Source organism: Pseudomonas laurentiana, assembly GCF_014648275.1.
In the GTDB taxonomy this organism is placed as follows: Bacteria; Pseudomonadota; Gammaproteobacteria; order Pseudomonadales; family Pseudomonadaceae; genus Aquipseudomonas; species Aquipseudomonas laurentiana.
Window position 1 is genome coordinate 1 of record NZ_BMQU01000027.1, and the last position, 43,589, is coordinate 43,589.

A 43,589-nucleotide genomic window follows, 5' to 3' on the forward strand; every position below is an offset into this window, starting at 1 on the left:
GGGACTCGAACCCCTGTTACCGCCGTGAAAGGGCGGTGTCCTAGGCCACTAGACGAAGGGGACGCAACCCTTCTACCAATCGATCAGACTTCATCCTGATCGTATCCGCAGTTAAACAAAAACTACGAACCTGGAAATTGGTGGAGCTAAGCGGGATCGAACCGCTGACCTCCTGCATGCCATGCAGGCGCTCTCCCAGCTGAGCTATAGCCCCACAAGTCGCTTTGAACTGAATCGCTTGGCTAGGTGCTTCGCGCTTCGTTTCGTTCATCGCTGTGGACGGGGCGCATATTAAGATCGGATCACAGACCTGTCAAATAAATTTTTAACAAAATCCAAAGTTTTTTTCCGAGATAACAAACACTTACCGCCCTCAGCGAGAAAACACCCGGTAATTCAGGGGTGTACGCCCCCATGAGGCCGAAGTTGCCGGCGCCACAGGGGCGTTGTGCAAGGCAGCACGCTTACGCGATGGACGCGAACAGCTTCTCCCACTCCTTGTTCTCTTTCTTCGACACACCACCCAGCAGGTCCAGCGCCTGACGCAGGCGGTAGCGGGTCAGGTCCGGGCCAAGGATTTCCATGGCGTCGAGCACTGAGACCGAACTGGCCTGGCCGGTAATCGCGGCGAACATCAGCGGCATGGCATCGCGCAGTTTAAGCGCCAATGCCTCGACCACAGACTGAATGCAGCCAGTGATGCGATCCTTTTCCCACTGACGCAGGCTTTCCAGCTTCCACAGGATCAACTGCATCAGTTGACGGACCTGATCAGCGGACAATTTCTTGTGCTCGAACAGCGTCGCATCGAGCTTCAGGCCACCTTCAAAGAAGAACCCGCCCAGTGGCGCGATCTGGCTGAAGGTTTCCACCCTGCCCTGCACGTGCGGTGCGATCTTCATCATGTAGTCGCTGTTGAACGCCCACTGCTGAACACGCGCGGCAAATTCCTCGACCGGCAGATCGCGCAACCACTGGCCATTGAGCCAGGACAGCTTCTCGATATCGAAGATCGGCCCGCCCAGGGAAACCCGCGACAGATCGAAATGCTCGACCATCTCGGCCAGGGAGAACTTCTCACGCTCATCCGGCATCGACCAGCCCATGCGCCCCAGGTAGTTGAGCATGGCCTCGGGCATGAAGCCCATACGCTCGTAGAAGGTCACCGAGGTCGGGTTCTTGCGCTTGGACAGCTTGCTCTTGTCCGGGTTACGCAGCAGCGGCATGTAGCACAGGACCGGCTGTTCCCAACCGAAGTACTCGTAGAGCTTGATCAGCTTCGGTGCCGATGGCAGCCATTCTTCACCGCGCAACACATGGGTGATGCCCATCAGGTGGTCATCGACGACGTTGGCCAGGAAGTAGGTCGGCAGGCCATCGGTCTTCATCAAGACCTGCATGTCCATGCGATCCCACGGGATTTCGACGTCGCCACGGAGCATGTCCGGCACCACACAGACACCTTCGGTCGGTACCTTCATGCGGATAACGTGAGGCTCGCCCGCAGCCAGGCGACGCTGAACTTCCTCAGGCGAGAGCAGCAAGGCACGACCGTCATAACGCGGCGTCTCGCCACGTGCGATCTGCTCGGCACGCATCTGGTCCAGTTCTTCGGCGGTGCAGAAGCACGGGAAGGCGTGCCCCATGTCGACCAGTTGTTGAGCATACTGCTTGTAGATGTCACCACGCTCGCTCTGCCGGTACGGGCCGTGCGGGCCACCGACGTCCGGCCCTTCGCTCCACTCGATACCGAGCCAGCGCAGGGCGTCGAAGATCTGCTGCTCGGACTCACGGGTCGATCGCAGTTGGTCGGTATCTTCGATACGCAGGATGAACTCACCGCCATGCTGCTTGGCAAAGCAGTAGTTGAACAGGGCGATGTAAGCGGTGCCGACATGGGGATCGCCAGTCGGCGATGGCGCGATTCGCGTGCGAACGGTGGTCATTGAGAGTCTCGAACAAGAGATGAAACAAAGGCTGGATGTTAACAGGGAGCGGGCACTCGGCTCCAGCAATGGGCGCGATCGTCACTTGTGCCAGCGGATCCAAACGCTGTTAAATCTGCTTACATTTTTAGAACGATCGTACTCATGCCTGCCCAACTCAAACGTCGCCTGCTGATTTTCTTCACGCTGGCCCTGCTTGTCGCACTCGCCTTCCTGGCGCACTGGTACTTCAAGGGACGCTTCTACGAAACCACCGACAACGCCTATGTTCAAGGTGAAATCACGCGCATTTCCAGCCAACTTGGTGCACGTATCGATGCCGTACTGGTCGAGGACAACCAGCGCGTGGAGAAAGGCCAGGTACTGGTTCGCCTGGAGCAGGACGACTTCAACCTGGCGGTGGAACACGCACGAGCCAACCTCGCGACCCGAGAGGCCGAGCGCTTGCAAGCCGAAAGCCGCCTGACCCAACAAGCGAGCCTGATTGCCGCAGGACAAGCACAAGTGGCTGCCAGTGAAGCCACACTCGGGCGCACGCAGTTGGACCTCAATCGAGCACAGACACTGCGTAAACCCGGTTTTGTTTCAGAAGAGCGCGTGACCACCCTGTCAGCGGAAAGCCACGTCGCACGCTCCCAGGTGAGCAAGGCCCAGGCCGACCTGCAGGGACAGCGCCAACAGGTCAACGCCCTCAGCGCCGAGATCAAACGCCTCGACGCACAGATCGCCAGCGCTCGCGCCGAGCTGGCCCAGGCCGAACTGAACCTGACCCGCAGCGAAATCCATGCACCGATCAGCGGCTTTATCGGGCAACGTGCCGCACGCAATGGCCAGTATGTGCAGGCCGGTGCCTACCTGTTGTCGATCGTTCCAGACCAGGACATCTGGGTTCAGGCGAACTTCAAGGAAACCCAGATCGGCAAGATGCAGCCCGGCCAGCGCGCCGAGCTGACCTTCGACAGCTACCCGGACACGCCGATTGAGGCCCGGGTCGACAGCCTGTTCGCAGCGTCTGGCGCCCAGTTCAGCCTGCTGCCACCGGACAATGCCACCGGCAACTTCACCAAAGTGGTTCAGCGTATTCCGGTAAAACTGACCTTTGCCCCGAACAATGCGCTACAAGGCAGGATTCGTCCGGGCATGTCCGTCACTGCCACGGTAGACCTGCGCACCGCTGGCAGCCCTGACAATGGCCGGTGATGCCTTGATCCGTCCCATCGGCGAACCAAGCCGACGGGACTGGATTGCTGTGATGAGCGCGATGCTCGGTGCATTCATGGCCGTGCTGGATATCCAGATCACCAACGCTTCGCTCAAGGATATCCAGGGTGCGCTGTCTGCAACCCTGGAAGAAGGCTCCTGGATTTCCACTTCATACCTGGTCGCGGAAATCATCATGATTCCGCTCACCGCGTGGCTGGTGCAGCTGCTTTCGGCTCGGCGCTTGGCGACATGGGTATCGCTGGGCTTTCTGGGGTCATCCTTGCTGTGTTCAATGGCCTGGAACCTGGAAAGCATGATCATCTTTCGTGCGATGCAAGGCTTCACCGGCGGCGCCCTTATTCCGCTGGCCTTCAGCCTCACCCTGATCAAGCTACCGGAACACCACCGCGCCAAGGGCATGGCCATGTTTGCCATGACCGCCACCTTCGCGCCATCCATCGGCCCGACGCTGGGCGGCTGGCTGACCGAAAACTGGGGCTGGGAGTACATCTTCTATATCAATATCCCGCCCGGGCTGCTGATGATCGCGGGCATGCTCTATGGCCTGGAGAAAAAGGCATCGCACTGGGAGCTACTGAAGAGCACCGACTACGCGGGCATCGTCAGCCTGGGTATCGGCCTGGGCTGCCTGCAAGTGTTCCTTGAGGAAGGTCACCGCAAAGACTGGCTTGAATCGAGCCTGATTGTCGGCCTGTTCAGCATTGCCCTGTTCAGCCTGATCACCTTTGTCATCCTGCAACTTTCCAAACCCAACCCACTGATCAATCTGCGCATCCTCGGCAACCGCAATTTCGGCCTGTGCAGTATTTCCAGCCTCGGCATGGGTTTTGGTCTGTACGGCTCGGTCTACCTGCTCCCCCTGTACCTGGCGCAGATTCAGAACTACAACGCCCTGCAGATCGGTGAAGTGATCATGTGGATGGGCATACCCCAGTTGTTCTTGATCCCGCTGGTTCCGCAATTGATGAAAGTGATTTCGCCCAAGATCCTCTGCACCCTGGGCTTTGCCCTGTTCGGCATCGCCAGTTTCGGCTCCGGTGCACTAAACCCAGACTTTGCCGGCAGCCAGTTCAACCAGATCCAGATCATCCGCGCCCTCGGCCAACCGATGATCATGGTGACCATTTCGCTGATTGCCACCGCTTACATCCAGCCCCAGGATGCCGGCTCGGCGTCGAGCCTGTTCAACATCCTGCGCAACCTGGGTGGTGCCATCGGCATTGCCCTGCTGGCAACGCTGCTGGATGCGCGCACCAAGGTCTACTTCGACTATTTGCGTGAGTCACTGGTGCCTAGTAATCCGCAGGTCGCCGAACGCCTGGCATTACTCACGGAGAAGCTTGGCAGTGAAACCGCAGCACTGGGCAAGCTCAGCGAGATCACCCACCAGCAGGCGCAGATCATGGCCTACAACGATGCGTTCCACTGGGTCGGGCTTGGGCTGGCCATCAGCATGCTGGCGGTCCTGCTGACCCGTCAATTGCCAGCAGGGCTCAAAGCCGGGGAAGCACACTGACACACGCCATCAGGCCGTCAACAAGCGCTCACGCAAGGCCGCGATCTCGTCACGCAACTGTGCCGCGGCCTCGAACTCCAGGTCTCGGGCCAACTGGTACATTTTCTCTTCAAGCTGCTTGATGCGCTTGCTGATCTCGGCCGGTGAACGCAGTTCGGCTTCGTAACGCGCGCTCTCCTCTGCCGCCTTGGCCATGCCTTTGCGCTTCTTGCTGCGCGAACCCGGAACAGTGGCCCCTTCCATGATGTCGGTGATGTCCTTGACCACCCCCTTGGGCACGATGCCATTGGCCTCGTTGAAAGCGACCTGCTTTTCCCGACGGCGCTCGGTTTCATCAATGGCGCGCTGCATCGAGCCGGTCATCCGGTCGGCGTAGAGAATCGCCCGGCCATTGAGGTTCCGCGCGGCTCGGCCAATGGTCTGGATCAGCGAGCGCTCCGAACGCAGGAAGCCCTCCTTGTCGGCATCGAGAATGGCCACCAGCGACACTTCCGGCATGTCCAGGCCTTCCCGCAACAAGTTGATGCCGACCAGCACGTCGAAGGTTCCCAACCGCAGGTCGCGGATAATCTCGACCCGCTCCACCGTGTCGATATCAGAATGCAGGTAACGCACCCGGACATCATGATCGGCAAGGTAATCGGTCAGGTCCTCTGCCATGCGCTTGGTCAGTGTGGTCACCAGCACACGTTCTTCGACGGCGACACGCTTGCGGATTTCCGAAAGCAGATCGTCCACCTGCGTGGTTGCCGGGCGTATCTCGACCTGTGGATCAACCAGCCCTGTCGGCCGCACCACTTGCTCGACCACCCGTCCCGCATGCTCGGCCTCGTAAGGCCCCGGGGTTGCCGAAACAAAAATGGTCTGGGGGCTGACGCTTTCCCATTCATCAAAACGCATTGGCCGGTTATCCAGTGCCGACGGCAGACGAAAACCGTACTCGACCAGGGTTTCCTTACGCGAGCGGTCGCCTTTGTACATGGCGCCGACCTGAGGAACACTGACATGGGACTCGTCGATGACCAGCAGGGCGTCATCGGGCAGGTAGTCGTACAACGTCGGCGGCGGCGCACCGGCAGGACGCCCCGAGAGGTAGCGCGAGTAGTTTTCGATGCCGTTGCAGTAGCCCAGCTCGAGGATCATCTCCAGGTCGAAACGGGTGCGCTGCTCAAGACGCTGCGCCTCGACCAGCTTGTTCGCCTTGTGCAGGTACTCCAGGCGCTCCTTGAGCTCTTCCTTGATGCCCTCCACCGCCTCCAGCAAGGTTTCACGCGGAGTGACGTAGTGGCTCTTCGGGTAAAAGGTGAAGCGCGGCAGCTTGCGAATCACCTCGCCAGTCAGGGGATCGAAAGCGGCGATGTTCTCCACTTCGTCATCGAACAGCTCGATGCGGATGGCCTCCAGGTCCGATTCGGCCGGAAACACATCGATCACATCGCCCCGCACGCGAAAGGTGGCACGGGCAAAATCCATTTCATTGCGGGTGTACTGCAGGTCGGCCAGACGACGCAGCAAGGCACGCTGGTCGAGTTTGTCGCCACGGTCCACGTGCAGCACCATTTTCAGGTAGGTTTCCGGGCTACCCAAGCCATAGATACAGGACACGGTAGTCACGATGATCGCGTCGCGTCGCTCCAGCAACGCCTTGGTCGCCGAGAGCCGCATCTGCTCGATATGGTCGTTGATCGACGCATCTTTCTCAATGAAGGTGTCAGACGACGGTACATAGGCCTCAGGCTGGTAGTAGTCGTAGTACGAAACGAAGTACTCCACTGCGTTGTTCGGGAAAAACGCCTTGAATTCGCCGTACAACTGCGCCGCAAGGGTCTTGTTCGGCGCCAGCACCAACGTTGGCCGCTGAACCTGAGCGATGACATTGGCAATGCTGAACGTCTTGCCAGAGCCGGTCACGCCAAGCAGGGTCTGATGTGCAAGCCCGGCCTCAATGCCTTCGACCATCAGGCGGATGGCTTCAGGCTGATCACCAGCCGGCTGGAAACGGGTGACGAGTTGAAACTCGGACATGACAAACCCCTGAGATGTACGGATACAGGCAACTGTATTTATAGACAGTATTTATACCGAATGAAGGGCACCTAACGCCAGTTTCAACCTGACATGGGGCGTATTTCCTGCTTTCAACCCGGTAAATCGACTAACGGTAAAAAAATAATCGGTCAAACTGCAGGAAAAGCTGCGTCGGACTGTCGCCGTGACCGATGGGTATCACTATACTGACTCCCCGTTTATGCACCGCTCTAGTGCATCCGACTGGAGCGTGCGACCTCTTTCACCCTCCATTCAGAGCCAAGGTAATAATGAGCCTGTTTTCCGCTGTCGAGCTGGCACCACGCGATCCCATTCTGGGCCTCAACGAAGCATTCAACGCCGATACCCGCACCAACAAGGTCAACTTGGGTGTAGGGGTCTACTGCAACGAAGAGGGGCGCATCCCACTGCTGCGCGCGGTCATCGAAGCCGAAACCCAACGCGCCGCCCTGCACGCCTCCCGCGGCTACCTGCCAATCGATGGCATTGTTGCCTACGATCAGGCCGTCCAGAAGCTGCTGTTCGGTGCCGAGTCGCCACTGCTGGCCGCTGGCCGCGTGATCACCACCCAGGCCGTCGGTGGTACCGGCGCACTGAAGATCGGTGCCGACTTCCTCAAGCAACTGTCGCCAAACGCTGTCGTCGCCATCAGTGACCCAAGCTGGGAAAACCACCGCGCGCTGTTTGAAGCCGCTGGCTTCCCGGTACAGAACTACCGTTACTACGACGCCGCCAGCAACGACGTGAACCGCGTCGGCATGCTTGAAGACCTGAACGCCCTGCCGTCGGGCTCCATCATCGTCCTGCACGCCTGCTGCCACAACCCGACTGGCGTCGACCTGAGCCCAGAGGACTGGAAAAACGTCCTGGACGTCATCAAGGCCAAGGGTCACGTGCCATTCCTCGACATGGCCTACCAGGGCTTTGGCGACGGCATCACCGAAGACGCCGCCGCTGTACGCCTGTTCGCCGAATCGGGCCTGAGCTTCTTCGTTTCCAGCTCGTTCTCCAAATCGTTCTCGCTGTACGGTGAGCGTGTTGGCGCACTGTCCATCGTGACCGAGTCGAAGGAAGAAAGCGCACGGGTGCTGTCGCAGGTCAAACGCGTTATCCGTACCAACTACTCCAACCCACCGACTCACGGTGCAAGCATCGTCGCCGCCGTGCTCAACAGCCCGGAACTGCGTGCCATGTGGGAAGCCGAGCTGGGTGAAATGCGCCAGCGTATCCACGGCATGCGCAAGCAGATGGTCGAACTGCTGGCCGAGTACGGCGCCAAGCGCGACTTCAGCTTCGTCGGTCGCCAGCGCGGGATGTTCTCCTACTCCGGCCTGACGGTCGAACAGGTTGCCCGCCTGAAGAGCGAATTCGGTATCTATGCCCTGGATACCGGCCGCATTTGCGTCGCCACGCTGAACCAGAGCAACATTCACGTGGTAACCAAGGCAATCGTCGAGGTGCTGTAAGCTGTTTTTTGCCAAGGGGAGGCTAGCAAAAGCTTGACTTCCCCTTAGCAATCAGTAAGATACGCCACAGATTCCGCGATAGCTCAGTCGGTAGAGCAAATGACTGTTAATCATTGGGTCCCTGGTTCGAGTCCAGGTCGCGGAGCCAAACATATGAAAAACCTCCAGTTGCGCAAGCACTGGAGGTTTTTTCGTTTCAGCCTACTGACAATGCGCTGACGACCCAGGCACCACCTCCCGAATCATCTGCACACCCCGCCACTCACGCGACCCGGAACGACACCCTATCAGGCTCGACCGATAGGAAAGAAACGGCCACCACTCCACACCCCCAGCCAGTCCTCCTCGTCAATCCGCCGATGCACTGCCAGTTCCACCAACTGGTAGAACACATTGCGATGAATCAGCGCTTCGAGGTTGCTGCGGATGTGTACGTAGGGCGAAGGCTCCTGGGTTAACGGGTCAATTTCAAAACGCAGCGGGTGTTCAGCACCGGCATCAACCTGCTCATCGACGTTGCTGGTAAAACGCAGCAGTTGCTGCTCACCACTCCCCTGCACCTCCAGGCTGACGGCGACGAAAGGCGCATCGTCAACCGTGATCCCCACCTTCTCTACCGGCGTAATCAGGAAGTAGTCATCGCCATCTCGGCGGATAATGGTCGAGAACAACCGAACCATCGGCTTTCGACCGATTGGGGACCCCATGTAGTACCAGGTGCCATCGCGGGCGATACGCATGTCGATATCGCCACAGAAGTCAGGATTCCACAGATGCACCGGAGGCAGCCCCTTTTCTGCTTTGGGGATCTGCGCCAATAAATCGTTAGCCTTGCCGGTACTGTCCATCATCCACCCCTCAAAGACTCATGCCCAACAGGCTGCGAGCGTAGTCTTCCAGCGGCTGGGCAAGCAAATCTTCCGGCTTGTTGTCGTGAAACGTCAGCAAACCGCCGCGACTCTTGATCCGTGCGGTATCGATCAAATAACGGGTATTGGTCTCAATCAACATCAACTGAATCACACCCGTATCGATTCCCAGGCGATCGACCGCCTGCTGGTCATACCACTCGTCACCATTCCCAATACGGTCATCGGCTTTGGCAAAGCGTGCATACAGCAGGTAGTGGGCCCCGACTGACCGCGCCTCGTTAAGCGCGTCTTCCAGCCCCAATGGCCCGCGAGCACGACGCACCATTGGGAAGTACTCGATGAAGCCCTTGAACGCCTCTTCGGCCACAACGTTAGGGCGCGGGTAAGCACCGCCAGGCGGTACGAACGCCCCCTGGCCAATATAGATAAACGAGTCGGGTTGCAGCCGCAACGACATCGAACGCCGGGTCTCACTGTGATCGAGCAAGCCGGCATCGCTCAAATGGTAACGGGCACCCTCGCCCATATCGCTGACATTCATGCAGCCACTCAGCGCCGTCAGCGCCAGCAGCACAACCAGACTACGCATCTTTCCTCCAATGGCCGGCGACGGAAAACCGGCGAATAGTGGGCAGATGCAGATTTTGCGCCAGCTCGCCAACGGCCCGCTTAGCCACCGATGATTTTCATCACGGTTGCACCACCGGAAAAGGCCACGGGTTGCTTGTCGGCCAATGCCTTGACCAACAGCCCCTGCAAGGCCGGCAGCGCCTGGTGGCGCGGCTTGTCCAGAAGGTCACCGACATAATGGCGGTTGCTGGAGGAGAGACAACCGTGCAGCCAGCCCGTGGACGACAGCCGCAAACGCGAACAGGTACGACAGAACGGCACGCTTTCATTGGCAATCACACCAAAGAAACCCTGACCGGGAATACTGTAGCGCAAGGCGGTCGCATCGACCGGCGCATCGGCCTGCAGGTACTCGTAACGCTCGCCAATCACCTGCAGCAGCTGTTGCAGGCCGACAAACTGCTGCAGGAACGCATTACTGTCGCGCGCCAGGTGCCCCATTCGCATCAATTCAATGAAGCGCAGTTCGTATCCACGCGCCAGGCAGTACTCCAGCAGCGGCAATACCTGGTCAAGGTTCTGGCCGTTCAACGGCACCATGTTGACCTTGATTTTCATCCCCGCAGCACTGGCTTGCTGCATGCCGTCGAGCACCGTCGCCAGGTCACCACCTCGCGCGATACTGCGAAAGGCTTCGGCATTCAGGGTATCGAGGGACACGTTGAGCCGAGCGATCCCGGCATCCAGCAGCAATGGCAGTTTGCGCGCCAACAACTGACCATTGGTGGTCAGACTGATTTCATCCAGGCCGAAACCGGCAACCGTCTTCAGAAAGGTCTCGAGCTTCGGACTGACCAGCGGCTCGCCGCCCGTAATGCGCAGGCGCTCGATACCCGCAGCCTCGATGAGATAGGCAACGCCACGCGCCATCGTCTCGGCCGACAACTCATCCTGAGCGGCGACCAGTCGCTTGCCGTCCGGCACACAATAGGTGCAGGCGTAATTGCAGGCGGCGGTAAGGCTGACACGCAAATTGCGAAAGCGTCTGCCTTGATGATCGACGATCATGATGACTCCGGCTCGAATGAATTTGGCTCGCAAAACCTGACTCAAAAATCAAGTTTTTGCAAGCCTCATCTCCGAGTATATTCCCGAGCGGCTCACGCCAGTAGCGTTACAGTACTGCCAAGCGGTTTAGTTACCGGAGACGTCGGGATCACGCTTGCGCTTGTTACCCATGCGCACGCCGATATCCATCAGGAACTGGAAAAAGCCTTCCTGATCTTCCAGCACATTGCTCCAGAACGGCGAGTGATAGAGCGCCACGGCACCGTGCACCAACGCCCAGGCTGCGCAGTAATGGAAGTATGGCGGGACATCCTCAAGCTTGCCTTCGCTGATGCGCCCCTTGATCAACAGGGTCAGACGGTCGAAGTTGGAGGCACGGATACTGTGCAGTTCCTCGACCATCTCCGGCACCTGGTTGCCCTTGACTACCTTTTCTTCCAGACGGTCGAACAACCGATAGCGCTGAGGATCACGCATCCTGAATTCAAAATAGGCACGCGACAGGGCTTCCTTATCGCGATCAACGTCGGCAGAGTGCAGCAATTGGTTCAAATCGCGCTCATAGTCGAGCATCAGGCGCAGGTAGATCTCCGCCTTGGACTTGAAGTGCTTGTAGATCGTGCCTTTGCCGATACCGACCGCATCAGCGATCATCTCGACGGTGACACTGTCTTCACCCTGTTCGAGAAACAGCTTGAGCGCGGTGTCGAGAATCTCTTGCTCACGGCGACGAAACTCACGGACCTTACGAGGTTCTTTCTGCATAAGAAGGACTGGATCAAAATCGAAGCCAGGTATTATGCCTAACTTGCGCCAAAATGCACGGATCATCCAACCATGTCTATGTTTCATGATGAGTTCCCACACGCTGACGGCCTCCGCTATCTGAACCATGCTGCCGTCGCACCCTGGCCGAAACGTGCAGCCGAGGCGGTCGCGCGCTTCGCCAAAGAGAACGTTTTGATCGGCGCCCGCGACTATCCAGACTGGATGGCCATGGAACAAAGACTTCGCGAACGCCTGAAGCGACTGACGAACGCACCGTCGACGGATGATATCGCGCTGGTCAAAAACACCTCGGAAGCACTCTCATTCGTCGCCTTCGGCCTGGACTGGCAGGTTGGCGATCAAATCGTTATCAGCGATGAGGAGTTCCCTTCCAACCGGGTGGTCTGGGAGGCCCTGGCCAACCAAGGCGTAAAGGTGCGCCAGGTCAGCCTCAAGGGGCAGGACCCGGAAGGCGCCCTGCTGGAGGCTTGTGACTCGCGCACACGACTGCTGGCGATCAGTGCCGTGCAGTTCGCCAGCGGTCTGCGCCTGGACCTCACCCGCCTGGGACGCGGCTGCCGCGAGCGCAACGTGTTGTTCTGCATCGATGCCATCCAGCAACTAGGCGCCCAGCCCTTTGACGTCCAGGCCTATGATTGCGACTTCGCCATGGCCGACGGCCACAAGTGGATGCTCGGCCCGGAGGGTCTAGGGGTGTTCTACTGCCGAGCCGAAATCCGACCACAGCTGGAACTCAGCGAGTATGGCTGGCATATGCTTGAGCACATGGGTGACTACAACCGCACCACATGGGAGCCAGCACGCAGTGCGCGGCGCTTCGAATGTGGCAGCCCGAACATGCTCGGTGCCGTGGCCCTGGAGGCCAGCCTGTCGTTGCTGGAAGAGGTGGGTATGGAACGCGTGGCTGCCGCCATTGAAGAACGCGTGCAATGGTTGAGCACCGGGCTTGCCGCCATCCCCAGTGTGCGCCTGCACAGCCCACTGGAGCCAATGCGCCGGGCCGGGATCGTTTCGTTCAGTATCGACGGCCAGGAACATGCGCAGGTGTACCAGTCTCTCAAGGCCGCACAGGTCGTCTGTATCCCCCGAGGACCAGGTATACGCTTTTCCCCACATTTTTATACGGATAAGCACGTAATCGACGAAACACTGGCCTTGGTACGCCAAATTGCAGAGCAATGAGTGCTCAATAACCCCAAACGTATTCCAAATCTGTTTAAAAATCGACCAACATGCAGTGGAATAGCGGCAATCCTGACCAATACTTGAACTGTTAGCGCGACATACCCCCCCCAAGTGTTGCGCTAATAAAGGTGCGAAAGGACTGCGTGCCTTTGTTTTACTCCTAATGGTCTTAACCCGGATTCACCCCCCAGAACCCGGGTTTTTTTTGCCTGCGATTCAGCTCGCAGCAACACGCGCCAAAGGAAACAGACGCTTGAAGTTGGCCGTGGTCTGCTCTGCAAGACGCTCATAGGTTTCACCGCGCAGCATGGCGACAAACTCCGCCACTTCCCGCACATACTGCGGCAGGTTTGGCTTTCCGCGATAGGGAATAGGTGCGAGGTACGGCGAGTCGGTTTCCACCAGCAAGCGATCCACCGGAACCTGGCGCGCCACATCGCGCAAGGCATCCGCATTACGGAAGGTGACGATGCCAGAAAGGGAAATATAGAAGCCCAGGTCCAATGCGGCCTTGGCCATGTCCCAGTCCTCGGTAAAGCAATGCAGGACACCAGCCTGCGGCAAAGCCGCCTCACGCAGCAGAGCCAGGGTATCGGCGCGCGCCGCACGGGTATGCACGATCACCGGCTTGCCCGTGATACGCGCGGCATCCAGGTGCAGACGAAAGGAGTCCTGCTGCAACTCGGCAGCCTCAGGCTCGTAGTGATAATCCAGGCCGGTTTCACCGATTGCCACGACATGCGGGTGATTCAGCTCCTGCAGCAACCAGTCCAGGGCTGGCTCGGCACCGGGTGCCAAGTCTAGCGGGTGCACCCCCACCGAACAGTCGACATCACCATAGCGCTCAGTGACCGCCTTCACCGCCGCAGCATTCTGCGCACTGACGCCAATGCACAGAAAGTGCCCGACGCCCCTCGCCCTGGCAGCATCCAGAGCGGCATCCAGCGAGCCCTGGCAGGCAGTAAGGTCGAGGCGATCAAGGTGACAATGGGAATCTACAAGCATGGGTGTCTTTTCACGGAAGTAATGGAAAAATCGGTGCTCAACGCTGAGCTGTAAGCATTGCCCATGAGACCAGCAAGGACTCAAGCAGCAACACGCGGTTAAGGTTGGCCTTGGCCAGCACTTTCTGGCGCTGCACAAGAATCCAGTCCTGAATCTCCAGCACCTTGCCCTGGCTGCTTTTCTGCGCGAGGTACTGCACCACCTTGCGCATGTCGGCAAGGCCAAGTCCTTCCTCGTCCTGGGTCAACTGGTAGCGCAGCACCAGGTTGGACCAGTCGCAAAACCAGTCAAACAACAACAGCAGCGGAACCGCGCTCCAGGCCTCGGCAAGCTGGCTGGGCGACGACTGCTGCTTGAGCAACTTCTTCACCCCGTCGACCACCAGCGCACGCTGCTCGCGCACGCCTTGTGCCTGCAGGCTGACAGCCGCCAGCGGCGAACCCGCAGCCAAGGTCAGCAACTCCAGGCGCTCTTGCTCGTCGCTGTCGGGCAACGCCTTGCCGAGCCAGGCCAGGCTCTGCTCAAAACCAGGCAATGGGCAGGCTTGCTGCAGGCAACGGCTCTTGATGGTCGGCAGCAACCGACTGGGTTGGTGACTCACCAGCAACAACACAGTATCGCCGGACGGTTCCTCAAGACTCTTGAGCAGGGCGTTGGCCGCATTGATGTTCATCGCCTCTACCGGTTCGATCAGCACCACCTTGCGGCCACCCAACTGAGCGGTCTGGACGATGAACGACACCAGGTCACGCACCTGATCGACCTTGATCGGCTTGTCGGTATCTTCCGGCTCCAGGACATAGTTGTCCGGATGGCTGCCAGCAGCCAGCAACAGGCACGACTTGCACTCACCGCAGGCCTCCAGCCCCTTGGGGCGCTGGCACAACAGCAAGGCCATCAGCCGCTCGGCCAATGCACGCTTGCCAATACCCTGAGGACCATGCAACAGGTAGGCGTGAGCATGCTGTGTACGCCCTGCCAGCTGTTGCCACAGCGCCTCCTGCCACGGGTAGGCCTCAGCCACGGCAACGCTCCAGGATTTCAGGCAGCAACGTATCAATGGCGCGCTGAACCTGTTCCAGCGGCAAGGCGGCATCGATCAGGCGATAACGTTCAGGCGTGGCTTCGGCACGCGCCAGATAGGCCTGACGGACGGCCTCGAAAAACGCCTGCCCCTCTTGCTCGAAGCGGTCGAGACGACCACGCGCGGCAGCGCGCGCGAGGCCGACTTCTACCGGTAGATCGAACACCAGGGTCAGGTCAGGGCGCAACTCACCCTGAACGAACTGCTCAAGCGTGGCAATACGTGCCACCGACAAACCCCGACCGCCCCCCTGATAGGCGTAGGTCGCATCCGTGAAGCGATCACAAAGCACAACGGTGCCCCGTGCCAATGCCGGGCGGATCACCTCGGCCAGGTGCTGGGCACGCGCAGCGAAGACCAGCAACAACTCGGTATCGGGGTGCATCAGCTCTTCACTGGGCGCCAGCAACAGCTCGCGAATACGCTCCGCAAGCGGCGTGCCGCCCGGCTCACGGGTCAACAGCACATCCACGCCCTGGCTGCGCAGGTGCTCGGCCAGGTACTCGCGGTTGGTGCTCTTGCCCGCACCTTCAGGGCCTTCCAGGGTAATAAACAAGCCGCTCACAGGCAGTCCTTAATTTTGATCAGTACGGGAGGACTCATCGACCACTGTCGAAGACTCGCTCGGTTCGACGACCATGTCATCAGGTGTCGACTGCTGGGCTTGTGGTGCCGGGCTGGACCGATAATCGGCACGACGCTTGAGCTGATACTCGCGTACCGCCGCATTGTGCGAGTCCAGATCATCAGAGAAGACATGACTACCGTCGCCACGCGCAACAAAATACAAGCTGCTGCCGGGCACAGGGTTCAACGCTGCATGAATTGCCTCACGGCCCACCATGGCGATTGGCGTCGGCGGCAAGCCCGCGTTCACATACGTATTGTAAGGGGTAGGCTCACGCAAGTCGGCACGTGTGATCTTGCCGTTGTAACGCTCGCCCATGCCATAAATAACCGTCGGGTCGGTCTGCAGCAGCATGCCGATTTGCATACGGCGCACAAACACGCCAGCGATCTGGCCGCGCTCTTGAGGAACGCCGGTTTCCTTTTCCACCAGCGAAGCCATGATCAATGCCTGGTAAGGGTCACGATAAGGCGTCTCAGGGGCACGTGCATTCCACTCTTGAGCCAGCACGTCTTCCAAACGCGCATAGGCTTGCTGCAGGAACTCGACATCGGTCATGCCCCGCACAAAGCGGTAGGTGTCCGGGAAAAAGCGCCCTTCCGGGAACACACCGGCATGCCCGAGCTTTTCCATGACCTCACTGTCGCTCAAACCGTTAAGCGTCTGTTCGATTTTTTCGTGCCTGGCCAATGCGGCACGCACTTGACGGAAGTTCCAGCCCTCAACCAGCGTCAGGTTGTACTGCACCACCTCGCCGCGACGCCACAGCTCGAAAAGCTCGCGCACACTCATGCCTGGGCTCAGGCGGTATTCGCCCGAGTGCAGCGGCACACCGACCATATTGAAACGCCAGTACACGCGTAACCAGAACGCATCGTTGAGCAGGCCGTCCGTCTGCATACGGTAGAACATGCGATTGGGCGTCGCACCGGTCGGCACATCGAGCAACTGCTCCTGGGTCACATGCAACGGTTGCTGCAGGGCCGAATTCAGCTTCCAGGCGGAGTACCCCAACAGAAGGCCACCCAGAATCAGACCGATCTCCAGCAGCACCAAGAATTTACGTCTCACAAATCAGGCATCCAGTAACGTACGGGCAATGGCCTGCAGTTTACGGGTGACCGGGCCCGGCGACCAGTTCATCGATGCACATGCGCGCACCGGCCAGATACCGTAAACACTGTTACAGAGAAAGACCTCATCGGACCGTGCAAGATCCTCAAGGCTCAGATCGCCGACACGAACGTCGATGCCCAGGCGCGCAGCCTCGACCATCAGCGCCGCCCGCATGACCCCGGCAACCCCGCAACGGCTCAGGTCGGCAGTCAACAGGACGCCATCCTTGACCAGAAACAGATTGCTGTAGACCCCTTCAACCACGCGACCGGCGGTGTCACGCATCAGCCCTTCGGCATAGTCGGGATCGTGCCACTCCGAGCGGGCCAGCACCTGCTCAAGACGATTAAGGTGCTTGAGCCCCGCCAACAGCGGCTGTTCCGCCAGACGGGTACGGCACTCGAAAAGCCTCACCCCGTGCTCGGCATTGCACGCGGGGTAAGCTGCTGGTGGATTGCCCTGCAAGATACGCCGCGGGGGCACGCCAACTGCGGGCGCATAGCCACGCTGACTGTCACCACGGGTCAGAATGAGCTTGAGCACACCCTCGCCCAGCACACTGGCGTAACGGCTCAACTCATCGCGAATCAGTGCCAGATCGGCGGTAATCGCGAGGCGCTGGCAACCCAGCGCCAAGCGTTCGAGGTGATACTCGAACAATGATGGCCTACCGGCCTTGACCGCAATGGTCTCAAACAGACCATCGCCGTAGGCCAACCCGCGGCTCTGCAGCCCCAGGGTATCGGCCGGCTGACCATCGACCCAGCTTTGCATCAACCCGCGAACCGGCGGAACACCAGCGAGCCGTTGGTACCGCCAAATCCGAAGGAGTTGGACAAGACCACATCAATCGGCATGCTGCGCGCCTCATGCGGTACGAAGTCCAGGTCACACCCCTCGTCCGGCTCATCAAGGTTGATGGTCGGCGGCGCTACCTGGCCGTTGATCGACAACACGCTGAAGATCGCTTCCACAGCACCAGCAGCGCCCAACAGGTGACCGGTCATGGACTTGGTGGAGCTGACGGCCAGCTTGTACGCATGCTCACCGAACACCGACTTGACCGCCGATGCTTCCGCCAGGTCACCGGCTGAAGTCGACGTGCCATGGGCGTTGATGTAGCTGACTTCGTTCGGGTTGAGGCCCGCATCACGCAGGGCGTTGGCCATGCAGCGTGCAGCACCGGCACCGGTTTCCGGAGGCGACGTCATGTGGTAAGCATCACCACTCATGCCGAAACCTACCAGCTCGGCATAAATGGTCGCACCACGGGCCTTGGCATGCTCCAGCTCTTCAAGCACCAGCGCACCGGCACCATCAGCCAGGACGAAGCCATCACGCCCCCTGTCCCAGGGACGACTGGCGCGGGTCGGCTCGTCATTGCGGGTCGACAGTGCACGAGAAGCGCCAAAGCCTCCCATGCCCAAGCCACACGCAGCCATTTCAGCGCCGCCGGCAATCATCACGTCGGCTTCGCCAAAGGCAATGTTGCGTGCCGCCATGCCAATACAATGGGTACCGGTCGTGCATGCTGTGGCAATAGCGTAGTTAGGCCCCTGTACACCCAGATGGATCGACAGGAAGCCGGAAATCATGTTGATGATCGAGCCTGGCACGAAGAACGGCGAAATACGCCGAGGCCCCTGCTCATGCAAGGTGCGGCTGGTTTCTTCGATATTGGTCAGGCCACCGATGCCCGAACCCATGGCCACGCCGATACGCTCACGGTTGGCATCGGTCACTTCCAGGCCGGCATTACGCACTGCCTGAAAACCGGCCGCCAGACCATACTGGATAAACAGGTCGAGCTTGCGAGCTTCCTTGACAGACAGGTACTGCTCAACCTCGAAGCCCTTTACCGAGCCGCCAAAACGGGTGGAGTAAGCAGAAAGGTCTGTATGTTCGATCAGACCGATGCCACTGCGGCCAGCCAGAATGCCCTGCCAACTGCTCGGCACATCCGTACCCAGTGGTGACAGCATACCCATACCGGTGACCACGACGCGTCTACGCGACACAGCACTCTCCTTTTTCTAAGGTCAACATCTCTTGCAAAGAAAAAACCGCACGCCAGTGAAGGCAGTGCGGTTTTTCCATGACAAGAAGCGACGACTACAACGTCTTAAGCCTGGTGGCTGGTGACGTAGTCGATAGCTGCTTGAACAGTAGTGATCTTCTCGGCTTCTTCGTCAGGGATTTCGGTCTCGAATTCCTCTTCCAGAGCCATCACCAGCTCAACGGTGTCAAGGGAATCGGCACCCAGATCTTCGACGAAGGAAGCAGTGTTCACTACTTCTTCTTCTTTAACGCCCAGTTGCTCGGCGACGATTTTCTTGACGCGTTCTTCGATGGTGCTCATACCTTGTTTTCACTCCTAATGGACATATGTCAGGCAGCTGGCCGGGGTGTAAGTGTATAGAAAGAGTTTGGCTTTTCAAGCGCCAAGCGCTTCTCGAACGTCACACCCAACCGCTGACTAGAATTTGGTTGCAGCTTTATAACGGATTTTACACGCCACGTATGACATTTTTTTGAAGCAATCCGTCACATTTGCCTTACATGTACATCCCGCCGTTGACCGGAATAGTTGCACCGGTGACATAACCTGCACCCTCGGACGCCAGGAAAGCCACGACTTTGGCGATTTCCTCGGCTTGTCCCAGGCGCCCCAGAGGAATCTGGGTCTGCAGGGCTTCGCGCTGCGCTTCTGGCAGCTCACGAGTCATGTCAGTGTCGATGAAACCAGGCGCCACCGAGTTGACGGTGATCGCACGGGAGCCCACTTCACGCGCCAGCGCACGGCTGAAGCCTTCCAGGCCCGCTTTGGCAGCGGCATAGTTGACCTGACCGACGTTACCCATGGCACCGACTACCGAACCGATGCTGATGATACGACCCCAGCGCGCCTTGGTCATGCCGCGCAACACACCCTTGGACAGACGGTACAGGCTGTTGAGGTTGGTATCGATCACGTCGAACCACTCGTCATCCTTCATGCGCAGCATCAGGTTGTCACGGGTGATACCGGCATTGTTGACCAGGATCGTCGGGGCACCGAATTGCTCCTGGATCGCGGCCAGGGTGGCGGTTACCGACTCATCGCTGGTGACGTTCAGCTCAAGGCCGGTACCTGCGATACCGTGCTCCTTGAGGGTAGCAGCGATACGCTCGGCGCCAGCGGCCGAGGTGGCAGTACCGATGACCGTAGCGCCCAGGCGACCCAACTCCAGGGCGATGGCTTGGCCAATCCCACGGCTGGCACCAGTCACCAGTGCAACTTTACCTTGCAGGCTCATGCAAGCTTCTCCTAATTTCAGGCCAGCGCCGCACGGGTGGCGGCGACAGCGTCTGGGGTATTGAGGTTATAGGTGGTCACACCGTCGGCGCAGCGCTTGTTCAAGCCAGCCAGGACCTTGCCCGGACCGCACTCGACCAGCGACGTAGCGCCTTGTGCCGCGAGGTACTGAACGCATTCAACCCAACGCACCGGCTTGAACAACTGCTCCAACAGGTCGCGCTTGAGCGTCTCCAGATCAGCAGAAACAGTCGCGTTGACGTTCTGCACGACCGGGATCTGCGGCGCCTGCCAATCGATGGCCGCAACCGATTCAGCGAACCGTTCGGCAGCCGGGCGCATCAGCTCGCAGTGCGACGGCACGCTGACGGGCAATGGCAAGGCGCGCTTGGCGCCACGCGCCTTGCACCCTTCGATGGCGCGCTCGACAGCCGCCTTGGAACCGGCGATCACGACTTGACCTGGAGAGTTGAAGTTGACTGCGCTAACGACTTCGCCCTGCGCCGCTTCCGCGCACACAGCGATGACATCCGCATCATCCAGACCCAACACCGCCGCCATGGCGCCCTGCCCGGCCGGCACGGCCTCCTGCATCAGCTGACCGCGACGTTCGACCAGTTTCACGGCATCGCCGAGGGTCAGGCTACCCGCGGCCACCAGGGCGCTGTATTCGCCCAGGCTGTGACCGGCGACAAATGCAGGACGCGCGCCACCCTCGGCCAGCCACAGGCGCCACAGGGCGATCGAGGCGGTCAGGATAGCCGGCTGGGTTTTGTCGGTTTGATTGAGTTGCTCTTCCGGGCCCTGCTGAGTCAGTGCCCAGAGATCATAGCCCAGAGCCTCGGAGGCCTCGCGGAAGGTATCGATGACCAGTGGGTACTGGGCGCCCAGCTCGGCCAACATGCCGAGGGACTGCGAACCTTGACCCGGAAAGACGAATGCGAGGGATGCAGACATTGAACAAGCCCCTAATGATCTTGTCGTCGGAAATTGAGCGAACAGCCGTAGGACTGATCGCAAGAAACTGAAAATTGGATGGTAACGAGAACCAAGCGGTCACATTTAACCACTTCCTTGTCGATATGCCTAAAGCAACAGATCTTCAAGACGCCCGTGCAGGCGCTGCGGCAGATCCTCCTGAATTTCGATCAGGGCACGCTGAATAGCACTCTGAAACCCCTGAACGCCAGCTGAACCATGGCTTTTGATGACAATCCCCTGCAACCCCAGAAAGCTCGCACCATTGTGTCGTGCCGGCGCAAGATCCGCCTGCAACCGCTTGAGCAACGGCATGGCCATGGCACCCGCCATACGAGCGAACACCCCCTGACGAAACAGCGCCTGAATCCGCGCACCGATCATGGTGGCCAGGCCTTCACTGGACTTGAGCAGGATATTGCCGACAAAACCGTCGCAGACCACGACATCGGCCTCACCACGGTACAAGCCATCACCCTCAACGAAACCGATGTAGTTCAAGCCCCTGGCATTCTGCAACAGACTGGCAGCCAGCTTGACCTGCTGATTACCCTTGATGTCTTCGGTACCGATATTGAGCAGCGCCACCCGCGGGCGATAGACACCCAGCGCCTGGGCAGCCACCGAGCCCATCACCGCAAACTGGTAGAGGTGCTCGGCGCTGCAATCGACGTTGGCCCCCAAATCCAGCAGCTGGCAGTAGCCTGTCTGGGTAGGAATAGCCGCCACCATTGCCGGCCGGTCGACGCCAGGCAGCGTCTTGAGCACGTAACGCGACAGCGCCATCAGCGCCCCCGTATTACCCGCACTCACGCAGGCCTGAGCCTTGCCATCACGCAATAATTCAAGGGCGACGCGCATGGACGAATCGGGCTTACCGCGCAACGCTTGCGAAGGCCGCTCGTCCATGCCGATCACTTCACTGGCCGCAACAACCTGCAGGCGCGAGCGATCCGCTGCCGACTGGCCAGCGATCAAATCTTCAAGGAGGGAGGGTTGACCAACGAGGGTCAGGTGCAGCGAGGGGGTAGCCGAAAGGCAAGCAATGCTAGCCTGAACAATGCTGCGGGGACCGAAGTCCCCGCCCATTGCGTCGATCGCGATGATCTGAGCGGACAAGGATTACTCGTCAGCGCCCTTGTCGATCACTTTACGACCACGGTATACGCCTTCTGGCGATACGTGGTGGCGCAGGTGAACTTCACCGGTGGTTTTTTCTACGGACAGAGCGCTGGCCTCGAGGGCGTCGTGCGAACGGCGCATGTCACGGGCAGAGCGGGATTTTTTGTTCTGCTGAACAGCCATAATTGATTAACTCCTAAACGTTTGGGTCACGCTTTAACTGCGCCAATACACTGAACGGGTTGGACCGCGTTACCTCGTCCTCGCTCGGCTCGGGCTCATCGGCGCCCGCCGGCTGCTGGCATTCTTCCGGATGATGAGCAGGCACAATGGGCAAGGCGAGCAAAAGCTCTTCCTCGATCAATGCCTGCAGATCCAATGGATCTTCGCCCAGTTCCAGCACGTCATAACCTTTCGGTAACGACTGGGTATTCGAACCCTCCTTCACCACAGCATAAGTACATTCGCTATGGATCGGCAGGGTAACCAGCTCAAGACAACGCTGGCAAACCATTTTGACTTCGACGTTGAGGTCAGTGTGTATAACCACTGTCTTCTGTTCGTCTCGTTCAAAATCGAATTTCGCCTGCACCATACCGACATTGTCGGAAAGCGGGTCGCAGAGTCTCTCCAAATCGGCTAGCAGCACTTTCCCTTCAAGGGAAACGCCACGATCGGCCAATTTGCGCGGGTCAACGTGAGGTGGAATCGGGTCATTCAACATAGGCGCAGCATTCTAGGGATGCCCCCCGCCCCTGTCAAAGGAAATTAGGCGCCATGGCTCATGTTAGAATCGACGCACACGCTCAGGAGTTCATCATGCTGCCTTTATTACTGGCTTCAAGCTCACCCTATCGGCGCGAATTGCTGGCGCGCCTGCAACTCCCCTTCGACTGGGCCGCCCCGGATATCGATGAGCGACGCCTGGACGAAGAGCCCGCCGTAGAGCTGGTAAAGCGCCTGGCACTGGAAAAAGCACAGGCCCTGGCCAGCACCCATAATTGTCACCTGATCATCGGTTCCGACCAGGTTGCCGTACTGGGCGAGCAGATTCTCGGCAAACCCCACACCTTCGACAAGGCCTGCGAACAATTGCTGGCGGCCAGCGGCAATCATGTCACCTTCCTGACCGGCCTCGCCCTGCTCAACAGCAGCACCGGCCAACACCAGGTCGACTGCGTCCCCTTCACCGTAAACATGCGCGAACTGGACCTGCCACGCATCGAGCGCTACCTGCACACAGAACAGCCCTACGATTGCGCCGGAAGCTTCAAGGCCGAAGGCCTGGGTGTCAGCCTGTTTCAAAGCACACACGGCGTCGACGCAACCAGCCTGGTGGGCTTGCCGCTGATTCGCCTGGTGGACATGCTGCTCAAGGAAGGCGTAGCCATTCCTTGAGGCGCAAAAAAGCCGACCCTCAGGTCGGCTTCAGCCCATGCACACAACACGGGCATGCAATCAGCGCAGCGTCGGCCCCTGGAACCCCATCCACATCGCCAGATGCTCGGCAACACTTGCACCCAGGCGCTTTGAAAAGCGATCGAATGGCGACTCTTCAATCGTGAAGTCCACCAGGTTTTTCTCCCCGATCACATCGCGCGCGACATAACTGGCACTACCAAGGCCATCCACCAGCCCCAGCTGCACGGCCTGTTCGCCCGACCAGATCAAGCCACTGAACAACTCGGGATGCTCTTTATCCTTGAGCCGCTCACCACGCCCTTGCTTGACGCTGGCAATGAACTGCCGATGAGTGGTCTCGAGCACACCCTGCCAGAACCTGGTTTCTTCAGGTTTTTGTGGCTGGAACGGATCCAGGAATGCCTTGTGCTCGCCTGCCGTGTAGGTACGGCGCTCGACACCCAGCTTCTCCATGGTCCCAACAAAGCCATAACCCGCCGCAGTCACGCCAATCGACCCCACGAGACTGGCCTTGTCGGCATAGATTTGATCGGCGGCACTGGCGATGTAGTAGGCACCGGAAGCCCCAAGATCAGTGATGACCGCGTACAGCTTGATTGCCGGGTACTGCGCACGCAGGCGGCGAATCTCGTCATAGATGTAACCAGACTGCACCGGACTGCCACCCGGGCTGTTAATGCGCAGGATCACACCCTTGGTCTTCGGATCTTCGAATGCCGCACGCAGGCTACCAACGATGTTATCGGCACTGGCAGGCTCCTGATCCGCAATCATGCCGCGCACTTCGATCAACGCGGTATGACTGGAGCCACGAGCAGCCGCCTTCTCGACATCCATCAACGGCGTGAACAGCATCAGCGCGCCAAACAGATAGGCGAAGGTCAACAACTTGAAAAAGATACCCCAGCGCCTGGCGCGCCGCTGCTCTTGCACACCAGCCAGCAGCGTCTTTTCGAGCAACTGCCAGCTCTTCTGCTCTTCATTCTTTTCAGCGCTGGGCGCTTTCCATTCATCAGCCATGCTCACCTACCCTGGGATACCGTCACAACTGACCGGCGCGCCAGCAAGGCCGAGCCAATCCTGCAACTGAGAAAAATGATCGATGGACAACCGAGGCTCATAGACACGCAACGCCTCAAGCGACATCGCACCATGACCGACCGCAACCGAATGCATACCCGCGTTACGCGCCATCAACAGATCAAACGCCGAATCCCCAACCATCAAGGCACGCGAGGGCTCGACACCGCAATGCGCAAGAATCTCTTCAAGCATCAACGGGTGGGGCTTGCCCCGGGTCTCGTCGGCGGCACGGGTAATATCGAAGTAATGCTCCCAACCATTGGCCTGAAGCACACGATCGAGGCCACGGCGCGCTTTTCCGGTCGCAACGGCCAGGCGATAACCATCGGCCCGAAACGCTTCGAGCGCCTCGACAACACCGTCATACAACGGCGAAGGCTGCTCGTCCAATGCCATGTAAACATCGGCATAGTGCTGCCGGAACGCCGCCACTGCCACCGCATCAAGCGACGGATACAAGGTACTGATCGCTTCAGGCAAGGCCAGACCGATAATCCCCTTGACCGCCTCGACCTCACTGCGCGGATGACCACTGCGATCTGCCGCCAGGTGCATCGCCTCGACAATGCGCCCGATCGAGTCGGCCAGCGTGCCGTCCCAATCGAAGATCAGCAGGTCGTACTCACGGCGCACTCAGACGCTCCACGGTCTTGGACCACATTTCGTCCACTGGCGCCTCGACCTTGAGCACGCCGCCATCAGGCAGCGGGACGCTCAAGGCATAGGCATGCAGGAACAGGCGCTTTCCGCCCAACTCACGAATCTCGCGGGTAAAGTCTTCATCGCCGTACTTGCTGTCGCCAGCAATGCAATGCCCGGCATGCAACGCATGCACACGAATCTGGTGAGTACGCCCTGTAACAGGACGCGCCTCGACCAAGGTGGCGAACTCCCCGAAACGACGCAGGACACGGAACAGGGTCAACGCCTCCTTGCCCTCGGGGTTCACCTCGACCATCCGTTCACCGGAACGCAGGTTGCTCTTGAGCAACGGCGCACTGACCTGTTTCTTGGCCGTAGCCCAATGGCCGCGCACCAGTGCCATGTAGCGCTTGTCTACACCATCACCGCGCAATGCCGCATGCAGGTGGCGCAGCATGCTGCGCTTCTTGGCGATCATCAGCAGACCCGAGGTATCCCGATCGAGGCGATGGACCAGCTCCAGCTCCTTGGCATCGGGACGCAACTGACGAAAGGCTTCGATCACACCAAAGCTCAGCCCGCTGCCACCATGCACGGCGATCCCGGCAGGCTTGTTCAGCACGATCAGCGCCTTGTCTTCGTAAACAATGGCCGCTTCCAGGCGCTGCAGCAAACCCTGGGCAACCGGAGCCGGCTCGTCGCGCTCAGGCAGGCGAACGGGTGGCACGCGCACCACGTCGCCGGCCTGCAATTTGTACTCAGGCTTGATCCGCCCCTTGTTAACGCGCACTTCGCCTTTACGCAAAATGCGGTAAATCAAGGTCTTGGGAACGCCCTTGAGTGCGGTGATAAGAAAATTGTCGATACGTTGGCCGGCAAGTTCCGGCGCGACCTCAATCAGCTGAACGCCGGGGGTCGGAGGGGTATTGGTCGTCATTTGCGCATCATAACAATTTTTTATGGATTTGAAGCACTTAATGATTGCTGCTATAGTCGCGAACGCCGCCAAAAGCGGCTGGCCAGCGGACCAATGGCTTTGAGCCGGCCCTGACCTACGCAATTCTCGAGGACGCGAGGCCGTCCGACGGGGTGTTTGCCAGTTTACAAAATGCCTGGATTAGCCACCAGCGCCGACGAGAGAAGACCGATAAAAAACAAAAAGAGCGGTGCATTACCCTCCCTTCACGTTTTTTTTCGATGCCGCCCGTCGGTGCAATCGCTTCCACGCAGGTGTGGTGAACGCTTCGGAAATACAAGCCTTAGCCATAAATGCGCGGGCTCCCGTACGGAGCCGGCGATAAATGCAACCCGTTGCGGATTCAGCGCGCGGCAGCACCCGAATTATCAGGGATACGTGTAGGGTGGAGATGCACAACCGTCGGACCGTGTAGTAATGCGTCCGGTCGACAGGCCTCTACGGGCCCGCTCGTCCAGACCCGTTCTTGATCAAGATGCCCCCGTGGCATCCATGGCCGAAGGCTGATTCCTCCTCCTGACTGAGTGCATTTGACACCACAGCTAGCAGGACGCGTCGTCGCGACTTCGGCAGCACTGGATTCCAGTCAGGCCGAATCTCGCTAGACACGGGAGTGGCCCGCCACCCCTGACGCACCCTGACACCGACCGTGAGAAGTCGTGTGTGCCGAACGCCGTTTCCGGCAGCCCGGAAACCGACGGTACTACATGAAAAGAATGCTGATTAACGCGACTCAACCCGAAGAGTTGCGTGTTGCTCTGGTGGACGGCCAACGTCTCTACGACCTGGATATCGAGTCCGGTGCTCGCGAGCAGAAAAAAGCCAACATCTACAAAGGCCGGATTACCCGGATCGAACCCAGCCTCGAAGCCGCATTCGTCGACTTCGGTTCTGAGCGCCACGGCTTCCTGCCGCTGAAAGAAATTTCCCGCGAATACTTCAAGAAGGCCCCAGAAGGCCGCGTCAACATCAAGGAAGTACTGAGCGAAGGCCAGGAAGTCATTGTCCAGGTCGAGAAAGAAGAGCGTGGCAACAAGGGCGCAGCCCTGACCACCTTCATCAGCCTGGCCGGTCGTTACCTGGTGCTGATGCCGAACAACCCGCGTGCTGGCGGCATCTCGCGCCGCATCGAAGGCGAAGAGCGCAACGAACTGCGCGAAGCCCTCAATGGCCTGGTCGCACCTGCCGACATGGGCCTGATCGTTCGCACCGCCGGCCTGGGCCGCAGCAGCGAAGAAATGCAATGGGACCTGGACTACCTGCTGCAGCTCTGGACTGCAATCAAGGAAGCCTCCCTGGACCGCGCCGCACCTTTCCTGATCTACCAGGAAAGCAACGTCATCATTCGCGCTATCCGCGACTACCTGCGCCAGGACATCGGCGAAGTACTGATCGACAGCATCGATGCCCAGGAAGAAGCCCTGACCTTCATCCGCCAGGTGATGCCGCAGTACGCCAGCAAGATCAAACTCTACGAAGACAGCGTTCCGCTGTTCAATCGTTTCCAGATCGAAAGCCAGATCGAAACCGCCTTCCAGCGCGTCGTCGAACTGCCATCGGGCGGCTCGATCGTCATCGACCCAACCGAAGCACTGGTCTCCATCGACATCAACTCGGCGCGCGCCACCAAAGGTAGCGACATCGAGGAAACCGCACTGCAGACCAACCTGGAAGCGGCCGAAGAAATCGCCCGCCAACTGCGCCTGCGCGACATTGGCGGTCTGATCGTCATCGACTTCATCGACATGACGCCGGCGAAGAACCAGCGCGCCGTCGAAGAAAAGGTCCGTGAATGCCTGGAAGCCGACCGCGCACGCGTTCAGGTTGGCCGCATCTCGCGCTTCGGCCTGCTGGAAATGTCCCGCCAGCGTCTGCGTCCATCCCTGGGCGAGAGCAGCGGCATCGTCTGCCCACGCTGCAGCGGCACCGGCATCATCCGTGACGTCGAGTCCCTGTCGCTGGCCATCCTGCGCCTGATCGAAGAAGAGGCCCTGAAGGACCGCACTGCTGAAGTCCGCGCCCAGGTGCCGATTCCAGTCGCAGCCTTCCTGCTCAATGAAAAACGCAACTCGATCACCAAGATCGAACTGCGTACCCGCGCACGCATCGTGATCCTGCCAAATGATCACCTTGAAACCCCGCACTTCGAAGTCCAGCGCCTGCGCGATGACAATCCAGAAGCGCTGAGCGGCCAGTCCAGCTACGAAATCGCCGCCACCGAGACCGAAGAAGTCCAGCCGGTTGCCGCAACGCGCACCCTGGTTCGCCAGGAAGCCGCAGTCAAGACTGCACCAGCCCGCGCCAATGCACCGGTACCTGCCGCACCAGAGCAGCCTGCCGCCCCCGTGCACGTCGCGCCCGAGCCAAGCCTGTTCAAAGGCCTGGTCAAGTCGCTGGTCAGCCTGTTCGCCAGCAAGGAAGCGCCTGCCGCCGCACCGGTCGTGACCGAGAAGCCAGCCGCCGAACGCCCACAGCGCAACGAAGAGCGCCGCAGCGGTCGCCAGCAGAGCCGCAGCCGCAACGGTCGTCGCGACGAAGAACGCAAGCCTCGTGAGGAACGTGCCGAGCGCGCCCCGCGCGAAGAGCGTCAACCTCGTGAAGCCCGCGAAGAGACTCAGGCCCGCGAAGAGCGTGCACCTCGTCAGCCTCGCGAAGAGCGTCAACCACGTGCCCCACGCGATGAGCGTCGCCGCGAAGAGCGCGTTCGCGAACTGCGCGAACCACTGGATGCCACTGCACCTGCCGCAGCCGCCGCTGCACCGGCTGCCGCACCAGCTGTACGCGAAGAACGCCCTGAGCGCGCACCACGCGAAGAACGCGCACCACGTGAAGAACGTGCGCCTCGTGAAGAGCGAGCGCCTCGCGAAGAGCGTGCACCACGCGAAGAACGTGCGCCGCGCGAAGAGCGCCAACCGCGTCCGCCACGTGAAGAACGCCAGCCACGCCCAGCCGAAGCGACCGCCGAAGCGACCGAAGAGCAACTGCCAAACGAAGAGTTGCTGCAAGAGGAAGCCGAAGGTGCCGATGGCGAGCGCCCACGTCGCCGCTCGCGCGGTCAGCGTCGCCGTAGCAACCGTCGCGAACGTCAACGTGATGCCAATGGCAACGTCGTTGAGGGCAGCGAAGAAGCCACTGAAGAGTCGGGTGCAGAACTGGCAGCGGGCCAGGTCATTGTTGCAGACGTAGCCGCCAGCAACATCGGCGCCGAAGTCGAAGCACAGGCCAACCCGCAAGCCGAAAGCGCTACCGTTGCTGTCGAAGCACCTGTAGCCGCTACCGAGGTCGCTGCACAGGCTGCCCCCGCAGTTGAAGCCGCACCGGTAGAAGCCGCACCTGCAGTCGTAGAAGCCGCTGTAGCCGACATCGCGCCAGTTGCCGAACAGCCTGCTGCGCCGGTAGAAGCCGTTGAAGCGGGTGCTGCTCCAGTCGTGGAAGTCACCCCGACTGTCGAGGCTGCGGTCGAAGCCCCTGTCGTCGCCAAGGAAGCCGAGCCTGTAGTCGAAGCACCTGCTCCAGTCGTGGTCGAAGCGCCCGCCGCCGAACCGGTAGCAGCTGCCGAAGCACCTGCCCTGCCGCTGCCAAGCAGTGGCCGTGCGCCAAACGACCCACGCGAAGTACGTCGTCGCAAGCGCGAAGCAGAGGCTGCAGCAGCCGCGGCGGCGGCTAAAGCCGTTGAGGCACCGGCGGCTGTCGAAGCGCCAGTAGAAGCCCCCGCAGAAGCCGAGCAACCGTCCACCGAAGCTGCCGTAGCAGCAGAAGTGACCGAGCAAAGCCCGAAAGCCCTGGAAACCACAGAAGAGCATAAACCGCTCGCCTGATTTCCAAGGCTGAAAAAAAGCCCCGCCAGTTGATGCTGGCGGGGCTTTTTATTGGCGGAAAACTCAACCTGAATAACTACCTGCGATGCCGCACACTGCGGCTTCGCGGCACTCAGTACAAATTAGGCTCCATCTCCAACTCGACACCAAAGCGCTCGAGGATATCGACCTGGATCTTTTGCGCCAGCCGATGAAGCTGCATGCCACTGGCCTGGCCGTAGTTGACCAGCACCAATGCCTGAAGGCGGTGTACGCCAGCATCGCCATCGCGATAACCTTTCCAGCCAGCCAGTTCGATCAACCAGCCGGCCGCCAACTTCACCTGACCATCCGCCTGAGGGTATGCCACAAGCCCCGGGTGAGCCTGGCGGATATGTTCGGCCAGCGCAGCAGGCACGACTGGGTTCTTGAAGAAACTCCCCGCATTCCCCAGCTCGGCTGGATCAGGTAGTTTTTCCCGCCGAATACTGCAAATAGCATCGCTGACATTCTGTGCGGTTGGCTGCTCGATACCCTGCTCGCTCAACCGCTGGCGCACCGGCCCATAGTCCAGGTGCAAATGCATGGCCCGGCTCAGTGCAAAGCGTACTCGTAGAATCAGCCAGCGCCCGGGGTTACGCTTGAACAGGCTGTCACGGTAGGCAAATGCACAGTCTTCAAGGGTGAACTCACGCAACTCACCCGTTTGGCGATCCAGTGCGGTCAGCCCGACAAATACATCCTTGATCTCGACGCCGTAAGCACCAATGTTCTGCATCGGCGCAGCACCGACCGTGCCCGGAATCAGACTGAGGTTTTCAAGCCCCGCCAATCCCTGCGCCAGCGTCCACTGGACAAACGCATGCCATGGCTCACCCGCCTCTGCTTCCACGATCACTCGCTGGCCGTCATCACTGAGCATCCGCACGCCGGTACTGGCCATGCGCAACACCAATGCCTCGACGTTGGCCGTGAGCAACAGGTTGCTACCGCCACCAATCACCAGCACCGGCCACTGCTGCGCAGCCGCATAGGCCAGCAGCTCCCGTACATCCGCGTCAGTGTGAGCCTCGGCAAAATGCGCTGCACGCACATCGATGCCGAAAGTGTTGTAAGGCTTGAGCGAAACATCTGACCGTACCTGTACGCTCATAGACGTCCCCTCAGCTCGATAACCAGCGCCCTACAGGCGTCCTCGATCAGATCAAGCACCCGCTCGAAACCCTGTTCACCGCCGTAGTAAGGGTCTGGAACTTCATCAACAGCCCCCTCGAAGCGACGCAGAAACAGGTCCAGCTCTGCCTTTGCCTGCGCTGGGCGCATCGCCTGCAGATGACCCAGGTTACTGTTGTCCATCGCCAGGATCAGGTCGTAACGCTCGAAATCCGCCGCACTCACCTGCTGCGCACGCTGCTGGGACAAATCATAGCCACGCAACTGAGCCGCACGCCGGGTACGGCTGTCTGGCGGGTTACCGACATGCCAGTCACCGGTTCCGGCCGATGCCACCTCGATCACCTCAGCCAGGCCCGCCTCCTTCAACTGATGGCGCAAAACACCTTCAGCGGTTGGCGAACGGCAGATATTGCCCAGGCAGACAAAAAGAACCCGCATCAGGCCTCCAGCAAGCGCCGTACGCGCTCAAGGTCTTCAGGGGTATCAACCCCAACCGGCGGGGCTTCCAGGGCATCGGCCACATGGATACGCACACCGTTCCAGAGTGCTCGCAACTGCTCAAGCGACTCGGTTTTTTCGAGCCAGCACGGCCCCCAACCAACAAAGTCCTGCAGGAAACCGGCGCGATAGGCGTACATGCCAATGTGCCGGCGATACGGCACACCCGACGGAAGCTGATCACGGCTCTGCGCAAAGGCATCACGGGCAAATGGCAACGGGGCACGACTGAAGGTCAGGGCCAGGCCGTTGCAATCGCTAACCACCTTGACCGCGTTAGGATTGAACAGGGCTTCGACGTCGCTAATCGGCTCGGCCAGGGTGGCGATACCTGCCTCTGGATGAGCGGCCAGGTTAGCCGCCACCTGATCAATGATCACCGGAGGAATCAGGGGTTCGTCACCTTGCACGTTGACCACGATCGCGTCGGCAGGCAGGCCCAACTGAGTCGCCACTTCGGCCAGACGATCGGTACCCGAATCGTGATCCTCACGGGTCATCAGCACTTCAGCGCCAAAGGCCTCACATACCTTGAAGATCTCGGCATCATCAGTGGCTACCACCACCCGTGCCGCACTGCTCTTGCGCGCCTGCTCCCAGACATGCTGGATCATCGGCTTGCCGGCGATCAGCAGCAGCGGTTTACCCGGCAGCCGGGTGGAACGCAAACGGGCCGGAATCACTACCGTGAACGCTTGGCTCATTTCTCCAGGCGCTCTTCGTCAGTCAAGGTGCGGGCTTCGCTCTCCAGCATGACCGGAATACCGTCGCGAATCGGGTACGCAAGGCCCGCACCCTTGCTGATCAGCTCGGTCTTGTCAGCGCTGAGCTTGAGCGGACCCTTGGTGATGGGGCAAGCAAGGATGTCGAGCAATTTGGTGTCCATGGAAATTCCTCAGGCCTGTGGCCGGAAAAAGAAAAGGTTCAGGGTTGCCGGTGACCGGGCAGCAAACGCGTCAGTTGGTCGTCGAACCAACGAGCAAAGGCCGGAGATGGCACGGCATCCACTGCAAGGTACCACCAGTCGGCGGCGGCGAAGGCACGGCATTTCACCGCATCCTTTTCGGTCATCAGCAGCGGCAAGGAAGGCGTAAAGCTCAAGGCTTCGGCGCTGTAAACCGCATGATCGGCAAAGGGATGAGGCTCTGGTCGCCAGTTTAGCCCCTCCAAGGTATTGAAGAAACGCTGCGGATTACCGATTCCGGCCACGGCATGCACAGCCTGACCGGGCGGAAAATGATCGACACCGCAGCGCTCGCCACTGCGCACATTGACCAGCGCAGCAGGCTCGAGCCGAAAGGCATAGCCTTCGTCGTTGTCGGCTGCAGCGCCATTGAACAGCACCGCATCGACCTCAAGCAGACGCTCGACCGGCTCGCGCAACGGACCGGCCGGCAGGCAGCGGCGATTACCCAGGCCCCGTGCGGCATCGATCAACACCAGCTCCAGGTCACGAGCCAAGCGGTAATGTTGCAAGCCGTCATCACTGAGGATCAGGTCCAGCGGCTCGGCGGCCAACAGCGCCTGGACCGCTCGCGACCGGTCGGGATCGATCATCAGCGGCACACCGCTACGCTGAACGATCAACAGCGGCTCATCGCCCGCCTGAGCGGCTGACTGCTCTGCGCGCACACGCCAAGGTAACTGCGGCGGCGTGGCACCATAACCGCGGCTGACCACACCGACACGCAGCCCCTGGCGGCGGCAGTGCTCGATCAGCCAAAGGATCAGGGGCGTCTTGCCAGTACCGCCGACGGTGATATTACCGACCACCACCACCGGTACCGGGGCACGGTAACTGCTGCTCTCACCAGCCAGAAAACGCTGGCGCTTTCGCAGCACCACACGCCGGTAGAGGGCTTCCAGCGGCCTCAACAGGGCCAGGGCCGGATGCCCTGCATACCAGGCCTTGAGCAAGTGATCGGCAAAGGCCATCAAGGATTCCCCGGCGCTGCCTCGACCGTGGTCATGCGCAACTGGCTGAAGCCCAGCTTGCCTGCAGCGTCCATTGCGGTAACCACCGCTTGATGCGGCGTCTTGCCATCAGCACTGATCGACAACGGCAACCGAGTATCACCACCCGACTCCTTTTGCAGGGCATCGGTCAGCGTTGCCAGGTCACTTTTGGGCAGCAGGTTATTGTTCAGCGAATACACCCCTTCAGCACTGATGGTGATCTCCAACTGCTTGAGCTCCGACTCCGGGGCAGGCGTGCCACTGGCGGCTTCCGGCAGTTCGACGCGCAACTGGGTTTCGCGGGTGAAGGTAGTGGTCACCACAAAGAACAGCAGGAGGATGAACACCACATCGATGAGTGAGGCCAGGTTGATGTCCACGGTCTCCCGTGGCTTGCGCCGGAATTTCACGCCTTGCCCTCAGCCAGGTCGACATCACGGTCACCCTGGACCACTTCGACCAGCTTGATTGCCTCCTGCTCCATGCCGACCACCAGTTCATCGATGCGCCGCTGCAGGAAACGGTGGAAGAAGACCGAAGGGATACCGACCATCAAGCCTGCTGCCGTGGTGATCAACGCCTTGGAAATACCGCCGGCCAGTACCGAGGCGTTAGCCGACATCCCCGTGCCCATGAACGAGCTGAAGATATCGATCATGCCCAACACCGTACCCAGCAGGCCAAGCAGTGGTGCCATGGCAGCAATGGTGCCCAGTGCATTGATATAGCGTTCCAGCTCGTGGATGACCCGGGCAGCGGCTTCTTCAATGCACTCTTTCATGATTTCGCGACCATGCCGCGAGTTCGCCAGGCCCGCTGCGAGGATCTCGCCCAGTGGCGAATCGGCACGCAGGGCCTTGAGTTTATCGCTGTTGAGTTGCTTGTCCTGAATCCAGCGCCAGACCTGACCCAGCAGGTGCGGCGGGGTGACACGGCTGGCGCGCAGGGTCCACAGGCGCTCGGCGACGATCGCCATGGCGGCGATGGAGCTCAGAATGATCGGCAGCATCATCCAACCGCCAGACTTGACCAATTCCCACACAGTAACGACCCCCTCGAAAAAGTCCGCCACTTTACCATAGGGCTTCCGCCGCTCGCAGGTCGTCATGTCGGCTAGCGCCAGAAGCGTTGCTGGCGACGCATCCCCTGAGGCTCGCCGAAACTCCCCAGGCGCCAATAGACCGCGCCTTCCAACGCACTGTCATAGGGGACAATACCCAAGTGTCTGTAGCGCGCCATCACCTCGGGATGGGGATGACCAAACGCGTTGTAACGGCCGCGTGAAATCAGGACGCCCCTGGGTGCCAACGCCTCAAGAAATGCCTGGCCAGAGGCGCTTCGACTGCCATGATGAGGGGCTTGCAACCAATCGACGCGGGGCTCTGCCGTTGCCTGCAGCCAAGCCCGCTCACCTTCCGCATCGATATCTCCGGTCAGCAACAATCGCTCCCCGGAAGCCTCGACCAATAACACGCATGAGCCTTGATTGCTGTCGCCTGCCTCGTGCCATTGCCACACAGAAAACCGTACCCCATCCCACTCCCAGTGTTCACCGGCAACACAGGGCTGGGCCTGCAAGGCCTGGGGCAACCTCTGCACCTCACCGGCCAGTACACGTGCAACCGGCAAACCACGCTTCACCGCCAGCGCGCCTCCGGCGTGGTCGGCATCCGCATGACTAAGCAGCATCAGGTCGAGTGTGCTTACACCCAGCTTCAGGAGCGTAGGCAGTACGATGCGCGCCCCCAGATCGACCTCTCCCATGGCCGGTCCCGCGTCATACAACAGGGCGCGGTGACGGGTACGCAGAATAAAGGCCTGCCCCTGCCCTACATCCAGCTGCCAGACCTCCAACTGCCCCTCCGGCACCTCATCACGCGGGGCAAAGACCGCCAGCAGCACAGCGGGCCAGCCTAATATCCGCATCGGCAACCCTTTGGGCAATAACACCAGGAACACCCCAAGGCAGACCAGCAGCCATGCCCATAACGGCAAGGCCGCCGGCACCCAGGCTGGCTGCCAATCAGCGACCTGCCCGAGCACGCGAAACAGTACATCCAGCAAACCACCCGCCAACCACAACAAGCATGCACCGAGTACCGGCACATCAAGCAGTAACGTCCCCGCCAAGGCGACCGGCAACACCAGCACGCTGATCCAGGGCACCGCCAACAGATTGGCCAGCGGCGCACTGAGGCTCACGGGCAATCCAAGCACCAGCAAGAACGGAAGCAACCCCAGGGCAATCATCCATTGCGCCCGGGTCCACGCCTGCCAGGCACGCCAGGCGCCCAGCCGCCCGCTGAATGTGAAGATCAGGATGGCTACCGCACCGAAGGACAACCAGAACCCTGGCTGCAGACTGGCCAGCGGTTCAATCAGCAGTACCGCATTGAGCGCCAGCAGCCACGGCAGCATGACCCCCAGATGACGAAAACGCAGACGCCAGAGCAACACCACCGCCAACATGATGCAGGCCCGACGCACCGGCACCTGAAACCCGGCGAGCATGCCGTACGCCAACGCCGCTGCGAGCGCCAGAACACACGCGGCAGGCAACCAGGGCACTGCGCGCGGCCAAAGCCCGAAACGCGCCAGCGCGGCTATCAGGGCATAGACCAGTCCCGCCAGCAGACCGATGTGCTGCCCTGAAATCACCAACAGGTGCACCGTGCCAGTCGCCTGCAACGCTTGCCAGTCCGCCCGTGTCAGGCCACTGCCATCGCCAAGTACCAGGGCAGCCAGCACGCCCTCGCGCCCTTGAGCATCGACCGCCATCAGCCGTTGCCGGATACCGTCACGCCAGACCATGTTCGCTGACGACAAGCGCTCACCAGCCTTGACGCTACCGGTGGCACCGATGCGGCGCGCCAACAGGGTCATTTCCTGATCGGCAATATGGGGGTTGAGCAGACCGAGCGGGCGCTTGAGGCTGACGGCAAGCCGCCAGCGCTCTCCACTGTTGATCGGTGGCCCGCCATACCAGCTCAGACGCAAGCGCTTCGGCAACTGGGCGCGGCGTGAGCTGGCCTCGGCAAACTCAAAGCGCACGAACTGAGCATGGTGCTCAGGTAAGCCAACCACCCGTCCCTCCACCCACAATGTGCGACCGTCCAGCGCTGGCGGCAAGCGATCATCCAGCGCGTCTTGCGCCGATAGACAGCCCCAGCAAAAACCCAGCAGGAAACACCCCAAGGGACGGGCCCGCGACGGCAGACAGCACAGCCCAAGCAGTATCAGCGCAAGCAACACCCCGACCGAAGGCAGCGCAGGAAGCCATCGCAGGCATAACAGCCCGAGCGCAAGCGCAACCATCCCTGTGCGCATGATCTGAAGCTCCTGAAAAAGAATCCCCCCAGAGGCTTAGATCAACGACGGCAAAGGTTCGCTTATTAATTGTCACAAAGTCTGAATTGGAGGCTTTTAGAATCCGTGCATACTGACGGATCAAGAACGCCGAGAACCCACATGCCGCGTCGAATTTTCAAACGCTACATGCCCGATCCGACCAGCATTCGGGAACACAAATCCTTACGCTTTCTCGGGCGACTGCTGCACGACCCCAACCTCTGGCACCTGAACCGTCATTCGGTGGCACGGGCCATGGCGGTCGGCCTGTTCGCCGCATTCATACCGATTCCGATGCAAATGTTGCTGGCCGCCAGCCTGGCGATCATGGCCAGGGGCAACATGCCGATTTCAGTCAGCCTGGTCTGGCTGACCAATCCGATCACCATGCCTCCGGTGTTCTTCTGCACCTATCAGATGGGTGCCTGGTTGATGCAGATCCCACCCCGCACCTTGCCCGATGAGTTGACCTGGGAATGGATCACCAATCAACTGTCGACACTGTGGCAACCCTTCCTGCTCGGGTCGGTGGTCTGCGGCCTGCTATTGGGTGGGCTGGCCTACTGCCTGACCATGCTCTATTGGCGTTGGTGGGTGGGCAGGCAGTGGCGCCAGCGCAAGGGAAAATCAGCTACGCATTCCTCGACCACTGACCAGTAGCCGAACGCAGCCGACGTACAACACGGCGGTCGCTACCAGCATGAAACTGATGGCCACGCCAATACGAATATCGGAAACCCCCAGGATGCCATAGCGGAACGAGTTGACCATGTGCAGAACCGGGTTGGCCAACGATACCGTCTGCCAGAACGGCGGCAGCAGGTTGATCGAATAGAACACGCCTCCCAGGTAGGTCAACGGCGTCAACACGAACGTCGGGATAATCGAAATATCGTCGAAGTTGCGCGCAAACACCGCATTGATGAAGCCCAGCAACGAAAAAATCGTTGCCGTAAGCAGCACGACCAGCACGGTTACGCCCAGGTGGTGTACCTGCAGGTGAGTAAAAAACAGTGACAGCAGGGTCACGATGACCCCGACCGCCAAGCCGCGCAATACGCCGCCCAAGGTGTAGCCAATAAGGATGGTGTGCGGCGAAACCGGCGAGACCATCAATTCCTCGATGGAGCGCTGGAACTTGCTGCCAAAAAAGCTGGAAACCACGTTGCCATAGGAGTTGGTGATCACTGACATCATGATCAGCCCCGGCACGATGTACTCCATATAGGTGAAGCCACCCATATCGCCGATCTGCCGACCGATCAGGTTACCGAAGATCACGAAATACAAGACCATGGTGATCGCCGGCGGCAGCAAGGTCTGCGGCCAGATTCGGGTGAAACGGCGCACTTCGCGGTAGACGATGGTGTTGAGGGCGACCAGATTGCCGCGCAGCTCCGAACTCATACCGCCACCTTCGCCAGGTTTTTCTCCACCAGGGACACAAACAGCTCCTCAAGACGGTTGGTTTTATTACGCAGGCTTTGCACTTCGATGTTCTGCAGGGCCAGTTGGCCGAACAGTGCAGTGATGCCCATGGCCTTGTCCACCTGGACTTCCAGGGTGTGCGGGCTGATCAGGCGGCAGGGGTAGCCGGTCAGTTGCGGCGCCTGCCGCAGCTCCTGCTTGAGATCGAGCAAGAAGGTTTCCACATGCAACGAGCCCAGCAGTTTGCGCATGCTGGTGTTCTCGACGATGGTGCCGTGATCGATGATGCCGATGTTGCGGCACAGTTGCTCAGCCTCTTCGAGGTAGTGCGTTGTCAGGATGATGGTGATGCCCTGCTCGTTCAGCTCAGTCAGGAAACTCCACATCGAACGCCGCAACTCGATATCCACACCGGCGGTTGGCTCATCGAGAATCAGCAAGCGCGGCTCATGAACCAGCGCCCGGGCAATCATCAGGCGGCGTTTCATGCCACCGGACAACGAACGCGATGGCACGTTGCGCTTGTCCCACAGCCCCAGCTGGGTCAAATACTGCTCGGCACGAGCCTTGGCCACCTTCGACGGAATGCCGTAGTAACCGGCCTGGGTCACGACGATGTCGAAGGTTTTCTCGAACTGGTTGAAGTTGAACTCCTGGGGCACCACGCCAAGGCAGCGCTTGAGCGCGGCCGGCTCGCGGTCCAGGTCATGGCCAAAGACCTTCACCGTACCGCTGGTCTTGTTCACCAGGGTAGAGAGGATGCCGATGGTGGTGGATTTGCCGGCGCCATTGGGGCCGAGCAAGGCGAAAAAGTCACCTTCGGCGACATCCAGGTCAATGCCCTTGAGGGCCTGGAAGCCGTTGCCGTAGGTCTTGGTTAGCTGCCTTATGGACAGAGCAGAACTCATAACGGGTCTATGCACCAGTGTGGAAGGGTTTATGAACAACAGGCTGAGTGGCCATGGTGAGGGGCGCGGCCACACAAGTACAGTCAAGTCTATCGATAATAACTATCAGGATAAGCGCTGCAATCAGGTCAGCGCTGTCATCACGGCCGCCTGATAGGCAGGGCGTTCTTTCAGCCGTTCATACCAGGCGCGCAGGTGACGCATCTCTGGACGCTCGATCGGCATCTCGAACCAGGCATAGGCGAAACAGCCCAGCGGCACATCACCAACGCCGAGTGCATCACCGCTGAGGTAGGGTTGCCGGGCCAGCGCCTGATCGGCAATCGACAAGACCTGGGCGCAGGTCTTGTGCGCCGCGTTGATGGCTACCCAATCACGCTGCTCTGCCGGTGTACGCAACATGCCCCAAAACAATGGGCGAAACGGCGTAGCCAGGGAAGACGTGACCCAATCCATCCATTTTTCCGCCTCGGCCCGCTGCCGAACGTCGCTCGGGTACCAGTTCGAATCCGGCGCGTGACGTGCCGCCAGATAACGCACGATGGTGTTGGACTCCCACAACACCAGGCCATCCTCTTCGATCATCGGCACAAGGCCATTCGGGTTCTTTGCCAGGTACTCCGGCTCCTGAACCACACCGAAGGCTCCACCCGCATCAATCGACTGGTAGTCGAGGCCGAGCTCCTCGGCACACCAGAGCACCTTCCTGACATTGGACGAGTTCTTTCGACCCCAAATCTTGAGCATGACGAATCCTTGAGCCATTTGTGGTGCCCTCAGTCTAACCCAGTCGATTGCTCAGGTAATCGTTCGGCACACTCGACAGTGAACACCTGCCCACCACCACGGTCACTGATCTGGGGCGGCCGTTTGGACGATGCCGTCTACGCTGTCTGGGACGACCTATTGCCCTGACGTTTCACGGAGGAAGACCTATGTTGCTGTTGTGGTTTGTGGTTCTTGTAGTAGGTTCAGCCTATTTGATGCATCGCCGCATGGCTGTACCGCCCATTCTGGGCATCGTTGCCGCCTATTTGCTGGCAATGGGCCTGTTCAGCAGCGCGCCAACCTGGTTGATGGCCTTGCTCTGGTTTGCGCTGATCATCAAGTCTTCCTTTTTTTTGCTGCCTGAAATGCGCAGAAAATGGATCAGCGCCCCCTTGTTTGCCTGGTTCCAGCGCACGCTCCCGCCACTCTCACAAACCGAGCGCGAAGCGATCGAAGCCGGTACGGTGTGGTGGGATGGTGAGCTGTTCAGCGGTCGCCCGAACTGGAACACACTGCTGGCATACCCTAAGGCGCAATTGAGCGAAGAAGAGCAGGCCTTCATCGATGGCCCGACCGAGCAGCTCTGTGCGATGGTCAGCGATTGGCAAATCAGCCAGGATCTCGACTTGCCTGCCGAGGCCTGGGCCTTTATCAAGGAACAAGGCTTCTTTGCCTTGATCATTCCCAAGGCATACGGCGGCAAGGGCTTTTCGGCCTACGCACACTCCCAGATCGCCATGAAACTGGCAACCCGAAGCGGCGACCTAGCGTCCACCGTCATGGTCCCCAACTCACTGGGCCCTGCCGAGCTACTGCTGCACTATGGCACCGAAGCGCAACGCAACCATTACCTGCCTCGCCTGGCGCGCGGCGAGGAAATCCCCTGCTTCGCGCTGACCGGCCCACTGGCCGGTTCCGACGCCGGTGCGATGCCTGACACCGGCATCGTTTGCAAGGGCCAATGGCAAGGTCAAGAAGTCCTCGGCCTGCGCCTGAATTGGGAAAAGCGCTACATCACCCTTGGCCCGGTCGCCACCTTGCTGGGCCTGGCTTTCAAAGCGTACGATCCTGAACACCTGCTGGGCGAAACAGAAGCACTCGGCATCAGCCTGGCACTGATTCCTACCGATACCCCCGGCGTAGAGATCGGCAAACGACATCTGCCGCTTGGCGCCGCGTTCATGAACGGCCCAAACAGCGGCAAGGACGTATTCATACCACTGGATTACCTCATCGGTGGCCAGGCCATGCTCGGCAAAGGCTGGATGATGCTGATGAACTGCCTCTCCGTGGGGCGCTCCATCTCACTGCCGGCTGTGGGTACAGGCGCAGCCAAATACACCAGCCTGGTGACCGGCCAATACGCACGAATCCGCGAGCAATTCAACGTCCCGCTGGCAGCCTTTGAGGGCATCCAGGAATCCCTTGCGCGTATCGGCGGCAACGCCTGGTTGATGGACAGCGCACGCCTGCTGACCGCCAAGGCTATCGACCTCGGGGAGAAGCCATCGGTCCTCTCTGCCATTCTCAAGTACCACCTGACCGAGCGCGGCCGCGAGTGCATTCAGCACGCCATGGACGTTCATGGCGGCAAGGGCATCATCATGGGGCCGAACAATTACCTGGGCCGCAACTGGCAAGGCGCGCCGATCTTCATCACCGTCGAAGGCGCCAATATCCTTTCGCGCAACCTGATGATTTTTGGTCAGGGGGCAATCCGCTGCCATCCCTTTGTACTCAAGGAAATGGCCTTGGCTGGGCGTGAGGACCACGATCAGGCGCTCAAGGCGTTCGACGCCCTTCTGCTGCGCCACATCGGTTTTGCCGTGGGCAATGCCGCCAGCACCCTGATACTCAGCCTTGGCCTGGGACATTTCGAGAAAGCGCCGGGTGACGCCCTCAGCCAAGGCTATTTCCGCGCCCTGAATCGCCAGGCGGCTGCTTTCGCCTTGCTGGCAGACCTGTGCATGATGCTACTGGGGGGCAGCCTGAAACGGCGCGAACGACTTTCGGCTCGTCTGGGCGATGTGCTCAGCCACCTCTACCTGAGTTCGGCAGCACTGAAACGCTACTACGACCTGGAATCCCCCGACCACCTGCAACCGTTGCTGCGCTGGGCCATGGAAGAAAACCTCGGCCAGGCTGAAAAAGCCCTGGACCAGTTGCTCGACAACCTCCCCAATCGCTTCCTCGGCTGCGCCCTGCGACTACTGGTGTTTCCTTTTGGACGCCGCCATACCGGCCCAAGCGATGCACTGGACACTGAAGTCGCAGCACTGATCTGCCGAGCGAAAGGCGACCCGGCGCTGGAGGAACTGTTGTCCGGTTGCTACCGCCCAGAGGATGCCGAAGACCCGGTTGGCGCCCTGCACCATGCCAGCCAACAACTCGCCGCCAGCGAACCGCTGCAACACACCTTGCACCAGGCGCTCAAAAGCGGTCAGGTCGTGCCCGCGCCCGGGCAGTCCCCCATTGACGCAGCCTTGCAGGCCGGTGTGCTTCAGACCAGCGAAGCCCTCACCCTGCACGCCGCAGAACAGGCACGACGACGGGTCATTGACGTGGACGCCTTCGACAAGGATGCGCTGCTGCCGGTCGCCGGCAGGGTGCGTTAAAGGCAATCGAACCGGGACATCGGGCGCCGGGAGCCGTATACTCCCGCGCCCGTTTTGCTCAAGAGGATCGCCAGCATGGCCAACGCGCATCTGGATTACCATCTCAACCTGCTCAACCACCTGCGCACCATCCTGGTTGCACTGGGCGAGGCCGAACAGGTACCGGAAGAGAGCCATGGCCTGTTCCTCGAACGCTTCGACGAACTGCTGACGCAACTTCCGCAAGACCCACTGGAGAGCCAGTACCTGGGTCAGGACCTGATGTGCCAGGTCATCCAGCGCTACCCACAGATTGCCCATCTGGTACCACGCGACCTGCTGTGGTTCTTCGGTGGGGACTGCCTGCATTTCATGCCAGACGATGAGCTGGACCTGTATCAGGCACTGGAAGAACGCCGCTACGAAGCGGAGCAGAATGACGAGCCGTTCGACTGGAACCAGGAAAAACAGTTGCTGAGTATGTCGAACGACAACAGCAAGCACTAAGACCGCGCGATGGACTCAGGCGGGGCTTCTTACAGGTGCCCTGCCTGAAAGCATCAAACTACGCAGGCCTGATTCAATCTCAGGAGCACTGAATAACAACCGTAGTTTTTCAGAGGCAAAAAAAAACGCCGTTCAATCGAACGGCGTTTTCTTTGAATTGGAGCGGGAAACGAGACTCGAACTCGCGACCCCGACCTTGGCAAGGTCGTGCTCTACCAACTGAGCTATTCCCGCAAAATGGCGTCCCCTAGGGGACTCGAACCCCTGTTACCGCCGTGAAAGGGCGGTGTCCTAGGCCACTAGACGAAGGGGACGCTGCCCAAAACATGCAACGCATGTTTCAGTGACCAGATCAGAATCTTAGACCCTAACCTGGATTTTCTTACCAGCCCTGCCCTTGAGCAAGACCGTTAAAACTGGAGCGGGAAACGAGACTCGAACTCGCGACCCCGACCTTGGCAAGGTCGTGCTCTACCAACTGAGCTATTCCCGCATTGGCGTCCCCTAGGGGACTCGAACCCCTGTTACCGCCGTGAAAGGGCGGTGTCCTAGGCCACTAGACGAAGGGGACGC

Annotated in this window: 41 protein-coding genes and 6 tRNA genes; 10 read left to right on the forward strand and 37 right to left on the reverse strand. The window is 59.9% G+C overall.

The window, feature by feature from the left end:
* Nucleotides 1-138: 138 nt before the first annotated feature.
* Together IE038_RS21180 and gltX are read right to left on the reverse strand one after the other, a co-directional pair.
* A tRNA-Ala gene (locus IE038_RS21180) sits at nucleotides 139-214 on the reverse strand.
* Between the two features lie 250 nt (nucleotides 215-464).
* Complete coding sequence (gltX, locus tag IE038_RS21185) at nucleotides 465-1,946, reverse strand: glutamate--tRNA ligase (protein ID WP_163938129.1); 1,482 nt, start codon at nucleotides 1,944-1,946, stop codon at nucleotides 465-467.
* Nucleotides 1,947-2,090: 144 nt separating this feature from the next.
* On the opposite strand from gltX, the gene IE038_RS21190 reads away from it, so the two are divergent.
* Together IE038_RS21190 and IE038_RS21195 are read left to right on the forward strand one after the other, a co-directional pair.
* Entirely contained in the window at nucleotides 2,091-3,146 is a 1,056-nt protein-coding gene (locus IE038_RS21190) for an HlyD family secretion protein (protein ID WP_163938126.1), read from the forward strand.
* Nucleotides 3,136-4,686, forward strand: a complete 1,551-nt coding sequence (locus tag IE038_RS21195; protein ID WP_498052990.1) for an MDR family MFS transporter — start codon at nucleotides 3,136-3,138, stop codon at nucleotides 4,684-4,686. Before IE038_RS21190 ends, IE038_RS21195 begins: the two co-directional genes overlap by 11 nt.
* A gap of 9 nt (nucleotides 4,687-4,695) precedes the next feature.
* On the opposite strand, the gene uvrB is transcribed toward IE038_RS21195, so the two are convergent.
* A complete protein-coding gene (gene uvrB / locus IE038_RS21200; protein ID WP_163938123.1) occupies nucleotides 4,696-6,711 on the reverse strand; it encodes an excinuclease ABC subunit UvrB in 2,016 nt (671 codons plus the stop codon).
* A 293-nt stretch (nucleotides 6,712-7,004) separates the two neighbouring features.
* On the opposite strand from uvrB, the gene IE038_RS21205 reads away from it, so the two are divergent.
* Nucleotides 7,005-8,201, forward strand: coding sequence for an amino acid aminotransferase (locus IE038_RS21205; RefSeq protein ID WP_163938121.1), 1,197 nt, complete (start codon nucleotides 7,005-7,007; stop codon nucleotides 8,199-8,201).
* Between the two features lie 72 nt (nucleotides 8,202-8,273).
* Nucleotides 8,274-8,349, forward strand: a tRNA-Asn gene (locus IE038_RS21210).
* 139 nt (nucleotides 8,350-8,488) lie between these two features.
* Here the strand turns inward: IE038_RS21210 and IE038_RS21215 are convergent.
* The 4 genes from IE038_RS21215 to IE038_RS21230 all read right to left on the reverse strand — a co-directional run bounded on the left by IE038_RS21215 (nucleotide 8,489) and on the right by IE038_RS21230 (nucleotide 11,476).
* Nucleotides 8,489-9,049, reverse strand: a complete 561-nt coding sequence (locus IE038_RS21215) for a DUF1285 domain-containing protein (RefSeq protein WP_163939810.1) — start codon at nucleotides 9,047-9,049, stop codon at nucleotides 8,489-8,491.
* Nucleotides 9,050-9,059: 10 nt separating this feature from the next.
* Nucleotides 9,060-9,662, reverse strand: coding sequence for a DUF4823 domain-containing protein (locus IE038_RS21220; protein ID WP_189396235.1), 603 nt, complete (start codon nucleotides 9,660-9,662; stop codon nucleotides 9,060-9,062).
* Between the two features lie 80 nt (nucleotides 9,663-9,742).
* Entirely contained in the window at nucleotides 9,743-10,711 is a 969-nt protein-coding gene (locus IE038_RS21225; protein WP_189396236.1) for a GTP 3',8-cyclase MoaA, read from the reverse strand.
* A gap of 126 nt (nucleotides 10,712-10,837) precedes the next feature.
* A complete protein-coding gene (locus IE038_RS21230; RefSeq protein ID WP_163939808.1) occupies nucleotides 10,838-11,476 on the reverse strand; it encodes a TetR/AcrR family transcriptional regulator in 639 nt (212 codons plus the stop codon).
* A gap of 72 nt (nucleotides 11,477-11,548) precedes the next feature.
* Here IE038_RS21230 and IE038_RS21235 point away from each other — a divergent pair, with 72 nt between their 5' ends.
* The gene (locus IE038_RS21235) at nucleotides 11,549-12,682 is read left to right on the forward strand and encodes an aminotransferase class V-fold PLP-dependent enzyme (RefSeq protein WP_163939807.1); all 1,134 of its coding nucleotides are present in this window, start codon (nucleotides 11,549-11,551) and stop codon (nucleotides 12,680-12,682) included.
* Between the two features lie 219 nt (nucleotides 12,683-12,901).
* On the opposite strand, the gene IE038_RS21240 is transcribed toward IE038_RS21235, so the two are convergent.
* The 12 genes from IE038_RS21240 to IE038_RS21295 all read right to left on the reverse strand — a co-directional run bounded on the left by IE038_RS21240 (nucleotide 12,902) and on the right by IE038_RS21295 (nucleotide 22,637).
* Complete coding sequence (locus IE038_RS21240) at nucleotides 12,902-13,690, reverse strand: TatD family hydrolase (RefSeq protein WP_189396237.1); 789 nt, start codon at nucleotides 13,688-13,690, stop codon at nucleotides 12,902-12,904.
* Nucleotides 13,691-13,727: 37 nt separating this feature from the next.
* A complete protein-coding gene (locus IE038_RS21245; RefSeq protein ID WP_163936912.1) occupies nucleotides 13,728-14,714 on the reverse strand; it encodes a DNA polymerase III subunit delta' in 987 nt (328 codons plus the stop codon).
* Entirely contained in the window at nucleotides 14,707-15,339 is a 633-nt protein-coding gene (gene tmk, locus IE038_RS21250; RefSeq protein ID WP_189396238.1) for a dTMP kinase, read from the reverse strand. Before tmk ends, IE038_RS21245 begins: the two co-directional genes overlap by 8 nt.
* Before the next feature lie 9 nt (nucleotides 15,340-15,348).
* Nucleotides 15,349-16,473, reverse strand: a complete 1,125-nt coding sequence (mltG, locus tag IE038_RS21255; protein WP_189396239.1) for an endolytic transglycosylase MltG — start codon at nucleotides 16,471-16,473, stop codon at nucleotides 15,349-15,351.
* Between the two features lie 3 nt (nucleotides 16,474-16,476).
* Nucleotides 16,477-17,292 carry an aminodeoxychorismate lyase gene (gene pabC, locus IE038_RS21260; protein WP_163937830.1) on the reverse strand — a complete coding sequence of 272 codons (816 nt, stop codon included), beginning with the start codon at nucleotides 17,290-17,292 and terminating at the stop codon, nucleotides 16,477-16,479.
* The gene (fabF, locus tag IE038_RS21265) at nucleotides 17,292-18,536 is read right to left on the reverse strand and encodes a beta-ketoacyl-ACP synthase II (protein ID WP_163937827.1); all 1,245 of its coding nucleotides are present in this window, start codon (nucleotides 18,534-18,536) and stop codon (nucleotides 17,292-17,294) included. Before fabF ends, pabC begins: the two co-directional genes overlap by 1 nt.
* Before the next feature lie 104 nt (nucleotides 18,537-18,640).
* Nucleotides 18,641-18,877, reverse strand: coding sequence for an acyl carrier protein (gene acpP / locus IE038_RS21270; RefSeq protein ID WP_003175607.1), 237 nt, complete (start codon nucleotides 18,875-18,877; stop codon nucleotides 18,641-18,643).
* A gap of 196 nt (nucleotides 18,878-19,073) precedes the next feature.
* A complete protein-coding gene (gene fabG, locus IE038_RS21275) occupies nucleotides 19,074-19,814 on the reverse strand; it encodes a 3-oxoacyl-ACP reductase FabG (RefSeq protein WP_065761312.1) in 741 nt (246 codons plus the stop codon).
* Nucleotides 19,815-19,831: 17 nt separating this feature from the next.
* Nucleotides 19,832-20,770, reverse strand: coding sequence for an ACP S-malonyltransferase (fabD, locus tag IE038_RS21280; RefSeq protein WP_163937824.1), 939 nt, complete (start codon nucleotides 20,768-20,770; stop codon nucleotides 19,832-19,834).
* Nucleotides 20,771-20,899: 129 nt separating this feature from the next.
* On the reverse strand, nucleotides 20,900-21,910 hold the full coding sequence (gene plsX / locus IE038_RS21285) for a phosphate acyltransferase PlsX (protein WP_163937821.1): 1,011 nt from the start codon (nucleotides 21,908-21,910) through the stop codon (nucleotides 20,900-20,902).
* Between the two features lie 3 nt (nucleotides 21,911-21,913).
* On the reverse strand, nucleotides 21,914-22,096 hold the full coding sequence (gene rpmF, locus IE038_RS21290) for a 50S ribosomal protein L32 (RefSeq protein WP_010447173.1): 183 nt from the start codon (nucleotides 22,094-22,096) through the stop codon (nucleotides 21,914-21,916).
* Nucleotides 22,097-22,109: 13 nt separating this feature from the next.
* Nucleotides 22,110-22,637, reverse strand: a complete 528-nt coding sequence (locus IE038_RS21295; RefSeq protein WP_065761310.1) for a YceD family protein — start codon at nucleotides 22,635-22,637, stop codon at nucleotides 22,110-22,112.
* 95 nt (nucleotides 22,638-22,732) lie between these two features.
* Between IE038_RS21295 and IE038_RS21300 the strand changes: the two genes are divergently transcribed.
* The gene (locus IE038_RS21300; protein WP_163937833.1) at nucleotides 22,733-23,311 is read left to right on the forward strand and encodes a Maf family protein; all 579 of its coding nucleotides are present in this window, start codon (nucleotides 22,733-22,735) and stop codon (nucleotides 23,309-23,311) included.
* Nucleotides 23,312-23,371: 60 nt separating this feature from the next.
* Here the strand turns inward: IE038_RS21300 and IE038_RS21305 are convergent, their stop codons facing one another.
* From IE038_RS21305 to rluC, 3 genes are read right to left on the reverse strand one after another with little or no spacing between them, the layout of a single operon-like run.
* Nucleotides 23,372-24,355: a S49 family peptidase gene (locus IE038_RS21305; RefSeq protein WP_163937817.1), complete on the reverse strand. Its 984-nt coding sequence runs from the start codon at nucleotides 24,353-24,355 to the stop codon at nucleotides 23,372-23,374.
* Between the two features lie 6 nt (nucleotides 24,356-24,361).
* Nucleotides 24,362-25,051 (reverse strand): HAD family hydrolase, encoded by a 690-nt coding sequence (locus IE038_RS21310; RefSeq protein WP_163937814.1) that lies wholly within the window; start codon nucleotides 25,049-25,051, stop codon nucleotides 24,362-24,364.
* Entirely contained in the window at nucleotides 25,041-25,997 is a 957-nt protein-coding gene (gene rluC, locus IE038_RS21315; protein WP_163937811.1) for a 23S rRNA pseudouridine(955/2504/2580) synthase RluC, read from the reverse strand. Before rluC ends, IE038_RS21310 begins: the two co-directional genes overlap by 11 nt.
* 746 nt (nucleotides 25,998-26,743) lie before the next feature.
* Here rluC and rne point away from each other — a divergent pair.
* On the forward strand, nucleotides 26,744-29,854 hold the full coding sequence (gene rne / locus IE038_RS21320; protein WP_189396240.1) for a ribonuclease E: 3,111 nt from the start codon (nucleotides 26,744-26,746) through the stop codon (nucleotides 29,852-29,854).
* 112 nt (nucleotides 29,855-29,966) lie between these two features.
* On the opposite strand, the gene murB is transcribed toward rne, so the two are convergent.
* The 8 genes from murB to IE038_RS21360 form a co-directional block, all read right to left on the reverse strand.
* The gene (gene murB / locus IE038_RS21325; RefSeq protein ID WP_163934872.1) at nucleotides 29,967-30,986 is read right to left on the reverse strand and encodes a UDP-N-acetylmuramate dehydrogenase; all 1,020 of its coding nucleotides are present in this window, start codon (nucleotides 30,984-30,986) and stop codon (nucleotides 29,967-29,969) included.
* Nucleotides 30,983-31,447 carry a low molecular weight protein-tyrosine-phosphatase gene (locus IE038_RS21330; RefSeq protein WP_163934870.1) on the reverse strand — a complete coding sequence of 155 codons (465 nt, stop codon included), beginning with the start codon at nucleotides 31,445-31,447 and terminating at the stop codon, nucleotides 30,983-30,985. Before IE038_RS21330 ends, murB begins: the two co-directional genes overlap by 4 nt.
* Complete coding sequence (gene kdsB / locus IE038_RS21335) at nucleotides 31,447-32,211, reverse strand: 3-deoxy-manno-octulosonate cytidylyltransferase (RefSeq protein ID WP_163934867.1); 765 nt, start codon at nucleotides 32,209-32,211, stop codon at nucleotides 31,447-31,449. Before kdsB ends, IE038_RS21330 begins: the two co-directional genes overlap by 1 nt.
* Nucleotides 32,208-32,393, reverse strand: a complete 186-nt coding sequence (locus IE038_RS21340) for a Trm112 family protein (protein ID WP_065761464.1) — start codon at nucleotides 32,391-32,393, stop codon at nucleotides 32,208-32,210. The genes kdsB and IE038_RS21340 overlap by 4 nt, the downstream gene beginning before the upstream one ends.
* Before the next feature lie 38 nt (nucleotides 32,394-32,431).
* Complete coding sequence (gene lpxK, locus IE038_RS21345) at nucleotides 32,432-33,442, reverse strand: tetraacyldisaccharide 4'-kinase (RefSeq protein WP_189396241.1); 1,011 nt, start codon at nucleotides 33,440-33,442, stop codon at nucleotides 32,432-32,434.
* Nucleotides 33,442-33,873, reverse strand: a complete 432-nt coding sequence (gene pocB, locus IE038_RS21350; RefSeq protein WP_163934864.1) for a flagellar polar localization protein PocB — start codon at nucleotides 33,871-33,873, stop codon at nucleotides 33,442-33,444. The genes lpxK and pocB overlap by 1 nt, the downstream gene beginning before the upstream one ends.
* Complete coding sequence (gene pocA, locus IE038_RS21355; protein WP_163934876.1) at nucleotides 33,870-34,505, reverse strand: flagellar polar localization protein PocA; 636 nt, start codon at nucleotides 34,503-34,505, stop codon at nucleotides 33,870-33,872. The genes pocB and pocA overlap by 4 nt, the downstream gene beginning before the upstream one ends.
* A 71-nt stretch (nucleotides 34,506-34,576) precedes the next feature.
* Nucleotides 34,577-36,790 carry a DNA internalization-related competence protein ComEC/Rec2 gene (locus IE038_RS21360; RefSeq protein WP_189396242.1) on the reverse strand — a complete coding sequence of 738 codons (2,214 nt, stop codon included), beginning with the start codon at nucleotides 36,788-36,790 and terminating at the stop codon, nucleotides 34,577-34,579.
* Nucleotides 36,791-36,931: 141 nt separating this feature from the next.
* Between IE038_RS21360 and IE038_RS21365 the strand changes: the two genes are divergently transcribed.
* Entirely contained in the window at nucleotides 36,932-37,471 is a 540-nt protein-coding gene (locus tag IE038_RS21365) for a DUF2062 domain-containing protein (protein WP_163934861.1), read from the forward strand.
* Here the strand turns inward: IE038_RS21365 and IE038_RS21370 are convergent.
* From IE038_RS21370 to IE038_RS21380, 3 genes are all read right to left on the reverse strand, one after another.
* A complete protein-coding gene (locus IE038_RS21370) occupies nucleotides 37,439-38,218 on the reverse strand; it encodes an ABC transporter permease (protein WP_102053571.1) in 780 nt (259 codons plus the stop codon). The genes IE038_RS21365 and IE038_RS21370 overlap by 33 nt on opposite strands.
* Nucleotides 38,215-39,147: an ABC transporter ATP-binding protein gene (locus IE038_RS21375; protein WP_163934859.1), complete on the reverse strand. Its 933-nt coding sequence runs from the start codon at nucleotides 39,145-39,147 to the stop codon at nucleotides 38,215-38,217. Before IE038_RS21375 ends, IE038_RS21370 begins: the two co-directional genes overlap by 4 nt.
* 123 nt (nucleotides 39,148-39,270) lie before the next feature.
* Nucleotides 39,271-39,894, reverse strand: a complete 624-nt coding sequence (locus IE038_RS21380; protein WP_163934856.1) for a glutathione S-transferase family protein — start codon at nucleotides 39,892-39,894, stop codon at nucleotides 39,271-39,273.
* Nucleotides 39,895-40,082: 188 nt separating this feature from the next.
* Here IE038_RS21380 and IE038_RS21385 point away from each other — a divergent pair, with 188 nt between their 5' ends.
* On the forward strand, nucleotides 40,083-42,530 hold the full coding sequence (locus tag IE038_RS21385; RefSeq protein WP_163934852.1) for an acyl-CoA dehydrogenase: 2,448 nt from the start codon (nucleotides 40,083-40,085) through the stop codon (nucleotides 42,528-42,530).
* A 75-nt stretch (nucleotides 42,531-42,605) separates the two neighbouring features.
* On the forward strand, nucleotides 42,606-43,016 hold the full coding sequence (locus IE038_RS21390; RefSeq protein WP_189396243.1) for a PA2817 family protein: 411 nt from the start codon (nucleotides 42,606-42,608) through the stop codon (nucleotides 43,014-43,016).
* A gap of 158 nt (nucleotides 43,017-43,174) precedes the next feature.
* On the opposite strand, the gene IE038_RS21395 is transcribed toward IE038_RS21390, so the two are convergent.
* From IE038_RS21395 to IE038_RS21410, 4 genes are all read right to left on the reverse strand, one after another.
* Nucleotides 43,175-43,250 (reverse strand) — tRNA-Gly (locus IE038_RS21395).
* Between the two features lie 4 nt (nucleotides 43,251-43,254).
* Nucleotides 43,255-43,330 (reverse strand) — tRNA-Glu (locus tag IE038_RS21400).
* A gap of 103 nt (nucleotides 43,331-43,433) precedes the next feature.
* Nucleotides 43,434-43,509: transfer RNA gene (locus IE038_RS21405), tRNA-Gly, on the reverse strand.
* 2 nt (nucleotides 43,510-43,511) lie between these two features.
* Nucleotides 43,512-43,587: transfer RNA gene (locus IE038_RS21410), tRNA-Glu, on the reverse strand.
* Between the last annotated feature and the right edge of the window lie 2 nt (nucleotides 43,588-43,589).

Coding starts and splice junctions, on each gene's coding strand:
- IE038_RS21220 (WP_189396235.1), bottom strand. CDS start 9,662: ATGCGTAGTCTGGTTGTGCTGCTGGCGCTGACGGCGCTGAGTGGCTGC.
- IE038_RS21215 (WP_163939810.1), bottom strand. CDS start 9,049: ATGGACAGTACCGGCAAGGCTAACGATTTATTGGCGCAGATCCCCAAA.
- IE038_RS21380 (WP_163934856.1), bottom strand. CDS start 39,894: ATGCTCAAGATTTGGGGTCGAAAGAACTCGTCCAATGTCAGGAAGGTG.
- IE038_RS21195 (WP_498052990.1), top strand. CDS start 3,136: ATGGCCGGTGATGCCTTGATCCGTCCCATCGGCGAACCAAGCCGACGG.
- rpmF (WP_010447173.1), bottom strand. CDS start 22,096: ATGGCTGTTCAGCAGAACAAAAAATCCCGCTCTGCCCGTGACATGCGC.
- fabG (WP_065761312.1), bottom strand. CDS start 19,814: ATGAGCCTGCAAGGTAAAGTTGCACTGGTGACTGGTGCCAGCCGTGGG.
- rluC (WP_163937811.1), bottom strand. CDS start 25,997: ATGACGACCAATACCCCTCCGACCCCCGGCGTTCAGCTGATTGAGGTC.
- IE038_RS21390 (WP_189396243.1), top strand. CDS start 42,606: ATGGCCAACGCGCATCTGGATTACCATCTCAACCTGCTCAACCACCTG.
- gltX (WP_163938129.1), bottom strand. CDS start 1,946: ATGACCACCGTTCGCACGCGAATCGCGCCATCGCCGACTGGCGATCCC.
- IE038_RS21205 (WP_163938121.1), top strand. CDS start 7,005: ATGAGCCTGTTTTCCGCTGTCGAGCTGGCACCACGCGATCCCATTCTG.
- IE038_RS21370 (WP_102053571.1), bottom strand. CDS start 38,218: ATGAGTTCGGAGCTGCGCGGCAATCTGGTCGCCCTCAACACCATCGTC.
- murB (WP_163934872.1), bottom strand. CDS start 30,986: ATGAGCGTACAGGTACGGTCAGATGTTTCGCTCAAGCCTTACAACACT.
- lpxK (WP_189396241.1), bottom strand. CDS start 33,442: ATGGCCTTTGCCGATCACTTGCTCAAGGCCTGGTATGCAGGGCATCCG.
- IE038_RS21190 (WP_163938126.1), top strand. CDS start 2,091: ATGCCTGCCCAACTCAAACGTCGCCTGCTGATTTTCTTCACGCTGGCC.
- IE038_RS21295 (WP_065761310.1), bottom strand. CDS start 22,637: ATGTTGAATGACCCGATTCCACCTCACGTTGACCCGCGCAAATTGGCC.
- IE038_RS21305 (WP_163937817.1), bottom strand. CDS start 24,355: ATGGCTGATGAATGGAAAGCGCCCAGCGCTGAAAAGAATGAAGAGCAG.
- IE038_RS21235 (WP_163939807.1), top strand. CDS start 11,549: ATGTCTATGTTTCATGATGAGTTCCCACACGCTGACGGCCTCCGCTAT.
- uvrB (WP_163938123.1), bottom strand. CDS start 6,711: ATGTCCGAGTTTCAACTCGTCACCCGTTTCCAGCCGGCTGGTGATCAG.
- IE038_RS21340 (WP_065761464.1), bottom strand. CDS start 32,393: ATGGACACCAAATTGCTCGACATCCTTGCTTGCCCCATCACCAAGGGT.
- IE038_RS21240 (WP_189396237.1), bottom strand. CDS start 13,690: ATGCTTGTAGATTCCCATTGTCACCTTGATCGCCTCGACCTTACTGCC.
- IE038_RS21330 (WP_163934870.1), bottom strand. CDS start 31,447: ATGCGGGTTCTTTTTGTCTGCCTGGGCAATATCTGCCGTTCGCCAACC.
- IE038_RS21360 (WP_189396242.1), bottom strand. CDS start 36,790: ATGCGCACAGGGATGGTTGCGCTTGCGCTCGGGCTGTTATGCCTGCGA.
- fabD (WP_163937824.1), bottom strand. CDS start 20,770: ATGTCTGCATCCCTCGCATTCGTCTTTCCGGGTCAAGGTTCGCAGTCC.
- IE038_RS21300 (WP_163937833.1), top strand. CDS start 22,733: ATGCTGCCTTTATTACTGGCTTCAAGCTCACCCTATCGGCGCGAATTG.
- IE038_RS21365 (WP_163934861.1), top strand. CDS start 36,932: ATGCCGCGTCGAATTTTCAAACGCTACATGCCCGATCCGACCAGCATT.
- IE038_RS21230 (WP_163939808.1), bottom strand. CDS start 11,476: ATGCAGAAAGAACCTCGTAAGGTCCGTGAGTTTCGTCGCCGTGAGCAA.
- acpP (WP_003175607.1), bottom strand. CDS start 18,877: ATGAGCACCATCGAAGAACGCGTCAAGAAAATCGTCGCCGAGCAACTG.
- IE038_RS21225 (WP_189396236.1), bottom strand. CDS start 10,711: ATGATCGTCGATCATCAAGGCAGACGCTTTCGCAATTTGCGTGTCAGC.
- rne (WP_189396240.1), top strand. CDS start 26,744: ATGAAAAGAATGCTGATTAACGCGACTCAACCCGAAGAGTTGCGTGTT.
- pabC (WP_163937830.1), bottom strand. CDS start 17,292: ATGCAAAGCTGGGTCGATGGTCAGCCGGCCGATACCCTGGGGCTGCAG.
- kdsB (WP_163934867.1), bottom strand. CDS start 32,211: ATGAGCCAAGCGTTCACGGTAGTGATTCCGGCCCGTTTGCGTTCCACC.
- IE038_RS21375 (WP_163934859.1), bottom strand. CDS start 39,147: ATGAGTTCTGCTCTGTCCATAAGGCAGCTAACCAAGACCTACGGCAAC.
- IE038_RS21385 (WP_163934852.1), top strand. CDS start 40,083: ATGTTGCTGTTGTGGTTTGTGGTTCTTGTAGTAGGTTCAGCCTATTTG.